The sequence below is a fragment of the Frankia sp. QA3 genome (assembly GCF_000262465.1).
GTDB lineage: Bacteria > Actinomycetota > Actinomycetes > Frankiales > Frankiaceae > Frankia.
The window spans coordinates 6,792,470-6,850,140 of sequence record NZ_CM001489.1 but is presented as its reverse complement, the minus strand read 5'-3'; the positions used below and the strand labels follow the sequence as shown (position 1 = coordinate 6,850,140).

Annotated in this window: 41 protein-coding genes and 1 pseudogene; 11 read left to right on the top strand and 31 right to left on the bottom strand. The window is 74.0% G+C overall.

Features of this window, described 5'->3' with window-relative positions; genetic code table 11:
- Positions 1–74 precede the first annotated feature (74 nt).
- From FRAQA3DRAFT_RS28010 to FRAQA3DRAFT_RS28000, 3 genes are all read right to left on the bottom strand, one after another.
- Positions 75–4,202 carry a SpoIIE family protein phosphatase gene (locus tag FRAQA3DRAFT_RS28010; protein ID WP_009742424.1) on the bottom strand — a complete coding sequence of 1,376 codons (4,128 nt, stop codon included), beginning with the start codon at positions 4,200–4,202 and terminating at the stop codon, positions 75–77.
- Entirely contained in the window at positions 4,199–6,805 is a 2,607-nt protein-coding gene (locus FRAQA3DRAFT_RS28005) for a bifunctional GNAT family N-acetyltransferase/acetate--CoA ligase family protein (RefSeq protein ID WP_009742423.1), read from the bottom strand. The genes FRAQA3DRAFT_RS28010 and FRAQA3DRAFT_RS28005 overlap by 4 nt, the downstream gene beginning before the upstream one ends.
- A gap of 128 nt (positions 6,806–6,933) precedes the next feature.
- A complete protein-coding gene (locus tag FRAQA3DRAFT_RS28000) occupies positions 6,934–8,331 on the bottom strand; it encodes an acetoin utilization protein AcuC (protein WP_009742422.1) in 1,398 nt (465 codons plus the stop codon).
- A gap of 191 nt (positions 8,332–8,522) precedes the next feature.
- Between FRAQA3DRAFT_RS28000 and FRAQA3DRAFT_RS27995 the strand changes: the two genes are divergently transcribed.
- Positions 8,523–10,502 carry an acetoacetate--CoA ligase gene (locus tag FRAQA3DRAFT_RS27995; RefSeq protein WP_009742421.1) on the top strand — a complete coding sequence of 660 codons (1,980 nt, stop codon included), beginning with the start codon at positions 8,523–8,525 and terminating at the stop codon, positions 10,500–10,502.
- A gap of 212 nt (positions 10,503–10,714) precedes the next feature.
- On the opposite strand, the gene FRAQA3DRAFT_RS27990 is transcribed toward FRAQA3DRAFT_RS27995, so the two are convergent.
- Entirely contained in the window at positions 10,715–11,983 is a 1,269-nt protein-coding gene (locus tag FRAQA3DRAFT_RS27990) for an RNA polymerase sigma factor (protein WP_009742420.1), read from the bottom strand.
- 666 nt (positions 11,984–12,649) lie between these two features.
- Here FRAQA3DRAFT_RS27990 and FRAQA3DRAFT_RS27985 point away from each other — a divergent pair.
- Positions 12,650–13,987, top strand: coding sequence for a trehalase family glycosidase (locus FRAQA3DRAFT_RS27985; protein ID WP_009742419.1), 1,338 nt, complete (start codon positions 12,650–12,652; stop codon positions 13,985–13,987).
- Here FRAQA3DRAFT_RS27985 and FRAQA3DRAFT_RS27980 read toward each other — a convergent pair.
- The 4 genes and pseudogenes from FRAQA3DRAFT_RS27980 to FRAQA3DRAFT_RS27965 all read right to left on the bottom strand — a co-directional run bounded on the left by FRAQA3DRAFT_RS27980 (position 13,959) and on the right by FRAQA3DRAFT_RS27965 (position 19,429).
- Positions 13,959–14,360 carry a type II toxin-antitoxin system VapC family toxin gene (locus FRAQA3DRAFT_RS27980; protein ID WP_198286979.1) on the bottom strand — a complete coding sequence of 134 codons (402 nt, stop codon included), beginning with the start codon at positions 14,358–14,360 and terminating at the stop codon, positions 13,959–13,961. The two genes, FRAQA3DRAFT_RS27985 and FRAQA3DRAFT_RS27980, sit on opposite strands and share 29 nt — an antisense overlap.
- Positions 14,361–14,633: 273 nt before the next feature.
- Complete coding sequence (locus FRAQA3DRAFT_RS27975; protein WP_009742417.1) at positions 14,634–17,594, bottom strand: vitamin B12-dependent ribonucleotide reductase; 2,961 nt, start codon at positions 17,592–17,594, stop codon at positions 14,634–14,636.
- A gap of 749 nt (positions 17,595–18,343) precedes the next feature.
- Positions 18,344–18,796, bottom strand: a pseudogene (gene nrdR, locus FRAQA3DRAFT_RS38990) (transcriptional regulator NrdR); the annotation flags it as partial.
- 384 nt (positions 18,797–19,180) lie between these two features.
- Entirely contained in the window at positions 19,181–19,429 is a 249-nt protein-coding gene (locus FRAQA3DRAFT_RS27965) for a LysM peptidoglycan-binding domain-containing protein (RefSeq protein WP_232291794.1), read from the bottom strand.
- Positions 19,430–20,107: 678 nt separating this feature from the next.
- Between FRAQA3DRAFT_RS27965 and lexA the strand changes: the two genes are divergently transcribed.
- Complete coding sequence (gene lexA, locus FRAQA3DRAFT_RS27960) at positions 20,108–20,872, top strand: transcriptional repressor LexA (protein WP_009742414.1); 765 nt, start codon at positions 20,108–20,110, stop codon at positions 20,870–20,872.
- Positions 20,873–20,986: 114 nt separating this feature from the next.
- Here the strand turns inward: lexA and hflX are convergent, their stop codons facing one another.
- Positions 20,987–22,447 carry a GTPase HflX gene (hflX, locus tag FRAQA3DRAFT_RS27955; RefSeq protein WP_009742413.1) on the bottom strand — a complete coding sequence of 487 codons (1,461 nt, stop codon included), beginning with the start codon at positions 22,445–22,447 and terminating at the stop codon, positions 20,987–20,989.
- 206 nt (positions 22,448–22,653) lie between these two features.
- On the opposite strand from hflX, the gene FRAQA3DRAFT_RS27950 reads away from it, so the two are divergent.
- Positions 22,654–23,730 carry a helix-turn-helix domain-containing protein gene (locus tag FRAQA3DRAFT_RS27950; RefSeq protein ID WP_009742412.1) on the top strand — a complete coding sequence of 359 codons (1,077 nt, stop codon included), beginning with the start codon at positions 22,654–22,656 and terminating at the stop codon, positions 23,728–23,730.
- On the opposite strand, the gene FRAQA3DRAFT_RS27945 is transcribed toward FRAQA3DRAFT_RS27950, so the two are convergent.
- The 7 genes from FRAQA3DRAFT_RS27945 to miaB all read right to left on the bottom strand — a co-directional run bounded on the left by FRAQA3DRAFT_RS27945 (position 23,655) and on the right by miaB (position 30,491).
- Positions 23,655–24,065 (bottom strand): VOC family protein, encoded by a 411-nt coding sequence (locus FRAQA3DRAFT_RS27945; protein ID WP_009742411.1) that lies wholly within the window; start codon positions 24,063–24,065, stop codon positions 23,655–23,657. The two genes, FRAQA3DRAFT_RS27950 and FRAQA3DRAFT_RS27945, sit on opposite strands and share 76 nt — an antisense overlap.
- Positions 24,066–24,279: 214 nt before the next feature.
- Positions 24,280–25,320: a diaminopimelate epimerase gene (gene dapF, locus FRAQA3DRAFT_RS27940; RefSeq protein WP_009742410.1), complete on the bottom strand. Its 1,041-nt coding sequence runs from the start codon at positions 25,318–25,320 to the stop codon at positions 24,280–24,282.
- Between the two features lie 42 nt (positions 25,321–25,362).
- A complete protein-coding gene (locus tag FRAQA3DRAFT_RS27935) occupies positions 25,363–26,253 on the bottom strand; it encodes an EAL domain-containing protein (RefSeq protein ID WP_009742409.1) in 891 nt (296 codons plus the stop codon).
- Positions 26,254–26,361: 108 nt separating this feature from the next.
- The gene (gene miaA / locus FRAQA3DRAFT_RS27930; protein ID WP_035923639.1) at positions 26,362–27,273 is read right to left on the bottom strand and encodes a tRNA (adenosine(37)-N6)-dimethylallyltransferase MiaA; all 912 of its coding nucleotides are present in this window, start codon (positions 27,271–27,273) and stop codon (positions 26,362–26,364) included.
- Positions 27,274–27,335: 62 nt separating this feature from the next.
- Positions 27,336–28,151, bottom strand: coding sequence for an alpha/beta fold hydrolase (locus FRAQA3DRAFT_RS27925; protein WP_035923637.1), 816 nt, complete (start codon positions 28,149–28,151; stop codon positions 27,336–27,338).
- A gap of 61 nt (positions 28,152–28,212) precedes the next feature.
- Positions 28,213–28,983 (bottom strand): class III extradiol dioxygenase subunit B-like domain-containing protein, encoded by a 771-nt coding sequence (locus FRAQA3DRAFT_RS27920; RefSeq protein WP_009742406.1) that lies wholly within the window; start codon positions 28,981–28,983, stop codon positions 28,213–28,215.
- Positions 28,980–30,491 carry a tRNA (N6-isopentenyl adenosine(37)-C2)-methylthiotransferase MiaB gene (miaB, locus tag FRAQA3DRAFT_RS27915; protein WP_232292175.1) on the bottom strand — a complete coding sequence of 504 codons (1,512 nt, stop codon included), beginning with the start codon at positions 30,489–30,491 and terminating at the stop codon, positions 28,980–28,982. Before miaB ends, FRAQA3DRAFT_RS27920 begins: the two co-directional genes overlap by 4 nt.
- Positions 30,492–31,036: 545 nt before the next feature.
- Here miaB and FRAQA3DRAFT_RS27910 point away from each other — a divergent pair.
- From FRAQA3DRAFT_RS27910 to FRAQA3DRAFT_RS27895, 4 genes are all read left to right on the top strand, one after another.
- Positions 31,037–31,771 carry an amino acid ABC transporter ATP-binding protein gene (locus FRAQA3DRAFT_RS27910; protein ID WP_009742404.1) on the top strand — a complete coding sequence of 245 codons (735 nt, stop codon included), beginning with the start codon at positions 31,037–31,039 and terminating at the stop codon, positions 31,769–31,771.
- Between the two features lie 139 nt (positions 31,772–31,910).
- Entirely contained in the window at positions 31,911–32,897 is a 987-nt protein-coding gene (locus FRAQA3DRAFT_RS27905) for a glutamate ABC transporter substrate-binding protein (RefSeq protein ID WP_035921627.1), read from the top strand.
- 176 nt (positions 32,898–33,073) lie between these two features.
- Entirely contained in the window at positions 33,074–33,721 is a 648-nt protein-coding gene (locus tag FRAQA3DRAFT_RS27900) for an amino acid ABC transporter permease (RefSeq protein ID WP_051054661.1), read from the top strand.
- Positions 33,718–34,635 carry an amino acid ABC transporter permease gene (locus FRAQA3DRAFT_RS27895; RefSeq protein WP_009742401.1) on the top strand — a complete coding sequence of 306 codons (918 nt, stop codon included), beginning with the start codon at positions 33,718–33,720 and terminating at the stop codon, positions 34,633–34,635. Before FRAQA3DRAFT_RS27900 ends, FRAQA3DRAFT_RS27895 begins: the two co-directional genes overlap by 4 nt.
- An 81-nt stretch (positions 34,636–34,716) precedes the next feature.
- On the opposite strand, the gene rny is transcribed toward FRAQA3DRAFT_RS27895, so the two are convergent.
- From rny to FRAQA3DRAFT_RS27875, 4 genes are all read right to left on the bottom strand, one after another.
- Positions 34,717–36,342, bottom strand: a complete 1,626-nt coding sequence (gene rny / locus FRAQA3DRAFT_RS27890; RefSeq protein ID WP_369809483.1) for a ribonuclease Y — start codon at positions 36,340–36,342, stop codon at positions 34,717–34,719.
- A gap of 839 nt (positions 36,343–37,181) precedes the next feature.
- Positions 37,182–37,790 carry a recombination regulator RecX gene (gene recX, locus FRAQA3DRAFT_RS27885; protein WP_009742399.1) on the bottom strand — a complete coding sequence of 203 codons (609 nt, stop codon included), beginning with the start codon at positions 37,788–37,790 and terminating at the stop codon, positions 37,182–37,184.
- 3 nt (positions 37,791–37,793) lie between these two features.
- Positions 37,794–38,834, bottom strand: coding sequence for a recombinase RecA (recA, locus tag FRAQA3DRAFT_RS27880; protein WP_009742398.1), 1,041 nt, complete (start codon positions 38,832–38,834; stop codon positions 37,794–37,796).
- Between the two features lie 167 nt (positions 38,835–39,001).
- The gene (locus tag FRAQA3DRAFT_RS27875) at positions 39,002–39,196 is read right to left on the bottom strand and encodes a DUF3046 domain-containing protein (protein WP_035923634.1); all 195 of its coding nucleotides are present in this window, start codon (positions 39,194–39,196) and stop codon (positions 39,002–39,004) included.
- A 162-nt stretch (positions 39,197–39,358) separates the two neighbouring features.
- Here FRAQA3DRAFT_RS27875 and FRAQA3DRAFT_RS27870 point away from each other — a divergent pair, with 162 nt between their 5' ends.
- From FRAQA3DRAFT_RS27870 to FRAQA3DRAFT_RS27860, 3 genes are all read left to right on the top strand, one after another.
- Positions 39,359–44,146, top strand: a complete 4,788-nt coding sequence (locus FRAQA3DRAFT_RS27870) for an ATP-dependent helicase (protein ID WP_009742396.1) — start codon at positions 39,359–39,361, stop codon at positions 44,144–44,146.
- Complete coding sequence (locus tag FRAQA3DRAFT_RS27865; protein ID WP_009742395.1) at positions 44,143–45,609, top strand: MFS transporter; 1,467 nt, start codon at positions 44,143–44,145, stop codon at positions 45,607–45,609. Before FRAQA3DRAFT_RS27870 ends, FRAQA3DRAFT_RS27865 begins: the two co-directional genes overlap by 4 nt.
- A 176-nt stretch (positions 45,610–45,785) precedes the next feature.
- Positions 45,786–46,691, top strand: a complete 906-nt coding sequence (locus tag FRAQA3DRAFT_RS27860; RefSeq protein ID WP_009742394.1) for an Fpg/Nei family DNA glycosylase — start codon at positions 45,786–45,788, stop codon at positions 46,689–46,691.
- 34 nt (positions 46,692–46,725) lie between these two features.
- Here the strand turns inward: FRAQA3DRAFT_RS27860 and FRAQA3DRAFT_RS27855 are convergent, their stop codons facing one another.
- From FRAQA3DRAFT_RS27855 to FRAQA3DRAFT_RS27805, 11 genes are all read right to left on the bottom strand, one after another.
- A complete protein-coding gene (locus tag FRAQA3DRAFT_RS27855) occupies positions 46,726–47,283 on the bottom strand; it encodes an RNA polymerase sigma factor (protein ID WP_009742393.1) in 558 nt (185 codons plus the stop codon).
- Positions 47,284–47,802: 519 nt separating this feature from the next.
- Entirely contained in the window at positions 47,803–48,651 is an 849-nt protein-coding gene (locus FRAQA3DRAFT_RS27850; RefSeq protein ID WP_009742392.1) for a hypothetical protein, read from the bottom strand.
- A 92-nt stretch (positions 48,652–48,743) separates the two neighbouring features.
- Complete coding sequence (locus FRAQA3DRAFT_RS27845) at positions 48,744–49,676, bottom strand: PspA/IM30 family protein (protein WP_009742391.1); 933 nt, start codon at positions 49,674–49,676, stop codon at positions 48,744–48,746.
- 68 nt (positions 49,677–49,744) lie between these two features.
- Entirely contained in the window at positions 49,745–49,939 is a 195-nt protein-coding gene (locus FRAQA3DRAFT_RS27840) for a hypothetical protein (protein WP_035921620.1), read from the bottom strand.
- A gap of 163 nt (positions 49,940–50,102) precedes the next feature.
- Positions 50,103–50,570, bottom strand: a complete 468-nt coding sequence (locus tag FRAQA3DRAFT_RS27835; protein WP_009742390.1) for a Dps family protein — start codon at positions 50,568–50,570, stop codon at positions 50,103–50,105.
- 274 nt (positions 50,571–50,844) lie between these two features.
- The gene (locus FRAQA3DRAFT_RS27830) at positions 50,845–51,156 is read right to left on the bottom strand and encodes a helix-turn-helix domain-containing protein (RefSeq protein ID WP_009742389.1); all 312 of its coding nucleotides are present in this window, start codon (positions 51,154–51,156) and stop codon (positions 50,845–50,847) included.
- Positions 51,157–51,264: 108 nt separating this feature from the next.
- Complete coding sequence (locus tag FRAQA3DRAFT_RS27825) at positions 51,265–52,578, bottom strand: competence/damage-inducible protein A (RefSeq protein ID WP_009742388.1); 1,314 nt, start codon at positions 52,576–52,578, stop codon at positions 51,265–51,267.
- Positions 52,568–53,338, bottom strand: a complete 771-nt coding sequence (locus FRAQA3DRAFT_RS27820) for a CDP-alcohol phosphatidyltransferase family protein (protein ID WP_009742387.1) — start codon at positions 53,336–53,338, stop codon at positions 52,568–52,570. Before FRAQA3DRAFT_RS27820 ends, FRAQA3DRAFT_RS27825 begins: the two co-directional genes overlap by 11 nt.
- The gene (locus FRAQA3DRAFT_RS27815; protein WP_009742386.1) at positions 53,335–54,951 is read right to left on the bottom strand and encodes a MiaB/RimO family radical SAM methylthiotransferase; all 1,617 of its coding nucleotides are present in this window, start codon (positions 54,949–54,951) and stop codon (positions 53,335–53,337) included. Before FRAQA3DRAFT_RS27815 ends, FRAQA3DRAFT_RS27820 begins: the two co-directional genes overlap by 4 nt.
- 147 nt (positions 54,952–55,098) lie before the next feature.
- Positions 55,099–55,983 carry a helix-turn-helix domain-containing protein gene (locus FRAQA3DRAFT_RS27810; protein WP_009742385.1) on the bottom strand — a complete coding sequence of 295 codons (885 nt, stop codon included), beginning with the start codon at positions 55,981–55,983 and terminating at the stop codon, positions 55,099–55,101.
- A 104-nt stretch (positions 55,984–56,087) separates the two neighbouring features.
- A partial coding sequence (locus tag FRAQA3DRAFT_RS27805; protein ID WP_009742384.1) for a DNA translocase FtsK occupies positions 56,088–57,671 on the bottom strand: 1,584 nt, incomplete at its 5' end.

Here is a 57,671-nt window from a genome sequence, read left to right as displayed (position 1 = left end):
CGCCCGCCCGGCGGCGCCAGGATAGCCCGACCCCACCACACTCGTCACGCTCCGCCCACCACCGGGCGGCCCGATCACGGCGCGCCCGGGTCGGCGGGCGGCGACCCCACCAGGTCAACCTCCGCCCAGACGACCTTGCCATCGGGGATCGGGCGGAAACCGTGCCGCACGGCGAGCCGGGAGACCAGGTCGAGCCCGCGCCCGGCCTCGTCGTCCGGTGAGGCCGGCCTGCGCCGGGGCAGCCGTCCGCCGCCGTCTGCGACCTCGACGACGGCCCGATCACCGAGGCGCCGCAGCCGCACGGACAACGGCGGCCGACCATGGCGCACGGCGTTGCTGGTCAACTCGGACAGGACCAGGACGACGGTGTCGATGATCTCGACGGGCAGCTCGGCGTTCTCCAGCGCCAGCCGGCACTGTGCCCGCACCGCGCGCAGCCCGGACGGCCCGTCGACGGTGACGTCGAGCAGCGTCGGCCCGGCGGTCGGTTCGTCAGGCAGGCGGGCGAGCAGCAGCGCCACGGCGTCGTCGGCGGGCGCCGGCTGGCCGTCTCGGCCGAGACCCGCGCAGGCCGCGGTCGCCAGCGCGTCGAGGTTCGCGTCGGGTCCCTCGCTGGTGCGGGCCAGCACGGCCGCGAGGTCCGAGACGCCGGCATCGACGTCCCGGCCACCCCCGCGGACCAGGCCCTCGGTGAACAGAGTGATGAGGTATCCACGGCCCAGGCGGACGGTGTACTCGGTGGCGTCGATGTGCCCGGCCGGATCCCGGTGGACGTCGCCGAGCGGGGAACCGACCGCCATGTACAGCCGCGAGACGAGCCCGTCCGGGGCGACCACGAGGGGCGGCGGATGGCCGGCGCTGGCCAGCGTCAGCACGCCCGTATCGAGCTCGGCGATCGCGTAGATGCAGGTCGCGACCTCACGTGCCGGCATGTCCGCGACGACGCCGTCGAGCAGCGCCAGCACCTCGCCGGGTGGCAGATCGAGGCGGGCGCAGGCGCGGGCGGCGGCGCGCAGCTGGCCCATCACCGCGCTCGTGCGCAGCCCCCGGCCCCGGACCCCGCCGATCACCAGGGCGACCCGGCCCGCCCCGAGATCGATCACGTCGGACCACTGCCCGCCAGCGTCCCCCTCGGCCCCGGCGGGCAGGTAGCGGGTCGCCGCCTGCAACCCCGCGGGCACCGTCGGCGCCGCGCCGCGCAGGGTCTCGTGCAGCTCCACGGCGCCGCTGCGCGCGCTGCGCTCCCGGTCGATGCGTTCCAGGGCGACCCCGGCGCGCGCGGTGAGCTCGGTCAGGAAGGCCAGGTCGGCCTCGGTGAACGGGGCCCGGTCCCCGACGGCGGTCAGGCTGAGCACGGCCGCGATCCGGCCGACCCGTATCACGGGCAGCACGGCCGTTGTGTGCGCGCCGACCTGACGGATCCAGCGTGCGACGTCGGACGGCGGCTCCCAGCCGCCCGCCGCGTGGGTGACGACCTGCCCGACCCCGCGGGCCGCGACCTGGGTGATCGGGTTCGACGGGACAGCAAGAGCCGCGGTCCAGGCGGCCGTCGAGGGCGCGGTGCCGATCACGGCGGAACCCGCGACGACAAAGGGGTGAAGCCGCGGGACATTCGCCGCCTCGCCCGTTCGCCCGTCGCCGCCCGGCTGCCCGTCCGCGACAGCCTGCCCGACCTCGCCGGCCTGACCGTCCGCGACAGCCTGCCCGCCCTCGCCGGCCTGCGCGCCCTCGGCGGGTGAGCCGTCCTCGGCGGGTGAGCCGTCCTCGCCGGGCAGCGCGGTGTGGCCGGCCGGCGCGGTCCCGGCGACCTGCTCGCCGTCCTCGGGGGCCGGGTCCAGCGAGGGCGCGAGCGCCGGATCGGCCGTGACCAGATGGACGGCGCACAGGTCCGCGATCTCCGCCGCGATCAGCTCCGCGAAGGCGTGCAGGGACCGCTCGGGGTCGTCGGCCGAGGTCACGATCCCGGTGGCCCGGGTCAGCAGGCGCAGCCGCCGGTCGGCGAGCTCCCGCGCCTCGCGTTCCTCGCTCGCCGCGGTGAGCGCGGCCTGTGCGCCCGCGGCGTCGGTCACTAGCCGCTCATGGGCCCTGGCCCGCTCCAGCGCGCGGGCGGCCGCCGCGGCGATGCCGCCCAGGTAGGCCCGATCGGCGGCGGTGAAGGTCCGCGGGGCCGGGAAGGCGAAGGTCACCACGCCGAAGGCCGCCCCGTCGGGGAAGACCAGCGGCAGCATGGCCCACGCCTGCTCACCGGCCGCCGCGGTGGCGTCGGCGAGCCCGGACACCGGCCAGCGGGCGAGCAGCTCCTCCCGGTCGGCCAGAAACAGGGGCCGGCCTCCCCGCACCACCTCGGCCACCGGATGCACCGCTCCCAGCGCCACGTCCGGCCAGGGACCGGGCCGCTCTGCCGTGCCCCCGCCCGGATGGGTGAAACGCAGCTGCTCCCGGCTGTCGTCAACCAGCGCGACCCTGCGCCCAGCCGCCCGCGCCGCCTGGCCGCCGACGTCGAGGATCGCCGCGACGACCTCGTCGACCGTGCTGGCGCGGGCCAGCGCGACGGAGAACAATCCGCCGGACTCGGCCCGCTGCAGGGCCGCCTCGGCCTGTTCTACGGCCGCCTCGGCCCGCTGATCAGCCTCGGCCCGCGCCGCCTCGGCGACCCGCTCCCCGGTGAGATCACGGACCACGCCGAGCCACTCGACCGGCCGTCCATCACGTGCCGGACCGGTCCCGGCCCCCGCCTGCCCACCGGCGGCATCCGCCGCGGGTCCGGGCACGGGCAGCACCCGAGCGGCGACGACGCGCTCGGCACCGCCCACGCCGCTCGGCGCGGAGATCCGGAATTCGGCCTCGAAGACCTCGCCACGCTCGACCGCCCCGCGCCACAGCCGCGCGACCCGGTCCCGGTCGTCCGGATGCACCCCGGACAGCCAGCCGCTGCCGGCCAGCGCCCCCGGATGCTGGCCGGTGGCGGAACGCCAGCCGGGCAGGTCGACGTCGAGGGCGCCGTCGGCCGCCGCGTGGAACACGTCCAGGCCGGCGGCGTCGGCGAGCCCGCGGTAACGCGCCTGCGCACGCAGCCGCTCCCGATCGGCGATCTGCAGGCCGGTGACGTCCAACGCGACGAAGGACACCCCCACCGGACCGAGCTGCGGATCGCTCACCGGGAACCAGCTCGCCAGCCAGGTCAGCGGCGAACCGGCCGGGCCCGCGACCCCCACCTCCAGGTCCACCACCGGCTCGCCGGTGCGCAGCACCCGGGCCAGCAGGGCGTCGAGCTCGGAATCGCTGTCGCCGAGCACCTCGGACACGGTGCGGCCCAGATGGTCCCGAGCGGAGCGGCGATCCAACCGGGTAAGCGCCTCGTTGACCCGTACGAACCGGCCGGCCCGGTCGAGCAGGGCGAGTCCGACGGGTGCCCGGACGAACAGCGCATCCAACATCGCGAACGCCGCCACCGCCGCGGGGTCCGCCCCGCCACCGCCGCCACCCGATGCCTGCGGGCCGCCGCGGGCCACGCTCAGCGGCCCGCGCTCCGGGGCGAGGTCCCCGGGGCCTCTCCGCGGGCCGGTCCCGTCGATGACGTCGCGCGCCATAGCCTCGCCGGCCACCAGCGGATCGGTCCGCGCAACCAGTGGCCACCCCTCGGGCAGCACGGGCAGGTCCCGGCCGCCGTCGCGCTCAAGGGCCGGGCCGGGCACCAGGCTCTGGCCCGTCCCCGGCACTGAACCGGAGCCAGGCGCGGACCCGGCACCGGGGCCGGCGGCGGCACCACCGCCCGGCACCGGACCACCGCCCGCCGCGGGACCACCGCCCGCCGCGGGACCAGAGCCCGCCGCGGGAGCCGTGCCGGGTATGCGGGACGGCGGGGTGGTCGGCGTGCCGTCGACCGATCGGCCCGCGGCGCCTGCGTCCGGCCGACCCGGTTCGGGAACCTGACTCGCCATGATCGGCCCCGAGGCCGACCGAGCGGAGATCGGCCCCGCGGAGATCGGACCGCCTCCGGCGGGGCCCGTCGCCACCGGCTCCGGTGGCTGCTGCTGCGCGCCCCGCCCCGGGCCGTACATCGGCACCAGCTCCGCCTGGCCGGGTGTCCCCGCCTCGGGGGTACCCATGGCCTCGATGGGCCCCACGGAATCGGACTGCGGCACCCCGAAGGCGCCGGATGCGGGCCAGACGGGCGGCTGCGCGGAGTACGGCGACGTCATGGGAAACGATTGTGGACGGTGTGACCATGTTGTGCCGAACCGCCCCGGACGGGGGGTCGGTCGACTACAGGCAGCGTCGGGGTCCAGAAACGCCGCGGTCCGGCGTCTGCCCTGGGCACGGACGGGCCGGTCACGACCTCCGCCGACAGCACGGTGACCCGCCCGGTGGACACGATGACGGGGTCAACAGTGAGATGTACCACCTCGGGGATGTCGTCGGCGAGCCGGCCGACGCGCAGCACCAGATCCTCCAGCGCCGCGATGTCGACCGGGGTCGAGCCGAGGTAGCCGAGCAGCAGCGGCGCCGCCCGCACCGAGCGGACCAGCCGGGCCGCGTCGACGTCGGTCAGCGGCAGGATGTGGTGCGCGCGGTCACCGAGCAGCTCCGTCGCCGGCCCCGACAGGCCGAAGGAGACCAGCGGGCCGTACTGCGGGTGCTCCTCGGACCCGACGACCACCGACACCCCGACCGGCGCCATCCGCTGCACGACGATCGGCACCTCCGGCCCGAGCTGGGAGCGCAGCGACGCCCAGGCCGCGCGCACCGCCGCCGCGTCGGGCAGGTCGAGGCGCTGGCCGCGCAGGTCCGGCCGGTGCCGGTACGGGCGCGACCGGGCCTTGACGGCCACCGGGTAACCCAGCCGCTGCGCCGCCTCGGCGGCGCGCCGCGGCGAGGTCACGAGCTCCGCCGGCTGCACGGTGATGCCGTAGCAGTCCAGCAGCGCGGCGGCCCGCTCCTCGGGTAGCCGACCGGTCAGCCCGGCGATGAGCGCGCGGGCCTCGTCGGTCCGCACGGCCGTGGTCGGCTCGGTGCCGGTCGGGCGGGACCGCCACTGCGCGTAGCCGACGACCCGACGCAGCGCGGTCACCGCGGCCTCCGGGGACGGGTAGGCCGGGATGCCGGCGAGCTCACGCGGCATCTCGACGCCCTGCACGGAGGCGAGGATCGGCACGGTGATGCGCTCGGCCGCCTCGACGGCGCCGGCCGCCGCCGGGCCGGGCAGCGAGGGCGGCAGGCGGGCCAGCGTCACGATGAGAGCGTCGGCCCGCTGCGCCGCGGCGAGCAGCGCGGCGGCGATCGCCGCCGACCCGCTGCCGCCGGGCAGCAGGACCTCCTCGGCGATCAGGCCGGCGGCGTCGGCGGCGCGCGCGGTGAGCCGGACCAGCGCCCGGGAGTCGCCGATCACCGCGACCCGGCTGCCCTCGGGCAGCGGCTGCGAGGTGAGCAGCAGCGCGACGTCGAACGCCTGCGAGATGCGGTCGACGCCGATCACGCCGGCCTGCCGCAGCAGGGCGTCGTCGAGGGCCGAGCGGCCGGAGTACACGGTCACGATCGGCTTGCGCCGGCCGAGGCGGCGGGCCAGCCGGGCGAACTTGCGCGGGTTGCCGAACGTCTCCAGATGCATGATCACCGCGTCGGTCTCCGGGTCCTCCTCCCAGTACTGGAGCAGGTCGTTGCCGCTGACGTCGGCCCGGTCCCCCGCCGAGACGAACACGGACAGCCCGACCCCCCGCGCGGCGGCCGCCTGCAGGATCGCCCCGCCGAACGGGCCGGACTGCGAGTAGCAGCCGATCCGCCCGGCCGGTGGCATCAGCGGCACCATCGACGCGTTCAGGCCCCCCGCCGGGTTCTGGATGCCCATGCTGGCCGGGCCGACGACCCGCATGCCGCTGGCCCGCGCCTCGGCGGCCAGGGCGGCGTCGGCGGCGTCGTCACGCTGGTCGGTGAGCACGACCAGGCCCCACACCCCGGCCCGCCCGCACGCGGCCACGACCCCGGGCACCTCGGCCGGCGGCACGCACACCACGGCCAGGTCGACCGGGCGGGGCACCTCCTCGATGCCGCCGTAGGCACGGATCGAGGCGACCGCGGTGCCGGCCGCCGCGGCGGCCGGGTTCACCGGGTAGACCGGCCCGTCGAAACCGCCGGTGAGCAGGTGGCGCAGCACCGAGTTGCCCATGGAGCCCACGGCCCGCCCGGCGCCGATGACGGCGATCGCCCGGGGATGCAGCAGCCGGCCGATGGAGGCCGCCTCCGCACGGTGCTCGCGGGCGCGCATCACCGTGACCGACTTCTCGGTGGGGGTGATCTCGAACGACAGCCGGACGGCGCCGGACTCCCAGGCCCGCGCGACGGTGTAGCCGGCGTCGAGGAAGACGCGGATCATCTGCCGGTTCTCGCCGAGCACGTCGGCGTCGAAGCGACGGATCCCGCGGTCCCAGGCCGCGGCGGCAAGATGCTCCAGCAGCACCGAGCCGAGACCACGGCCCTGCTGGGCGTCCTCCACCAGGAAGGCCACCTCGGCCTGGGTCGGCCGGGCGGCGGTGCTCTCCCAGTGCGCCACGGCGACGAGATCGTCACCGATCATCGCGACGATGGCGCCGCGCAGCCGCTGATCCACCACGGTCATCCGGTGGATGTCGGCGTCGCTCAGCGCCCGGCGGGCGGTGAAGAAGCGAAAGTAGATCGACTGGGCGGACAGTCGGGTCCAGAACACCCGCAGCAGCGGGCCGTCGGTCGGCAGGATCGGCCGGATGTGGGCCGTGCCGCCGTCGGTGAGGATGACGTCGGCCTCCCACTCCGCCGGGTACGCCAGCGGCACCTGATTCTCGGGCGCAACCGGTCCCTCGGGCGGCGCGGCCGGGGATGATCCGGACGCGGCCGGGGATGATCCGGTTGGGCCGGGGGATCCGGGTGATCCGGCGGGCGCGCCGGATGTCGGCGCGGCGCTCACCGGTCCACGGTCGGGTCGAGTCCGTGCAGGGGCAGCACCTCGCGGCGGGTCTCGGCCACCGCACGGTCCAGCGGGTCGTCGGGGTCGCCCACGCCGGCGTCCCATGGCCGGTAGCGCACGCTCACCCCGTCACCGAGGGTCCGCGGCATCCCCGCCGTGGCCCCCACGGACTTCTGGCCGGTTACGGCCCGCACCCGCTGCGGGGCCTCGGCGCGCCACTGCGCCGGTAGCGCGGTGCCGGGTTCGAGGGAGAGGTGGGCGGCGACCGCCAGCAGCTGCGTCCACGCCCGCGGCACCACCGCGTCCAGCGCGTACCCGCCGCCGCCACAGGCCAGCCAGCGGCCGTCACACAGCTCGTGGGACAGCGCGTGCAACGCCTCGTAGGAGGCCCGCTGCCCGTCGACCGACAGCTGCAGATCGGCCAGCGGATCGAGGGCGTGGGTGTCGCAGCCGTGTTGGGTCACCAGCACCTGCGGCCGGAACGAGCGCAGCAGCACCGGGACGACGCCGGAGAAGGCCCGCAGCCAGCCGCCGTCGCCGGTGAAGGCGGGCAGCGCCACGTTCACCGCGCTGCCGGCGGCACCGGGCGCGCCGACCTCGTCCGGGAAGCCGGTGCCGGGGAACAGCGTCCGGCCGGTCTGGTGCAGCGAGATCGTGAGAACCCGCGGGTCGTCGTAGAACGCCGTCTGCACCCCGTCGCCGTGGTGCACGTCCACGTCGACGTAGGCGATCCGGGTCGCCCCGGCGGCCAGCAGCCAGGCGATCGCGATCGCGGGGTCGTTGTAGATGCAGAAGCCGCTGGCCATCCCCGGCATCGCGTGGTGCAGGCCGCCGGCGATCGACACGGCATGGCGCGCCGGCCCCTCCCACACCGCCCGGGCGGCCTCGATCGTGCCACCGGTGATCAGGGCCGCGGCCTCGTGCATCCGTTGGAAGATGGGGTTGTCGGCGGTGCCGAGGCCGAACAGGGCCGCCATCCGGGCCCGCGTCGGGTCCGGCGCGGCGCGGACTGCGTTCAGGTAGAGCGGGTCGTGGACGAGCTCGATCAGCTCGTCGGGAGCCAGGGTCGGGGTGACGATCCGGATCCCGGGGGCGTCGAGGACGCCCAGGCTCGCGGCGAGGTCCATCGTCAGGCCCAGCCGGACCGGGTGCAGCGGGTGCTGCGGCCCGAAGTCGTAGCCGGCCATCGCCGGATCCCAGGCCAGGACGGTGGGTTCGATCGCCGGTGCCGCGGCCGAACCCGGATCGGCGCCGGCGGGCCGGTCGGTGGCGGGCCGGTCGGTGGCGGGCGTCCCGGCGAGGTCGCCCGATCCGGCGGCCGGGCCCGCGGAGGCGCCCGGCCCGGTCTCGCCCGGCGGCAGGGTGCCGCCGGGCCGCTGCGTTCCGCCCGACACCGTCACCCCTCGACGGTAGCCCGAACGGGTCCGCCGCCGGTAGCGGTGGTGACAGTCTCGACAGGCCATCGCAGGGTCGAGGTTCGCCGTACGTCCACCCGAAATGGCCTAGGGTCAGTGCCCGTGGCAGCAGACGAACGGCACCGCAGCGTCCGGCGCCGGCGGGCGCGGAGCACCCCGCGGCGGCCGGCATGACCCGGGTGCGTCCCGGCACGCCGTTGTGGGAGCCCTCCGCGCGGCGCATCGAGCAGGCCGCGGTGACGAACTACCGCGGCTGGCTCGCCGCCGAACGCGGGGTGGATCTCGGCGACGAGGCGGCCCTGTGGGAGTGGTCGGTCACCGAGCTGAGCCCCTTCTGGGAGTCGATCTGGGACTTCTGCGCCGTCGAGGGCGAGCGCGGCGACGGCCCCGCCCTCGCCGACGCCAGCATGCCGGGCGCCGTGTGGTTCCCCGGCGCCCGGGTCAACTACGCCGAGAACGCGCTCACCCGCCGGGGCGCCGCGCCGGCGGTGATCGGCGTGCGCGAGGACGGGGCGACCGCCGTGGTCTCCTGGGACGAGCTGCGCCGCCAGGTCGCCCGGGCCGCGGCCGGCCTGCGCGCCCTCGGTGTCACCGAGGGCGACCGGGTCTGCGCCGTGCTGCCGAACACCGTCTACGCCACCGTGGCGATGCTCGCGACGGCCAGCATCGGCGCGGTGTGGTCGTCGTGCTCGCCCGAGCTCGGCACCACGGCCCTCGCCGCCCGTTTCGCCCAGATCGCCCCGAAGGTACTCATCGGCGTCGACGGCTACACCTACGGCGGCAGGGGTTACGACACCGTCGCCGCGCTGGCCGCGCTCGCCACCGACCTGCCCGGGCTGGCCGCGACCGTGATCGTGCCCTACCTGGCGCCGGACGCGTTCGCCCGGGCCCGCGGCGCCGGGCTGCCGGGCCTGCTCACCTGGGACGAGCTGATGGCCGCGGAGACCGCCGAGCTCGAGTTCACCCGGGTCCCCTTCGACGCGCCGCTGTGGATCCTCTACTCCTCCGGCACCACGGGGCCGCCCAAGGCGATCGTGCACGGGCACGGCGGAATCCTGCTGGAACATCTCAAGGCGCTGGCGCTGCACCTCGATCTGGGCCCCGACGACCGGTTCTGCTGGTTCACCACGACCGGCTGGATGATGTGGAACTACCTCGTCTCCGGCCTGCTGGTCGGCGCGACGATCGTGCTCTACGACGGCGCCGCCGGCTATCCGGCGCTCGGCACCCTGTTCGGCCTCGCGGAGGCGCTGGAGCTGACCTGCCTCGGCACGTCCGCGGCCTACCTGCAGTCCTGCCGGGACGCGGGCCTGGTGCCCCGCGAACATGCCGATCTGTCCCTGTTGCGCACCATCGGGTCGACCGGGTCGCCGCTGTCCGCCGCCGCCTACGCCTGGGTGTACGACGCGGTCAGCCCGCAGGTGATGCTGTCGTCGATCAGCGGCGGCACCGACGTCTGCACGGCGCTGGTGGCCGGGCTGCCGACCATGCCGGTGCGCGCCGGGGAGATCGGCTCCCGGGCTCTGGGCTGCGCCGTGGCCGTCTTCGACGCCGACGGCAAGGAGGTCGTCGACGAGGTCGGCGAGCTCGTCGTGACCGCACCGATGCCCTCGATGCCGCTGCGTCTGTGGGGCGATCCGGACGGTAGCCGGCTGCACGACAGCTACTACGCGACCTACCCCGGGGTCTGGCGGCACGGCGACTGGGTGCGGATCGCGCCTGACGGTGCCGTCGTCGTCGAGGGACGCTCGGATGCCACCCTCAACCGCGGCGGGATCAGGATCGGCACCGGCGAGCTCTACAGCGTCGTCGAGCAGCTTGCCGAGGTCACCGACAGCCTCGCCGTCGACACCTCGGACGCCCCCGGCGGCGGGGAGCTGCTGCTGTTCGTGGCCCTCGCCGAGCCGGGCCTCACCGCGGAGCTCGCGCAGCGGATCCGGCAGACGGTGCGCACCGAGCTCAGCCCTCGGCACGTACCGGACCGGATCCTCGAGATCGCGGCCGTGCCGCGGACCCACACCGGCAAGAAGCTGGAGGTTCCGGTCAAGCGGCTGCTCACCGGCGCGGCGCTGGCCGACGTGGTGAGCCTCGACGCGGTCGCCAACCCGGAGGCCCTGATGGCCCTCGCGGCCACCGCCGAGCAGGCCTGATCGGCCACCGCCACGCCGGACGCCTGACCGACCGCCGCGGGTCGGGTAGGCGCCCCAAGACAGCAAAGCCGGATCTTCGCTGGTCCCAGCGAAGATCCGGCTTCCATCGAACACACGGTCACGTCGTCACCGGCGTGCCGTGCCCCCCGTGGGGGATGCCACCCGTGACCCGGTACGTGCCCGCCGTGCCGGCGGTGTCCGGCCGCGAGCGGTCAGTCGAGAAACTCCCGCAGCCGACCGGCGACGGCGGGCTTACGCAGCTCACGCAGCGTGTCCCGCTCGATCTGCCGAATCCGCTCGCGAGTGAGCCCGAGCCGGTTACCCACCTCGGCGAGGGTGTGCTGCTTGCCGTCGGCGAGGCCGAAGCGCAGCCGCATCACCTCCCGCTCCCGCGGGTTGAGGCCACCGAGCACGTTCTCGATCTCGTCCTGCATCGCGCCGTACGAGGCGGCGTCGGCAGGGGAGGTCGCGTCCGAGTCCTCGATGAAGTCGCCGAGCACGGAGTCGCCGTCGTCTCCGACGGAGGTCTCCAGGCTCACCGTGTCCTGCGCGTAGCGGCGCAGCTCGACGACCTGCTCGATCGGCATGTCCAGCTCGAGGGCGAGCTCCTCGTCGGTCGGCTCGCGACCGAGGGTGGAGACGAGCTGACGCTGCAGCCGCGTGATCTTGTTGATCTGCTCGACCACGTGAACCGGGATCCGGATGGTCCGGGCCTGGTCGGCCAGCGCGCGGCCGATGGCCTGGCGGATCCACCAGGTCGCGTAGGTCGAGAACTTGTAACCCTTGGCGTAGTCGAACTTCTCCACCGCGCGGATGAGACCGAGGTTGCCCTCCTGGACCAGGTCCAGCAGGGTCATCCCGCGGCCGCTGTACTTCTTCGCGACGGAGACGACCAGGCGCAGGTTCGCCGAGACGAGCTGCTGCTTGGCAGCATGGCCGTCCTTGACGAGCAGACCCAGGTCACGGCATAGGTCCACGGGCAGGTCGGGGTCGGTCTCCAGCTTGTGCTCGGCGAAGAGCCCGGCCTCGACGCGCTTGGAGAGCTCGACCTCCTGCGCGGCGTTGAGCAGCGGCACCTTCCCGATCTCGCGCAGATACATGCGCACGAGGTCGGCGGTGCCGGCGTGCTCGGCGGTGGAGCGGGTGGCGGCGGTGACCTCGTCGGTCGTCTCCTCCTCTTCGAGGAGTTCGACGCCGGCGGCGTTCAACCGGGCGATGAGCGCGGGCAGCAGCTCGAGTCCGATGTCCGCGGACTCGAGCGCGTCGCGCAGCTCGGACCGGCTGATCTCGCCGGCCTCGCGGCCGCGCGCGATGACCTCGGCGACGGCACTCACATCGAGTTCGTCGCCGTCGTCGGGAACGGCGGCCAGCGAACGGCCGGGGGCGGTACGGGCAGAGGCAGCGGACCGGCGAGTGCGCCGCGGGCTACGCGGGCGGTTCTCGTCGGTGCGCTCGGCAAGTTCCAGGGCAGGCAGCGTCATCAGTGGCAAATCCGATGGTCGGTGCGGGTGGGACGTCTGTTTCCGTGCACGTGGGAGGTAACGAACGAAGTCGCGGAACCATTCCCCGTGCAGGCGCACCCGGACATCAGCGATCGCCGGGCCTACCGGCAGTGTAGACCCTGGCCCTCGAGACGCTGTACTCGCTGTCGCGAAGACTACCTGGCAGATCCCGTGGTGTGGCGCGTTCCGCGAACTATCTTGACCTTCTCGCGTGGCGACACCCCCGCCGAGGCCCCAGATCCTGAACGATGAGTACCCGACTGCTCGCTGGACGTGAGAATTTTTGGGTGGCTGCCGTCCGCACCACATTTTCCGTCCAGTACCGCCATCGGGCGACGTCGGTCATCCGACACCCCGACAGTGTCGTCGCGCCGCCCGACGCCCCCGCGCGGACCCGGCTCGACGCTCCGACCGGAGCCACCTCGGGCCGGATCGGCATACTCTCGCCGCCCACTCGGGCGGCACCCGCCGGACTGACCCACCCGGCCCGCCCGGACGCCGCCACGGCGCGTCCGGGCGTATCCCCGACCGCCGGTCGCCCCCCGCATCGGGTCGGCCGCGGGGCGACAACGAGGATTTCGTTAGGCAGACCACACCAGGGGTGCCCTCCACGTGTGCACAGCGTGTGACGGCTACTCTCACACGATGTCCGTCCCCAGCCTCCCGACAGAGCTGGCGGCGTTGCGCGAGACCGCGGTCTCCGTGCTGCGCGGCAACGACCTCGGCGACATCACCCGGCCGTCGCCGACGCTGTATCCACACCAGTGGCTGTGGGACTCCTGCTTCATCGCGATCGGGCTGCGCCATCTCGACCCACAGCGCGCCGCCGCCGAGATCCTCTCCCTGCTGCGCGGGCAGTGGCCGAACGGCATGATCCCGCACGTGATCTTCGCGGAGACCACCGACTTCTACCATGCGGGTCCGCAACGCTGGCGCTGCGACCGGGTGACGACCACCGCCGGCGGTGCGCAGAGCACCGGCGTCACCCAGCCGCCGATGATTGCCGAGGCCGCGGTGCGGGTCGGCGCCATGATGTCCGACTCCGCGCGCGGGGAGTTCTACCGCCGGCTGTTCCCCGGGCTGCTGCGCTTTCACCAGTGGCTCTACGACGAACGCGACCCGGACGACGACGGCCTGGTGTCCCTGGTGCACTCCTGGGAGTCCGGGATGGACAACACCCCGACCTGGATGGAGATCACCAGGCCGGTGGCGCCGCTGGGCGTGCGGGCGCTGCGGCGCATCAACGGCGACGACGCCCTGGACGCGCTGCGCCGCGATTCCAAGGAGGTCCCCTCCGACGAGCGGCTCACCTCGGGCGACCTGTTCACGCTGTACCGGATCGTGCGCGAGCTGCGCCGGGCGCACTACAACTTCCGCGAGATTCGGCGGACCATCGTCCCCCTCGTGCAGGACGTGGCGTTCAACGCGATCCTGGTCCGCGCCAACGAGCACCTGAGCACCATCGCCGCGGAGATCGGCGAGTCCATCCCGGCCAGGCTGCGCCGCTCGGCGCGCCGGTCCCGGGAGGCGATGGGAGAGCTCGTCGTCGACGGCGTGTACTACAGCCGCGACTTCCGGACCCGAACCCTGCTGCGCCACGAGACGATCGCCGGTCTGCTGCCGCTCTACGCCGGCGTCGTGCCCGAGGACCGCGTCGACGAGATGGTCAAGACGCTCACCTCGCCGCGCTACTGGTCGCGCTTCGGCGTCGCGAGCGTTCCCCTGGACGACCCGAACTTCCTGCCCCGCTGCTACTGGCAGGGCCCGCTCTGGATCAACATGAACTGGCTGATCGCCGACGGGCTGGAGCGCTACGGCCGGCTCGACGCCGCCGAGGACCTGCGCCGCAACACGGTCGACGTGATCGCCTCCTCCGGGGCGATGTTCGAGTACTACTCGCCGCTCGACGGTTCGGGCGCCGGCAGCAACCGCTTCTCCTGGACGGCGGCGCTGCTCATCGACCTGCTCGCCACCGAGCGCTGACGTCCGCTGCCCGCCCGGAGCCGGCGGACGGGCGTACGGGGCGGACGGGGCGGACGTGCACGACGACGACCCGGCTGTCCTGGGGACGGTCGGGTTCGTCGACGAGCCGGTGCAGGTCATCGACGTCGCTGGTCAGCAGGATGGCCGGCCGGTCCGCCCGCAGCGCCGTCGCGGCCACCACCGCATCGATGGCGCACCGGTGGCCGGACGGCCCGGTCGCGCCGAGCAGCTCGTCGGCCGACCGCGCCAGGTCCGGCGTCACCGGGAGCACCCGGATCCTGGCCAGCACGCGGTGCACCGCCGCATCCCGCGGGCCGCCCCGCAGCACCTCGGTCAGCGTGATCGAGCTGACGACGACCCCCGCCCCGGCCATGCGCGGTCCACAGGAACGCGCGCGCCCTCGCGTCACCCGAGGCGAGCTTGACCAGCCCGTCGCTGTCGAGGACCAGCGACCCGCCGGCGGCTACTCGGCGTCCGGCCACGAAGCGCCCGCCTCGGCAAGTGCCGCCTCCGGGACGGGGCCGTGCTCGATCTCCGTCGACACGTGGCGGTGCTACCACCGGTAGGAACGGGGCGAACCGTCGTCGACGGCTGGCGGCCCGGCCGGGTGAACCCTCCCGGCCGGGCCGCGGCCCCGCCGGCTGGCTCAGCTACAGCCGCTGGTGGAGCCGCACTGCTCGCAGACGTAGCAGCTCCCCGCCGGGCGCATCGTCACCCCGCAGGTGAAGCACAGCGGGGCGTCGACGACCGTCTGCGCGACCAGCGACTCGCCGGGAGACGCCAGCCGCAGCTCGCGGGCCACGTGCGCGGGCCCGTGCCCGACGGCCACGCCGTTGCTCCCCGACCCCGGCCGGCTCGCGGCCGGCACCGGCCCGGCGCCGGCCGGACCCACAGCCGGACGCGCGTCCAGACCCGGGGTCTGCGCGCCGGGCAGCGCGTCCGCGAGCGGCCCGGCGGACGCCTCGACGGCGTCGGCGACCGCGTCGGCCTGCGGGCCGTACCGGCCGTTGACCTCGCGGGTCCGCTCGGCCGCGGTGGAGATGCCGAGTTCGGCACGGTGGTCGGCGTCGAGGTAGTCCAGCGCCAGCCGGCGGAACAGATAGTCCATGATCGACTGAGCGATCCGGACGTCCGGGTCGTCGGTCATCCCGGCCGGCTCGAAGCGCATGTTGATGAACTTGCTGACGTACGCCTCCAGCGGCACGCCGTACTGCAGGCCGATCGAGATGGCGATCGCGAAGGCGTCCATCACGCCGGCCAGCGTCGAGCCCTGCTTCGACATCTTGATGAAGACCTCGCCGAGGCCGTCGTCCGGGTAGGAGCCCGCGGTCAGGTAGCCCTCCGCACCGCCGACGGCGAACGAGACCGTCTGCGACGGGCGGGTCTTCGGCAGTCGCCGGCGCACCGGCCGGTACTCCGCCTCGGCGGGCGCGAGGGTTGCCGGGGCCGCCAGGGCCGCGGCGGTGGCGGCGCTCGCCGCGGCGTCCCGCTTCGCCCCCCGCACGTCGGACAGCGGCTGGCCGACCTTGCAGTTGTCCCGGTAGATCGCCAGCGCCTTCAGACCCAGCCGCCAGCCCTCCAGGTAGATCTCCTCGACCTCCTCCACGGTCGCCGTCGAGGGCATGTTCACCGTCTTGGAGATCGCGCCGGACAGGAACGGCTGCACCGCGGCCATCATCCGCACGTGGCCCATCGGGGAGATGGCCCGCTCGCCGATCGCGCAGTCGAACACGTCGTAGTGCTCCGGGCGCAGGCCGGGGGCGTCGACGACGTGGCCGTGCTCGGCGATGTACTCGACGATCGCCTCGAGGGTCTCCTCCGGGTAGCCGAGCGCGCGCAGCGCCACCGGGACCGTCTGGTTGACGATCCGCATGCTGGCGCCGCCGACCAGCTTCTTCATCTTCACCAGGGCGAGGTCCGGCTCGATGCCGGTGGTGTCGCAGTCCATCGCCAGGCCGATCGTGCCGGTCGGGGCGAGCAGGCTGACCTGGGCGTTGCGCCAGCCGTGCTTGTCGCCGACGGTCTGCGCCCGCGCCCACTCCTTGGACGCCGCGGCGAGGACCCGGGTGTCCTCGGTGTGCACGGAGCGCACCGCGTCGTTCGCGGCGGAGTGCTTGCGCACCACCCGGCGGTGCGCGTCGGCGTTGCGGGCGAAGCCGTCGTAGGCGCCGACGATCCCGGCGAGCTCCGCCGAACGCCGGTAGGCCGTGGCGGTCATCAGCGAGGTGATCGACGCGGCGAGCGCGCGGCCGCCGTCGGAGTCGTAGGCGCGGGCGCTGGCCATCAGCAGCGCCCCGAGGTTGGCGTAGCCGATGCCGAGCTGGCGGTAGGCCCGGGTGACCGCGGTGATCTCCGGCGTCGGGAAGTCGGCGAAGCAGATCGAGATGTCCATCGCCGTGATGATCAGCTCGACGGCGGCGACGAACGCCTCGGCGTCGAACGTCCGGTCCGGGCGCAGGAACTTCAGCAGGTTCAGCGATGCCAGGTTGCAGCTTGAGTTGTCCAGGTGCACGTACTCACTGCACGGGTTGGAGGCGCTGATCCGGCCGCTCTCGGGACAGGTGTGCCAGTCGTTGATCGTGCCGTCGTACTGGATGCCGGGGTCGGCGCAGGCCCAGGCCGCCTCGGCGATGGTGCGGAACAGCCCCTTGGCGTCGATCGTCTCGATGGTCCGGCCGTCGAGGCGGGCCCGCAGGTCGAAGCTGCTCCCGTCGACGACCGCGCGCATGAACTCGTCGGTGACCCGGACCGAGTTGTTGGCGTTCTGGTACTGCACGGAGGCGATGTCGCGCCCGCCGAGATCCATGTCGAACCCGGCGTCCCGCAGCGCCCGGATCTTGTTCTCCTCCCGGGCCTTCGTCTCGACGAACTCGACGATGTCCGGGTGGTCGACGTCGAGCACGACCATCTTCGCGGCCCGCCGGGTCGCCCCGCCCGACTTGATCGTGCCCGCCGACGCGTCCGCGCCGCGCATGAAGCTCACCGGGCCGGACGCCGTGCCACCGGAGGACAGCAGCTCCTTCGACGAGCGGATGCGGGACAGGTTGAGCCCGGCCCCCGAGCCGCCCTTGAAGATCAGCCCTTCCTCGCGGTACCAGTTGAGAATCGACTCCATAGTGTCATCAACTGACAGAATGAAACACGCTGAGACCTGCTGGGGCGCCGAGGTTCCGACGTTGAACCACACCGGGGAGTTGAAGCTGAACACCTGGTGGAGCAGCATCCAGGTCAGCTCGTGCTCGAAGATCTCGGCGTCGGCGTCGGCGGCGAAGTAGCCGTGCTCGCGGCCGGCGGCGGTGTAGGCGTGCACGACCCGGTCGATGAGCTGGCGCAGGGAGGACTCGCGGGTCGGCGTGCCCAGCGCCCCGCGGAAGTACTTGCTCGTCACGATGTTCGACGCGTTGACCGACCAGAACTCGGGGAACTCCACCCCACGCTGCTCGAAGTTGACCGAGCCGTCCCGCCAGTTGGTCATGACGACGTCCCGGGTCTCCCAGGTGACCTCGTCGTACGGGTGGACGCCGGCGGTGGTGCGCGAGCGCCGGATCTTCAATCCGCCCGCCCTGGCCGCAGACCTGCCCGCCTTCGTGCCGCGACTTTCGGTCATGACGCTCCTCGTCCTGTCTTCTCATCGGCGCGCGCTGGCGCACTGGTGGTGGCATCCCCGCCCGGGCCCGGTCCACTGCACGCGTGGACGGTGGACCGCGGGCGAATCGGCGTGCCGGCCGACGCCGGACCCAGGCGGTCGACCGGGTCCGGAGGGATCGGCACGCATGACGAACACACCGAATCCGGCGGTCCGGGCCGCGTCCCGGCGCCGTCCCACCCCGGGCGCAGCCGGGCAGGGGTGACGGGCAGGGCGCGCGAAACCGGGCCGCGCGGGATCGGACGCCCACGCCGGCCGGGTCAGGTCGTCCCGTGCACACGGGAACGGGCCGGTGGGGCGGCGAAGCTGCTATGTGATCGGGCGGGACGCGGCCTCGGCGGCCCCGCGGCGGCCCGTCAGGTCCGGGTGGCCGGCGAGGCGCCGCGCGCGGCGCGCGCCCGGCCGACCTCGTACTCCCCCGCGGCCGGCTCGGCCCGGCCGAGCCCGCCCTCGACGATGTTCAACTGGTTCCCACCACCGCGGCGGCCCGGGGTCTCCGGGTCCTCGCGGACGGTGGCGAGCGTGTCCCGGCCTGAGCGGCCGGGGCGTCGCGTATCCGAGTCGGTCCGCCGGCCGCCGGGTGACGGGCCCGCTGGGCCGGCCCGCTGCGACGGGTCCGCCGGATCGGTGAACGCCCCGCCGGCGGGGCGGACGGCCCGATCATCCAGCTCGTCCAGGTCGTCCAGGTCGTCCGGCTCGGCGCCGCGGCGGGCGCCGGACGTCTCCGCCCGCAGCGCCGCGATCGCGCTCTCGAAGTCGCCGAGCGACTCGAAGGCCAGGTACACCGAGGCGAAGCGGAGGTAGGCCACCTCGTCGAGCTCGCGGAGCGGGCCGAGGATCGCCCGACCGATCGCCTCCGCGGGGACCTCCGCCGAGCCCGAGGAGCGCACGGCGTCCTCCACCCGCTGCGCGAGCAGGGCGAGATCGTCGTCGCGCACCGGCCGGCCCTGGCAGGCCTTGCGTACTCCGGCGATCACCTTCGCGCGGCTGAACGACTCCGCCACGCCGCTGCGCTTGAGCACCCGCAGCGACGCCTCCTCCATGGTGGTGAACCGGCGACCGCACGACAGGCAGGAACGCCGCCGCCGAATCGCCGAGCCCTCCTCGGCCTCCCGGCTGTCGACGACACGGCTGTCCGGATGCCGGCAGAACGGGCATCGCACGCGATACGCCTCCTTCGTCCGGTCCGGCGCGGACCGCCCGGCGCGACGGGAGGACGAGCCGCGAACCGGCCCGCCCCCACACCCACCGGGCCGCCCTGTGGACGGGCGGCCCGTGCCTCTGTGGAAAAGCCTGTGCATCAAGCTGCGGATGACTTACACCCTCGTAAGCACCAGATGTTGTGTCCAACCTAGCGCACAACCCCAGTGATGGGGACACCGACCCCCCGCGTGTCACACGGGGGCATCAGCCCGCGGGGGCACGACAACCCTGAGCAAGGGTGCCTCACCCGCCCGCTGCCGCCGGGCACCGGCCCGTCACGGCGGCGAGCCGCCGAGCGCCGATCGGGACCGGACGGTGGCGGACCGGACGGGCCGACCGGTGGATCAGTCCAGCAGCAGGAACTGGCCGGGGGTGAGCTCGACTGAGGGGAGATGGTTGATCCGCCTCAGCCGATCCACGACGGCGCGGGTGTCGGCGTCGGGATCGAGCGCGACGGCGATCTCCCACAGCGTCTCGCCGGCGAGCACCAGGTGACCCCGCGGCGGCTCGCCCGACCACGCGATCGAGGCGCGCGGCAGGACCAGTACCAGCACCGCGGCAATGGCCAGCGCGACGACGGCGACCACGACCACCCGGCCGCGGCGGGTCAGCCGCAGCGGCGGCAGCGGCGCGCCGGCAGCGGCGCGCCGCGCCCGCGGCCGGGAACCCGCTCCACGGGACAGCCACCGGGAACTCGGCTGCCGGGAATCCCGCGACTGGAGACCCGGCGACTGGAGACCCGGCGACTGGAGACCCGGCGACTGGAGACCTGGCGGACGGGGGCGCGAGGCGTACGGACCCAGGGGGCGCACAGGCCTCCCGGCCACGACGCCGACGGCCGACCGGAGGCCCCGCGTCCCCGCCGGACCTCCCGCCGACCAGCCCTGGGCCCGACGCGCCGCCCGCTCCCGGGCAGCCGCCAGATCGACCACCTGCGTCGTGTGCGCGCTGTGCACGGCATCCTCCCAAGGCGCTCGGACCGTGTCGCCGACGCCACGAACTCCCGTTCGATCGAACTCCTGATCGATTGTTGCACTGGCGTCCCGCCGGGGAAAGAGACATGCTCGAACAGACGTTTGAGATTCCGCGACGGGGCGGTTACCGTCGAGACGATCAGGTTTGCACCGGGCGGTTTCCCGGTCGCGGACAGCCGGATGCCGTGGGGGGTGCCGGTCTCGCCGGGCGAGGCCGACAGCCGTGCGGCCGCCCGGCGTGGCGACCGAGCGGCGACCGGCCGGCGACGGAGTACGCGACGAGGAGAGCGGTAGGCGATGACCAGCCAAGGCAGGGGTACACGCCGGGGCGGGGCCCGCGGCAACGTGCGGGCCTTTCCCGAAAACCCCGCGGACGCAGCCGGCCTGACCCCCCGGCAGCGCAAGGTGCTCGAGGTCATCCGGGCCGAGGTGGAACGGCGCGGGTACCCGCCCAGTGTGCGGGAGATCGGGGAGGCGGTGGGGCTGACCAGCACGAGCAGCGTGGCGCACCAGCTCAAGGTGCTGGAGGAGAAGGGCTACCTGCGCCGGGACCCGAACCGTCCGCGGGCGATGGAGGTGCTCAGCCCCGATCGGCCGCGGCGCAAGGCCGACTCCGGCGCCGCGGCGGTGGTGTCGACGTTCCCGGGCGCCGCAGCCGCCCCGGCCGTCGGGGCGAGCGGCGAGGCGTCCGCGGCCTACGTACCGGTACTCGGGCGGATCGCCGCCGGCGGCCCGATCCTGGCCGAGCAGGCGATCGAGGACGTCTTTCCGCTGCCGAAGGAGATCGTCGGCGAGGGCACCCTGTTCCTGCTCCGGGTCGTCGGCGAATCGATGATCAACGCGGCGATCTGTGACGGGGACTGGGTGGTGGTCCGCCAGCAGCCGGTCGCGGACAACGGCGAGATCGTCGCCGCGATGATCGACGGCGAGGCGACGGTCAAGCGGCTGCGGGTCCGCGACGGCAAGGTCTGGCTGCATCCGGAGAACCCGACGTTCAGCGACATCCCCGGCGAGGAGGCGACGATCCTCGGGCGGATCGTCGCTGTGCTGCGCCGGGTCTGACCGTGGACGGCCGGCCGCGCGAGGCGGCCGGCCGGTTCGGCTGCCGCGGACCGGGCGGCATGCCGCCGATCGGGCCGTGATCGCCAGCGACGGGTCAGGTCCGGCCTTGGCGGGTCAGGGCTGGAAAGCGTGCAGCTCCGCGGCGAGCGACGGGGACACCCTCGCGAGCAGTCGGGTGCCGTCCGCGGTGTGCTCCAGCTCGAGCACCTCGCCATGGGCATGCACCCGGGAGACGAGATCGCCCCGCGTATAGGGGACGAGGACCTTCATCTCCACGTCGGGGTGGGGGACCCGGGCGGACAGGGCGTCGACGAGCGCGGCCAGCCCCTCCCCCGTGCGCGCCGAGACGAAGACCGCGTCGGGCGCGAGCTGGCGCAGGCCGGCGAGGACGGTCGGCTCGGTCGCGTCGACCTTGTTCACGACGATCAGCTCGGTCACGTCGCCCGCGTCGATGTCGTTGAGCACCTCGCGCACGGCCGAGATCTGGGCGGCCGGGTCGGGGGCGGAGCCGTCGACGACGTGCAGGATGAGGTCCGCGTCGGCGACCTCCTCCAGGGTCGAGCGGAACGCCTCGACGATCTGGTGCGGGAGGTGCCGGACGAAACCGACCGTGTCGGTGAGGGTGAACGCCCGGCCGTCCGGCAGCGTCGCGCGCCGCACGGTGGGATCCAGCGTGGCGAACAGCGCGTCCTCGACGAGGACGCCGGCGCCGGTGAGGCGGTTGAGCAGCGAGGACTTGCCGGCGTTGGTGTAGCCGGCGATCGCCACCGCGGGCACCTCGCCGCGCCGGCGGGCCGACCGCTTCGTCTCCCGCACGGTCGCCATCCCGGCGAGTTCCCGACGCAGGCGCGCCATCCGGGCCCGCAGCCGCCGACGGTCCGTCTCGATCTTCGTCTCGCCGGGTCCGCGGGTACCGATGGGCGCACGCCCGCCGCCGCTGGCCGCAGCGCGGGACATCGACTCACCCCAGCCGCGCAGACGGGGCAGCATGTACTGAAGCTGGGCGAGCTCGACCTGCGCCTTGCCCTCCCGAGACGTCGCGTGCTGGGCGAAGATGTCCAGGATGAGCGCGGTCCGGTCGATGACCTTGACCTTGACGACCTCCTCCAGCTGGCGTAGCTGGCCCGGGGTGAGCTCGCCGTCGCAGATCACCGTGTCCGCACCGGTCGCGGTGACGACCTCGGCGAGTTCACGCGCCTTGCCGGACCCGACGTAGGTCGAGGCGTCCGGCCGGTCGCGGCGTTGGACGAGCGCATCGAGCACCACGGAACCCGCCGTGGTGGCGAGGGCGGCGAGCTCCGCCATGGAGGCCTCGGCCGACCGCAACGAACCCGACGTCCACACGCCGATGAGGACGACCCGCTCCAGCCGAAGCTGGCGGTACTCGACCTCGGTGACGTCGTCGAGTTCGGTGGCCAGACCCGGCACGCGGCGCAGTGCCGCGCGCTCCTCCAGGTCGAAGCCATCCCCCGAATCGTCATAGAAACCCGAAAGGTACGCCGAATCGGAATCGGTGAGTTCGATGAGGGATCTGTCGAAAGTGGACGCCGTCAGGGCGTCGGCAGGAAGAGTCATACCATCCGTTCTCAACGCGGCTCGCTGCCGCGAGATTCCGCGCCGCTTCGTCCGGCCAGGTCACGCGCACGTTCCGGCGACCTGATGAGGTCCGCGGGGAGGGTGGGCGCCCGGCGCCCGGCCGCTACCCTTGCGGATTCACCCCGTCTCCGACCAGGGTCCCACGCCGCCATGACGATCGCGAACGGTTTGCCGGCTGGCACGCCGTGACCTTCGCACCGGACGGGACGGGCACCTGGACGGGACGGGCACCCGAATGGGACGCCGGCCGCGTACCGTCGACGCCCGTGTACCGGGAACGGCCGACGACCCGTCTGCCGGCGACGCTCTGGTCCGCGCAAGGCCCGTCCGGGCCCGCCACCGGCCTCGATCGAGCTGGTGCCGGCCGACCGCGGCGACGCCCTCCGGCGGGTGGCCCGGCCCACGACGGGCAGGCCGCGCAGGTCCACCGGATCCTGCCGGACGGCTGCATCGACATCATCTGGAGCTCCGACGGCCGGTTGATCGTCGCCGGCCCGGACACGGTCGCTAAGCTCGCGTGTTGGGCGCCGGGAGTGCGCCACCTCGGCCTGCGCTTCGCCCCCGGGCGCGGGCCGGCCCGGCTCGGGGTGCCCGCCGCGGAGCTGCGCGACCGCCGCCCGGAGCTCGCCGACCTGTGGGGCGCGGGGCCGGCCCGGCGACTCGCCGAACGGCTCGCCGACGCGGGCGACCCGGCGCTGGTGCTCGAGGCGTCCGTCGCCGCCCGCCCCCACCATCCGGGACTGGGCGATCCGCTGGTGCCGGCGATCATCGCTGGGATCCGGGCCGGATCGCCGGTGGCGGACGTGGCGCGCGGGGCCGCGCTCAGCGAACGCCAGCTCCTGCGCCGCTGCCGGCAGACGTTCGGGTACGGCCCGAAGACGCTCGCCCGCATCCTGCGGCTGCAGGAGGCGTTGCGCTCGGCGCGGACCGGCCGACGCCTGGCCGCGGTGGCCGCCGACGCCGGCTACGCCGATCAGGCCCATCTTGCCCGGGAGGTGCGCGCCCTGACCGGCGTCGCGCTGACCAGCCTGCTCGGCACCACCCGGCCGAGCAGCCCGGCACCGGCGGGCCTCGCGGACCCTCCGGGCCTGCCGGAACCTACGCGCCTGCCGGAACCTCCAGGGCTGCCGGGGCTGCCGGGGCCGCCGGGGATACTCGACGGGCCTGGGCCTGCCGGCCATCTCGGTCAGGGCGTCGGAACGGCGGGCAGTGGGGCGAACAGATCGACGTGGTTGCCGTCCGGGTCGAGGACGGTCGCGTAGCGCTGACCCCAGAAGGCGTCCCAGGGCGGTAGGTGGCCGGTGTGACCGGCGGCGAGCAGGTCGGCGTGGATCGCGTCGACCTCGGCGGGGCTGTCGCAGGCGAAGGCCAGGCTCACCCGCCCGGCACCGCTGGTCGCCGGCGTCCAGGCCGGGTCGAAGGAACGGATGACCTCCTCGGTGTCGAAGGCCAGGCGCAGGCCGCCGGGCAGGGTCACCTCGACGTGCGGTTCGGTCTCGGCGCCGGCCGGCAGGTCGAGCCCGAGCAGGCGGTAGAAGGCCAGGCTGCGGGCCATGTCGGCGACGATCAGGCCGGTGAGGTTGAACGTGGATGGCATGAGCGCACCGTAGGACGGCCCGGGCCAGGCGGTCTTGTCGAAAACGGACGTCGCCGTCCGAGGACACGCCCCAGGTCCTCCCGGTCATACCCGCGGGCAGCCAAGCGCCGGCGGGCGGGCCGCGGGCCGGTCGGTGGGCCTGGACGGAGCGTGTCGCTGGGCGTGGGCAGAGCGGGGTCAGTGGGCGTGAGCGGGGTCAGTGGGCAGATCGGGGTCAGTGGACGTGGGCGGAGCCGGGCAGCCCGGCGGCCGCCAGGATCTCGGTGGCGTCGGCGACCCCGGCAGCGTCCGCCGTCGGGGCGACCTCGCGCCCGCCCAGGGCCGCCGAGCGCAGCACGCCGTCGAAGACCAGCTCGGCCGGTCCCCGCAGCAGCACGGTGTCGCGGCGCCAGACGACCACCAGCCCCCCGCCGGGAACGTCGACCTCGACCTCGACCTCGACCGCCGTCGGCGGCGCCACGCCGGCGGCGTTCGGCACCCCCGACGCAACCGACGGGCGGGCAGCCGGCGCCACGTCCGCCCCGGCCGCGGGGCGCAGGCCGCGGCGGGCGGCCCAGGCCACCGCGACGGCGCAGGCGCCGGTGCCGCAGGAGGCCGTCTCCCCGACCCCGCGTTCGTAGACCCGCATGGCGACCCCGCCCGGCCGGTCCACGACGATCTCGACGTTCACCCCGTCCGGGAAGTCCACCGGGGAGAAGGCGGGGGGGCGGGTCAGGTCGAGGCCGCGCAGCGCGGGCACGTCGAGATCGTCGGCGAAGCAGACCGCGTGCGGGTTGCCCATCGACACCCCGACCGCCGTGAAGGCGCGATCGGCGACGGTCACCGCCGACCCGGACCCGGCGGACAGCCGCGGGGGGCCCATGTCGACCGTGACATCCCCCGTGGCCGGGACCTCCACGAGCCGCAGGCCGGCCCGGGTCGCGATGGTGAACCGGCCGGGCTGGGCGTAACCCGCGGCCACCAGGTAGCGGGCGAACACCCGGGCGCCGTTGCCGCACATCTCGGCGACCGACCCGTCGGCGTTGCGGTAGTCCATGAACCAGCGGGCGGTCCCGGCGAGGGGTGCGGCCTCGGGGACCGCGGCGGACAGCACGACCCGCAGCACTCCGTCCGCGCCGACGCCGGTGCGCCGATCGCACAGCGCGCGGACCAGGTCCGCGGTGAGATCAAGGTCGCCGTCGGGGTCGGGAAGCACGACGAAGTCGTTGCCCGTGCCATGGCCCTTGACGAAGCGCAGCTCCCGGTCGTCCCGCACGACGCGATCGTACGGCTCACCAGCCCGGGCCGCCGCCGCGCCTCACCCCGCGGCGGCGCGCACCCACTCCCGCATCCGGTCGTCGGTTCGCGCCGGGGGCCTGTACCAGCGGTCCGGGCGGCCCCGACCCAGCGCGATCAGCCGGGCGTCCTCCACCGGGACCGGCGGGCAGAACACCGGCCCGATCGCCCGGTCGCAGCCGAGGTCCACCACCCGGGTGGCCAGCCGCGCGGTGTCCACACCGTCGGCGACGACGGTCAGCCGCCGCTGGTGGGCCAGCCGGGCGATCGCCGCGACGACCGCCTCCCCTTCCAGGTCACGCATCGTCGCCCGCAGGAACACGCCGTCGAGCTTGACGAGGTCCAGGGGCAGCAGGTCGAACATCGCCAACGACCCGAACCAGGTGCCGAACGACTCGACGGCGATCGCGACGCCGAGGGCGCGCAGCCGCTCCAGCAGGCGGGGCACCACCGGCGCGGCGAGCCCGAGGTCCCGCTCGCTGAACTCCAGCCCGATCGCCCCCGCCGGCAGCAGCCGACCGGAGAGCAACCGGTCGACCTCGGCGACGAAGGCGGGGCTGGCGAGCTGGCGGCCATCGACGTTCACCCAAAGCCGGGGTGGCCGGATGGGCGTTCCGACGGCCATCCGGTGCCAGGTGCGCGCCTCGGTCACCGCCATCCGCAGGACCCACTGGTCGACCTGGTGCACGAGCCCGGCGGCGGCGGCGATCGGCATGAACTCCGCCGGGCCGAGCACTCCGCGCTCAGGATGCTGCCAACGCGGATGGGCTTCCATTCCCGGAACCGACCCGTTACGCAGGTCCACCTCGGGTTGGAAATGCAATCGCAACGAACCGTCATCGAAAGCGGCATAGAGGGCGGGGACGAGAGTCAGGTCGGGTGGGGAACCGGCAGCAGCGGAGGGCGCGGTCACATCGATCTCTCCAGACGCCGAGCGGGACCGGCCGCCGCACGCCGGGCGTCGGCGACGCCGGGGTTCGGCGCCGACCCGTCGCCCCGGAGCCGTTTGACCGATCACCCGTCAGAGCGAACCCACCAGCCGTAGCACCTGGGTGACATCCGGTTGGTCCAGCCAGACTATCCGCTCGTCCCGGCGAAACCAGGACCTTTGCCGTCGGGCAAAGCGTCGCGTCGCGGTAATTGTGGCCAGCTTGGCCTCCTCGGCGGAGTCCATTGCTCCGTCAAGCCAGGCGAGCAGCTGAGCATATCCCAGCGCACGGGACGCCGTACGACCTTCTCTAAGGCCCTTTTCCGTCAACCCCCGCACTTCGTCGGGAAAACCCGCACCCCACATTCTCTCCACCCGTTCGGCGATGCGATCGTCCAGATCGGTCCGGTCCACCCCGATCTGGACGACGTCGTAGACGGAGCGGTGCTCGGGCAGGGTGGCCTCGAAGGTGCCGGTCAGCTCGACGACCTCCAGCGCGCGCACGATCCGGCGACCGTTCGTGGGCAGGATCGCCTCCGCGGCCCGCGGCGCGCGGCGCGCCAGCTCGCCGTGCAGCGCCGGTGCACCGCGACTGGCCAGCTCCCGCTCCCAGCGGGCCCGCACGGCCGGATCGGTACCCGGGAAGGTCAGATCGTCGAGGGCGGCGCGCAGGTACAGCCCGGAGCCGCCGACCAGAACCGGGGTCCGGCCCGCCGCGAGCAGGTCGTCGATCACCCGCCGGGCGTCGGCCTGGAAGCTGGCGACGTCGGCGGTGCGCGTCACGTCCCAGACGTCGAGCAGATGGTGGGGCACCCCGCGGCGCTGGGCCGGCGGGACCTTGGCGGTGCCGATGTCCATCCCGCGGTAAAGCTGCATCGAGTCGGCGTTGACGACCTCACCGCCGAGCGCGAGCGCGAGCTCGATGCCGAGATCGCTCTTGCCCGCGGCCGTCGGCCCCACCACCGCCACCACCGGTCCCGACCGGGACCGCTCCCGCGTGTTCATCACCCCGATCGTGCCACGCGCCACCACGGCACCGGCACGCCCGCCCGGTCCGCGTCCCGGGCTCAGGCGGTCACACGGCCGGCGGAGCTGGCCTCGGCGACGACGGCGGACGCCGGCCGCCGCGCCGGCACGCCCGGCGTCCGCCAGAACCCGACCAGCGCGGCGACCAGCGCGTCCGGGGCATCGGCCGCCGGGTCGTGCCGGGCGCCCGGCAGCACCTCGTAGCGGGCCGCGAGCCGGCGGGCCATGTCGCCCTGCACGGCGGCCGGCCAACCGTCGTCACCGTCACCGTGCGCGACGAGCACGGGCAGGCCCGCGCCGTGGGCGGCGGCCGCCAGCTCCGCGACCCGGTCCGGGGTGTCGAGAAGATGCTGGGCGATCGCGACCAGGGAGGTCTGGTTGTGCGCGAAGAACCGCCGGCGCAGGAAGTCGGCCGCCGGCGCCGGGCGGGGCCGCTCCACGGCGTGCAGCGCCGCCCACACCGCGGCCGGTCCGCCCCGCTCCAGGACCAGCCGGATCGTGCGCATCGCGGCCTGGCGCCGGCCGACGATGCCGGCGGGTCCGGAGGACAGCAGGGTCAGCGTGCGCATCCGGCCGGGGTCGGCGATGACCGCCGCGCGGGCGACGAGGCCGCCGAAGCTGTGCCCGACCAGATGCACGGGCCCCCCGCCGAGCGCGTCGATCACGCGATGGACGTCGTCGGCGAACGCCTCCAGGCTGTACGCCGCGATCTCGTCGGGACCGGGCGACTCATGCTGGCCCCGCTGGTCGAGCGCCGTCACGGCGAACCCCGCCGCGGCCAGCGCCGGCATGATCGGCAGGAAGTCCTCCTTGCTCGCCGCGTAACCGGGCAGCAGGAGGACCCCCGGGGCGTCCATCGACCCGCACCGCAACGCGGCCAGGCCAGCGACCTCGGTCCGCCACACACCTACCGGCAGCTCAGCCGGGCTCCCAACCACGTTGCGCGCCCCCCCGATTCCATACGGCAACCAGATAGCCGACACCGTAGGGCGCGTCGTCATAGGTGAGCTCGCTGGACCAGGATTCGGATGGCGTGTCGTCCCGAGTCGCGGCGAGTAGCGCACCGGCGAGGACCTGCCACGAGGCCCGGCCGGCGGCCAGCAGATCGGCCGCCAGCTCCGGATCGAGGTCGAGCAGGGCGGCGGGATCGGGCCCGGCCAGGGCCGCCGCGACGGCGGCGTCGAAGGCCGCGGCGCGCTCGTCGAGCCCGCCCGGTGCCTTCAGCGTGCGCCGAGCCGACCCGTCGCCCATGACCAGCAGGGCGAGCCGCTCCCCCCGCCCCACCTGCGCGACCAGGCGTTCACCGAGTCCGGCCGCCTGCCGCGGGGAGTGGCCGGCCGGCACTCCGAGCGCCGTGCGGGCTCCGGACCAGCCGGCGCTCGCCAGCAGCCAGGCGCCGACGGTGAGCGACAGGGGCAGCGACGGCGCCGCGGCGGTGGGCCCGGCAGCCGGCGGCCCGAGCGGCACGCGCAGGTCCACCCCGAAGCCGGCGAGCGATCCCGTCGACTCGGGCCCGTAGCGCGTCTCGGCCGGCGCGTCCCCGACGACCACGATGCGAGCCGGCCGGGCGGCGCACAGCCGCCGCACCGCGTCCACCGCGGCGGCGCGGGCCTGGACCTGCTCGCCGCGACCGACCTCGGGGACCAGCAGCGGCGGGTGCGGGCAGACGGCCGCGGCGACGAAGGTCACCGGCGGCTCGGGCTCGGCGCCGGTCCCACCGACGGCATGCCGAGGGTGACGGCCTGCCGGGCCGCCGTCGCGCCGCCGCCGACGGCGGGGGCGGTGCGGCCGAGCTCCCAGGCGTCACCCGCGCGGGTGCGGCGGTGGGACAGCAGCGGCCCGTCGGCGGTGAGATGGTGCGGCGCGGCCCGCGTCACCACGGTCTCGACGACATCGCCGGGCCGCACCGCCGGTCCCGGACCGGGCGCGGGCGCGACAGGGCCCACGGCCACGCCGGCCGGAGCGCCGCCGGGTCCGGGCCGTGCGCCCGGATCGGCTCGGAAGTGGACGAGGCGCCCGTCGCGCGCCCGGCCGGACAACCGGCCGGTGGCGTCGTCCTTGCGGCCCTCGCCCTCCGCGACGAGCAGCTCGACCCGCCGGCCGACCAGCTCGCGGTTCTGCGCCCAGGAGACCTCGTCCTGCAACGCGACCAGGCGGGCATACCGCTCGGCCACCGTGGCCCGGTCGATCTGGCCGTCCATCGTCGCCGCCGGGGTGCCCGGGCGCGGGGAGTACTGGAAGGTGAACGCACCGGAGAAGCGGGCCTCGCGCACGACGTCGAGGGTGTCGGCGAAGTCCGCCTCGGTCTCGCCGGGGAAACCGACGATGATGTCGGTGGTGATGGCCGCGTCGGGCATCGCCGCGCGCACCCGCTCGACGATGCCGAGGAACCGTTCCCGGCGGTAGGAGCGGCGCATCCGGCGCAGTACCTCGTCCGAACCGGACTGCAGGGGCATGTGCAACTGGTGGCAGACGTTCGCCGTGGCGGCCATCGCCTCGATGACGTCGTCGGTGAAGTCCCGCGGGTGCGGCGAGGTGAAACGCACCCGCTCCAGCCCGTCGACCCGGCCGCAGGCGACGAGCAGCTTGGCGAACGCCCCCGGGTCGCCCAGCGAACGACCGTAGGAGTTCACGTTCTGCCCCAGCAGGGTGATCTCCAGTGCCCCCTCGCCGACGAGCGCCTCGACCTCGGCCAGCACGTCTGCCGGCCGGCGGTCGCGCTCGCGGCCACGCAGGCTGGGCACGATGCAGAAGGTGCAGGTGTTGTCGCAGCCCACGCTGATGCTGACCCAGGCCGAGTGGTGGCTGGCCCGGCGGGTCGGCAGCGAGCTGGGGAACACCTCGAGCGCCTCGGCGATCTCCAGTTCGGCCGAGGCGTTGTGCCGGGCCCGCTCCAGCAGCACCGGCAGGCGATGCAGATTGTGGGTGCCGAAGACGACGTCGACCCAGGGGGCGCGGTCGAGGATCTTCGAGCGGTCCTTCTGCGCCAGGCAGCCGCCGACGGCGATCTGCATCCCCGGATGGCTCTTCTTCACCGGGACGAGCTGGCCGAGATTGCCGTACAGCCGGTTGTCGGCGTTCTCCCGCACCGCGCAGGTGTTGAACACCACGACGTCGGCCTCGCTGCCGGGGGCGGCCGGGAGGTAGCCGGCGGACTCGAGCAGTCCGGAGAGCCGTTCGGAGTCGTGGACGTTCATCTGGCACCCGAACGTGCGTACCTCGTAGCTGCGGCCCTTCACGTCAACCAGCCTACGGCGCGTCGGTCGCGGCCCGTCCGGCGACCGGCGGCCGCGACCGGGGCGCGACTCCCGAGCGGGGCCGTGACCAGGGCGGACGGCGGTCGAGGCGCGGACACACCGCGGCCACGGCCGGCAAGACCGTGGCCGGCGGGCGGCGGCGGCAAGCGGCCGGCGGGCGGCGGCGGCAAGCGGCCGGCGGGCGGCGGCGGCAAGCGGCCGGCGGGGGGCGGCGGCAAGCGGCACCCGCGGGGCCGGCCGACGGCACCCGCGCCTCCGGCACGACGGGTGCACCCAAAATAATGTCGAGAAATATACAGATTCGCGGACTTCGGAGGCCCGTCGCGTATCATCCGCGGATGTCGCTGCAACGGTTCGGAAACGGAGCGGAGCGACCGTCCACCTGTCAGACCCACGACTGATCCGCGCGCCTGGCCCGTCCACCTGGGACCCGCCGGGATGCTCGGCCCAACACCACCGTTCTGCCATTGTGTCGGGAGGTCGATGTGCCCCTGGTAACCCTGGAGGGGGTTGGAAAGTCCTTCGGCGACAACCGGGTGCTGAGCGACGTCGACCTGTCCGTCGAGGCGGGGGAGGTCGTGGTCGTCATCGGCCCCTCCGGGTCCGGGAAGTCGACGCTGTGCCGCTGCATCAACCGACTGGAGACGATCGACGAGGGCCGCATCCTGTTCGAGGGCAGCCCGCTGCCCGCAGAGGGCCGGGAACTCGCCCGGATGCGGTCCCGGGTCGGAATGGTTTTCCAGTCGTTCAATCTGTTCGCCCACCGGACGATTCTTGACAATGTGACGCTCGGGCCGACGAAGGTGCTCGGGCAGAAGCGGAGCCAGGCCGAGGCCCGCGCCCGCGAGCTGCTGGCCCGGGTCGGCATCGCGGACAAGGCCGACCGGCTGCCCCGCCAGCTCTCCGGCGGCCAGCAGCAGCGCGCCGCCATCGCCCGGGCGCTGGCCATGGACCCGGCGCTCATGCTGTTCGACGAGCCGACCTCGGCCCTGGATCCCGAGATGATCTCCGAGGTGCTCGACGTCATGCGGTCCCTGGCCGCGACCGGGATGACCATGATCGTGGTCACCCACGAGATGGGCTTCGCCCGCTCCGCCGCCGACCGCGTGGCCTTCATGGCCGACGGCCGGATCGTGGAGATCGCGCCGCCGGAGGCCTTCTTCGGCGCGCCGAAGTCCGAACGGGCCAGGGACTTCCTGGCCAGGATCCTGCAGCACTGATCGGGCACCGCGCGGGCCACCCCCATGGCCCATCCGCGCGCCGGGCGAGAGCCATGCCGCAGGCAGCACCGGGACACCTCATCCGACACCAGACCCCGCTCCGGACCCCGCGGTCCGGATCACCGCGAGAGGATCGGTCATGCGTACACCGTTCAGTCGGGGCCGGCGGCCAGCCGCCGGACATCTTCCCGGGGACTCCGGCCAGCCCGGCGGGAGCTCACCCCGGCGATCCGGCGGGTCCGGCGGCGCCCGGCGGCGCGGCGGCGCGCTGCTGCTCGGAGTCGCGATGGTCGCCACCCTCGGCCTGACCGCCTGCGGGAGCGACGACGACGGGGACTCGGCCGCCCCGCAACCCGCGGTCAGCTTCGCCCCCGGCACCACCATGTCCCGACTCCAGGACGCCGGAAAGATCACCGTCGGAACCAAGTTCGACCAGAACCTGTTCGGCCTGAAGAACCTCAGCGGCAAGCCCGAGGGCTTCGACGTCGAGATCGCGGAGATCATCACGGACGCGCTCGGGATCCCCCGCGACAAGGTGAACTTCGTGGAGACGGTGTCGGCCAACCGCGAGCCGTTCATCCAGCAGGGCCGGGTCGACATGGTCGTCGCCACGTACACGATCAACGACAAGCGCAAGAAGGTCGTCGACTTCGCCGGTCCGTACTACGTCGCCGGCCAGTCGATCATGGTGGCGAAGAACAACACCGACATCACCGGCAAGGACTCCCTCGCCGGCAAGAAGGTGTGCTCGGTCAGCGGCTCCACCCCGGCGGAGAACATCCGCAAGGTGGCGCCCGCCGCCCAGCTGGTGCTGTTCGACGGCTACAGCAAGTGCGCCGACGCGCTGAAGAACGGGCAGGTGGACGCGGTCACCACCGACAACGTGATCCTGCTCGGCCTCATCGACAAGGACCCGGACGCCTTCAAGGTCGTCGGCGGCACCTTCACCAAGGAGCCGTACGGCATCGGGATCAAGAAGGGCGACACCGCCTTCCGGACGTTCATCAACAACACGCTCGAGGCCGCATACTCCGACGGTCGCTGGGAGAAGGCTTTCAGCTCGACCGTCGGGAAGGTGGAGCCGAACACGCCGACGCCGCCGGCCGTCGACCGGTACACCCCCTGATCCACGTGGCGCTGATCGGCTGGATCCACCGATCCGTCGATCCGCTGATCCGTACCCGCTGACGCGGCGGGGGCCGGGGCGCCGGTGGCCGGCCAGCCGCCGGCCCCGTCCCGGCCCTCGCCGCCGTCGTGCCGCCGCACCGCATCGGGCGTTCCACCGCACGAGGGAGCATCGCGATCGACGCCGTCTTCGACAACCTCGACATCTTCGCCGAGGGATTCCGCCGCACGGTGGGTCTGAGCCTGTTCGCGGCGATCGCGGCGCTGCTCCTCGGCACCGCGCTCGCGGCGATGCGGGTCTCCCCGGTGCCCCCGCTGCGCTGGTTCGGCACCGCCTACGTGGAGATCGTCCGCAACACCCCGCTGACGGTGGTGTTCTTCTTCGTCGTGTTCGTCCTGCCGCAGGTCGACATCGTGTTCTCCTACTTCACCTTCGCGGTGGTCGCCCTGTCGATCTACCACGGGGCGCTGGTCTGCGAGGCGGTCCGCTCGGGCATCAACGGGGTCGACCTCGGCCAGGCCGAGGCCGCCCGCGCGCTCGGCCTGACCTTCGCCCAGACGCTGCGGATGATCGTGCTGCCGCAGGCGTTCCGCAACGTGCTCCAGCCCCTCGGCAGCGTGATCAGCGCCCTGATCCGCAACACCTCGATCGCCGCGGCGTTCGGCGTCCAGGAGCTGACCGGGGTGGTGCAGCGGTTGACGACGGCCAACCCGGACTCGGTCATCGCCGTGCTGCTCGGCGGCGTGGTCGCCTACCTGATCCTCACCCTGGCGCTGGCGGGCGCGCTGGCCCTGACCGAACGACGGGTGGCGAGGGCACGATGAGCGGCACGCCGATCGTCCTGGCGGATCCGCCCGGCCCCCGGGGCCGGCGGCGCATCCTGATCTCCAGCATCATCGCGCTCGTCGTCCTCGCCGGGCTGCTCACGCTGGCGCTGCTGCGGCTGGCGGACTCCGGCCAACTCGACGGCGAGCTGTGGAGCGTGTTCGTCGACTACCCCGAGCTGCGGACCCTGCTGTGGAACGGCCTGCTCGACACGCTGCGCGCGGCGCTGACGGCGATGGTGTTCGCGGTGGCCCTGGGCATCGCGCTGGCGCTGGCGCGGACGTCTCGGCGGCGGGCCGTCCGCATCCCGGCCACCGCCGTGGTCGAGTTGTTCCGCAGCCTGCCGGTGCTGATGCTGATCCTGTTCGCCTACCTGGGACTGCCGGCGCTCGGCTGGCAGCTGTCGGCCTTCTGGGCCCTGGTGCTCGGCCTGACCGCCTACAACGGGGCGGTGATCAGCGAGATCTTCCGGGCGGGGATCGCCTCGATCGACCGGGGGCAGACCGAGGCCGCCGCCGCCCTCGGGCTGCGGCCGTTGCAGATCTTCCGGCTCATCCAGCTCCCGCAGGCGGTCCGGCGGATGAGCCCGACGCTGATCAGCCAGCTGGTGACCCTGCTCAAGGACACCTCCCTCGGTTTCGTCATCGCCTACAGCGAGCTGCTGCGCACCGGGCGCGGCGCCGTGGAGTTCCTCGGCAGCCGGTACGCGCTGCCGATCTACACGGTGATCGCCCTGATGTACATCGTGACCAACAGCCTGCTGTCGTGGCTGGCCCGCTGGCTGGATCGCCGGCAGAACCAGCGGCTCGGCGGGGGCCACGCGGAACTGCCGATGGACGCCGCGGCGGCAGCGGGCGCCGGGGCGACAGCGACGGTGCCCGAGCAGGGTGGGCCGGATACCACCCGGACCTGAACCGCCCGAACCTGCGCCGCCCGAACCTGAACCACACGGACCTGAACCACACGGACCTGAACCACACGGCCGGGCGCCTGTTCAGCGGGCCGTGCCCACCGCCCGGGTCTCGCGGACCACAGTTACCCGGATCTGGCCGGGGTAGGTGAGCTCGTCCTCGATCTGCCGGGCGACGTCGCGGGCGAGCAGGTGGGCGGCGACGTCGTCGACCTCCTCGGGCACGACCATGACCCGCACCTCCCGGCCCGCCTGCATCGCGAACACCCGGTCGACCCCTGGGCGATCACCGGCGATCTGCTCGATGCGTTCGAGCCGCTTCACGTACGACTCCAGGCTGTCGCGGCGGGCCCCCGGCCGGCCGCCGGAGATCTGGTCGGCCGCCTGGGTCAGCACGGCGCACAGCGAGCGGGGGGCGACCTCGTTGTGGTGGGCCTCGATCGCGTGCACGACCTCCTCGCTCTCCCCGTAGCGGCGGGCCACGTCCGCGCCGATGAGCGCGTGGGAACCCTCGACCTCGTGCGTGAGCGCCTTGCCGAGGTCGTGCAGCAGGGCCGCGCGCTTGGCCAGGGGCAGCGCCATCCGTAGCTCCGCGGCCATGATCCCGGCGAGATGCGCACTCTCGATGAGATGCGCGAGCACGTTCTGGCCGTAGCTGGTGCGGTAACGCAGCCGCCCGAGCAGGGTGACCAGCTCGGGGTGCATCTCGGAGATCCCCGTCTCGAGCAGCGCGTCCTCGCCTGCGCGCACGCAGCGCTCCTCGACCTCCAGCTGGGCCCGCGCGTACTCCTCCTCGATGCGGTGCGGGTGGATGCGCCCGTCGGACACCAGCGCCGCCAGCGTGATCCGGCCGATCTCCCGGCGCACCGGATCGAAGCAGCTCAGCAGGACCGCCTCGGGGGTGTCGTCGATCAGCACGTTCACCCCGGTGACGGACTCGAACGTGCGGATGTTGCGCCCCTCGCGGCCGATGATCCGACCCTTCATCTCATCGCCCGGCAGGTGCAGCACGGTGACGACGGACTCGGTGGTCTGCTCGGAGGCGACCCGCTGGATGGCCGTGGTCACGATCCGGCGGGCGCGTTCCTCCCCCTCTTCCTCGGCCCGCGACTCGATCTCGCGGACCAGCAGGGCGGCCTCGCGACGGGCCTCCTGCTCGATGGTGGAGACCAGCTCCGCCCGGGCCTGCGCCGCGGTGAGCTCGGCGATCCGCTCCAGCGCCGCCTGCCGCCCGGCCTCGAGGTCGGCCGCCTCGGCCGCCCTACGGGTCAGCTCGTTCTCCCGATCGAGGAGGTCCTGATCACGCCCGGCGAGCCGGCTGGCGTGGTCGTCCAGGCTGGCGGTGCGCTCCTCGACCCGCTGCTCCCGGGCGGCGAGCGCCGCCTCCCGGCCGCGCAGCTCGGCCCGCCGGACCCGCAGCTCGTCCTCGAAGGATGCGCGGGCCGAGGCGATCTCCGCACGGGCGGCCTCCAGCTCGGCCCGGGCCGCGTCACGTGTCGCGGCCTCCGCCCGGGACGCGTCGGCCGCGGCCTCGGCGAGGGCCTGGTTGCGCAGCGAGGCGACCTCGTCCTCGCCGCGACGGCGGATCTCGGCGGCCTCCCGCTCGACCCGAGCCAGCCGTTCGGCCGCCTCGCGTTCGGCGCGCGCGACAATCTGCGCCGCCTCACGCTCGGCCGCCCGCCGTGCCGAGGCCAACTCCCGCGAGGCCACCTCCGTCGACGCCGCCTCCCGCGAGGCCACCTCCGTCGACGCCGCCCCTGTCGACGCCACCTGCCTCGACGCCTCGGCGACGGCCGGCGCGGCTGCCAGGGCAGCACCGACGGGCGCTCCGGCCGCCGGCCTGGGCGCACCATCGCCGGCAGACTCGTGATCCGATGCGGCGGCCGCATCGCGCCGCGTTGGCCGAGGGGCCGGGGAACCGGAACCAGCGGCCGTTGCGGCCGGCGACCCGCCGCCGGCCGGTTGGGCGCCGTCGGCGGCGGACCGGACGGGGGGCAGCACCCGCACCGCGGGTTCCTCGTCGTCGTCGAGCGGGAGTGCATCGGCCGCAGCCGCGATGCCCGAGGAGCTCGGGGTTGCGCGTATCGCGGCGCCGGAATGCCGATCCCCCCGCGCCGTGCGCGCCAGCCATGCCACGGCGAGGATAAGCGCGGCGAGCACGACGAGAACGAGTGACAAGAGGATGACGAGAACACCGTCCACCGCTGCTCCCTCCGCTATCGTCGGACCCGCCCAGGCGGGCTGGATCGGAGCGGCGAAGGACCCACGACCCGGCGCGATCACAGCCGTGGAGGGGCAGCGCGCGGACTCCACCATTACGATAAGGAGCCCACAGTGGCACGCTGGAGCAGACCATCAACAGTGATGGCCCATCCCGGCATAGCGACTCGGACACCCGCCCGCGGCGGCTGCCTCCTTGTGAAGTTGAAAGAGCTATCGACACCGCGTCGCCGCGGGGATCCTGTCACCTTTCTGGAAGAATAAGTCGGGCCACATTCTCCGGTCAAGAAATTCGTCACATTGACAATCGACTGAAATCCCGCTAGAGCTCACGGGGAGGGGTCCAGGTCGCCGTCGTCCCACGCCGTCGGCGACGGATCGCCCTCGTCAGCCCCGGCGCCGGCCTGCTCCCGCACGACGCGGATCGCGAGCTCGGCCGGGTAGCCCCGGCGCATGAGCATGGCCAGCAGCCGCCGCGCCCGCGCCTGCTCAGGCAGCCGCTCCATCGATCGCAACCGGCGCCGGACGAGATCCCGGGCTGTCTCCTCCTCGTCCTCCACCGCGACGACGGCCGTGGCCGCCTCGACCACGTCCGGCTGGACCCCTCGCCGGCGCAGCTCCGCGGCGAGCGCCTGCCGGCCCAGCCCGCGCTGGGCCCGCGCCGAGGACACGAAGGCGGCGGCGAAGGCGCCGTCGTCCACGAGCCCGACGGCGGTCAGTCGGTCGAGGACGGTCGCGGCCACGTCGTCGGCCACACCCCGGCGGCGCAGGGTCGTGGCCAGTTCGGCCCTGCTGCGCGCCCGCGTCGCCAGCTGGCGCAGGCAGATCTCCCGCGCGACGACGACCGGATCCGCCGGCCGACCGACACCGGGATCGCCTACGGCGTCGGCGCCGGCGGCCGGACCGCGTTCGGCGTCGCGCCGACCGGCTCGCACCATCGGCTAGAGATCGATCGGGACCGGCGCCACGACGTCGGATTCGACACTGGGCAGGATGCCGAGCTTTTCCTTGATCTTCTTCTCGATCTCGTTGGCCAGGTCGGGATTGTCCCGAAGGAACGACCGCGCGTTCTCCTTGCCCTGACCGAGCTGGTCGCCGTCGTAGGTGTACCAGGCACCGGACTTGCGGATGATGCCGTGCTCGACGCCCATGTCGATGAGGGAACCCTCGCGACTTATACCGCCGCCGTAGACGATGTCGAATTCGGCGGTCCGGAACGGTGGGGCGACCTTGTTCTTCACCACCTTGACCCGGGTACGGTTACCCACCGCCTCCGTGCCGTCCTTGAGCGTCTCGATACGGCGGACGTCGAGGCGCACCGACGCATAGAACTTCAGCGCCTTTCCACCGGTCGTGGTCTCCGGCGAGCCGAACATGACGCCGATCTTCTCGCGCAGCTGGTTGATGAAAATCGCGGTCGTGCCGGAGTTCGCCAGCGCGGCCGTCATCTTGCGCAGGGCCTGCGACATCAGGCGGGCCTGGAGGCCCACGTGGCTGTCGCCCATCTCACCCTCGATCTCGGCCCGCGGGACCAGCGCGGCGACCGAGTCGATGACGATGATGTCCAGTGCGCCGGACCGCACGAGCATGTCCGCGATCTCCAGCGCCTGCTCACCGGTGTCCGGCTGGGAGACCAGCAGGCCGTCGGTGTCGACGCCGAGCTTCCCCGCGTACTCCGGGTCGAGGGCGTGCTCGGCGTCGATGAACGCCGCGATACCGCCGGCCGCCTGGGCATTGGCCACCGCGTGCAGAGCGACGGTCGTCTTCCCGGACGACTCCGGGCCGTAGATCTCGATGACGCGGCCCCGCGGGAGCCCGCCGATGCCGAGCGCGACATCCAGCGCGATCGAGCCCGTGGGGATGGCCTGGATCGGCGGCCGGGTGTCGTCCCCCAATCGCATGACTGATCCCTTACCGAACGCCTTGTCGATCTGCGCCAGGGCGTTATCCAACGCCTTCTCACGGTCGAGTCCTGCCGCCATTGGAGTTACTCCATGCTGAGGTCGTCGATTCTTGGCCACGGGGGTGACGTTAGGCCGTGGGTCCGACAGTTTCGAGGGCCGGGGGTGATCTGTGGATAAGTGCCCGCATGGGGATAACTCTAGCCGAACAGGCGTTCGATGGCTCGGCAACACGCCGATCGGCGCGCTCAGCGCTCCCGGGCGGGCACTCCGAACTCGTCGCATACGGCCCGCCAGACGGCCTTGGCGTCGTCACCGCGGGCCAGGGCCGCCTCGACCGTCGCACCCCCGAGCCCGGCAAGCACATGATCGCGGGCAAACGACTCCGCGTAGGCCGAACCGAACCGTGTGTCCATCTTCGCCCAGAACTCGGTCAGCCGCACCTCACCAGTGTGCACCGCCCGGAGCGGACCGGGTCAATCGCCGCCGCGCCCACCGGTCCATGCCTCGGCCGGCCCGCGCCGGACCCGGGCACACCCGGCGAAACCGGGCAAGCTCGACGAGGCCGACGAGGCCGACGGACGGCGGCCCGCCGGAATCTGTCGGTGCCGCGTCGCAGACTGGACCACGTGCCCAGCCGCAGCCCCACCGACCAGCCGGATCCGCTTGCGCCGTTCTCCGCGCCGACGCGCAGCTGGTTCGGCGCGGCCTTCGCCGCGCCGACGCCCGCCCAGCGCGGCGCGTGGGGGGCGATCCGCGGGGGCGGCAACGCGCTGGTCGTCGCCCCGACGGGATCCGGAAAGACGCTCGCCGCGTTCCTGTGGTCACTGGACACCCTGGCCAGCTCGCAGCCGCCGCCCGAGCCGACGCGCCGGTGCCGGGTGCTCTACATCAGCCCGCTCAAGGCACTCGGCATCGACGTGGAACGCAACCTGCGGGCCCCGCTGGCGGGGCTCCGGGGCGCCGCACAGCGCCTCGGCCTGCCCCAGCCCGAGATCACCGTGGGCGTCCGTTCGGGTGATACCCCGGCCGCCCAGCGACGCGGCTTCGGGTCCCATCCCCCCGACATTCTGATCACCACGCCGGAGTCACTGTTCCTCCTGCTGACCAGTGCTGCCCGCGAGGCGCTGCGCGGGGTGCGCACGGTGATCGTCGACGAGGTGCACGCGGTGGCCGGCACCAAGCGCGGCGCCCACCTGGCGCTCAGCCTGGAGCGCCTCGACGCGCTGCTGGAGACGCCGGCGCAGCGGATCGGCCTGTCGGCCACGGTGCGCCCGGTCGAGGAGGTCGCGCGCTTCCTCGGCGGTGCGGCCCCGGTGACGGTGGTCCGGCCGCCGGCGACGAAGACCCTCGAGATCGAGGTCGTGGTCCCCGTGGAGGACATGACCCGGCTGGGCGAGCCGCTCGTCGACGCGCCGCCGGACGGCTCCCCGGCCGCCGCCCCGCCGCGGGCGTCGATCTGGCCGGCGGTCGAGGAGCGCGTGCTCGACCTGGTGCTGGCGCACTCGTCGACGATCGTGTTCGCGAACTCGCGGCGGCTCGCGGAGCGGCTGTGTGCCCGGTTGAACGAGCTCTACGCCGACCGGCTGGCCGGAGCCGGAGCGGGAGTCACAGCGCCGGAGCCGAGCCCGGTCGCCGCCGGTCCGGACGGCGGCGCAGCCCTGGCGCGCGTGGCACCGGCCGCGTTGATGGGCGCGGCCGGCCAGGGCGGCGCACCCGCCGGGTGGCCGGAGGTCGCCCGGGCCCACCACGGCAGCGTCAGCCGGGAGCAGCGGCTGCTCATCGAGGAGGATCTCAAGGCCGGGCGGCTGCCTGCGGTCGTGGCAACCTCCAGCCTGGAGCTGGGCATCGACATGGGCGCGGTCGACCTCGTCGTCCAGATCGGCTCGCCGCCGAGCGTCGCCGCCGGCATGCAGCGCGTCGGCCGGGCTGGTCACCAGGTCGACGCCACGAGCCTCGGCGTGGTCCTGCCGCAGCATCGCGGGGACCTGCTCGAAAGCGCCGTGGTCGCCGAGCGGATGCGGGCGGGGGCGATCGAGGAGGTCCGCGCTCCGCGCAACCCCCTGGACGTGCTCGCCCAGCAGATCGTGGCGATGACGGCGATGGACGACTGGTCCGTCGACGATCTCGGCGTGCTGGCCCGGCGCGCCGCGTCGTTCGCGTCGCTGCCGGCGTCGGTGCTGGAGGCCGTGCTCGACATGCTCGCTGGGCGCTATCCCTCCGATGCCTTCGCCGAGTTGCGTCCCCGCATCACCTGGGACCGGGCCACCGGCATCCTGCGCGGGCGACCCGGCGCGCAGCGGCTCGCGGTGACCAGCGGCGGGACGATCCCCGACCGGGGCATGTTCGGCGTGTTCGGCGTCGGGGAGAAGGCCAGTCGGGTCGGAGAGCTCGACGAGGAGATGGTCTACGAGTCGCGGGTCGGCGACGTGGTGCTGCTGGGCTCCTCCAGCTGGCGGATCGAGGAGATCACCGCGGACCGGGTGCTGGTCACCCCGGCGCCGGGCCGCCCCGGCCGGCTGCCCTTCTGGCACGGCGACGCCCCGGGTCGGCCGGCCGAGCTCGGTCGCGCGCTCGGCGCCTTCCTCCGGGAGATCGGTCGGCTGCCGGCGCCGGCCGCGGCCGGGCGGGCGCGGGCCGCCGGGCTCGACGAGTGGGCCACCGCCAACCTGCTGCGCTACCTGGACGAACAGCGGGCCGCCGTCGGGCACCTTGGGGACGACCGCACGATCGTCGTCGAGCGGTTCCGCGACGAGATCGGCGACTGGCGCCTCGCGGTGCACTCGCCGTTCGGCGCTCCGGTCAACGCACCCTGGGCACTCGCCCTCGGGGCCCGGCTGCGGGAGCGCTACGGCACCGAGGTGCAGATCATGCACACCGACGACGGCATCGTCGCCCGGATCCCGGACGCGGCGGAGGTGCCGGGCGCGGACCTCGCGCTGTTCGATCCGGACGAGATCGACGCGATCGTACGGGCGGAGATCGGCGGCAGCGCCCTGTTCGCCAGCCGGTTCCGGGAATGCGCCGGGCGGGCCCTGCTGCTGCCGCGGCGCACCCCTGGCCGGCGGACCCCGCTGTGGCAGCAGCGCCAGCGCAGCGCCCAGCTGCTCACCGTTGCCGCCACGTTCAGCGACTTCCCGATCGTGCTGGAGACGATGCGGGAATGCCTGCAGGACGTGTTCGACACCCCGGCGCTGGTCGGCCTCATGCGGGAGGTGGCAGCCAGGTCGCTGCGGGTGGTGGAGGTGGAGACGCCGTCCCCGTCGCCGTTCGCCTCGTCGCTGCTGTTCGGCTACGTCGCCGCGTTCATGTACGGCGGCGACGCGCCGCTGGCCGAACGCCGCGCCCAGGTGCTGTCGCTGGACAGCTCGCTGCTCGCCGAGCTGCTCGGCGAGGCCGACCTGCGGGAGCTGATCGATCCCGCCGCGCTGGCCCAGGTGACCGCCGAGCTCACCCGGCTCGCCCCGGAGCGCCGCGCCCGCGACGCCGAGGCAGTCGCCGACCTGTTGCGCATCGTCGGCGACCTGACCACCGAGGAGGCCGTCGCCCGGGGCGCCACCCCGGCCTGGCTCGCCGAGCTGGAGCACGCCCGCCGGATCCTGCGGGTCCGCATCGCCGGCGAGGAACGCTGGGTGCCGGCCGAGGACGCGGGCCGGCTGCGCGACGCCCTCGGCGTCCCCCTGCCGGTGGGGGTACCCGAGGCGTTCACCCAGCCGGTGCGCGACCCGTTGGGTGACCTCATCTCCCGGTACGCACGCACCCACGGGCCGTTCGACGCGGAGGAGCCGGCGCGGCGCCTGGGGCTCGGCACCGCGGTCGTCGTCGGGGTGCTCGAGACCCTGACCGCCGAGGGCCGGCTGGTGCGCGGCGAGCTGCATCCCGAGCGCACGGGCGTGCAGTGGTGCGACGCCGGGGTGCTACGCGCGCTGCGCCGGCGCAGCCTCGCCGCGCTGCGCCGGGAGGTCGAGGCCGTGCCGGCGCGGGCGCTCGGCGCCTTCCTGCCCGCCTGGCAGGGGGTGACCAGCGGCCGGGGCCGGGGGGTCGACGGCGTGCTGCGGGCCGTCGAACAGCTGCAGGGCGCCCTGATCCCCGCGAGTGCCTGGGAGCAGCTCGTCCTGCCGGCCCGGGTCACCGACTACTCCCCCGCGATGCTGGACGAGCTGTGCTCGACCGGAGAGGTCCACTGGGCGGGCGCCGGCGGTCTGCCCGGCGGTGACGGCTGGCTGACGCTGGTCACGGCCGACGCCGCTGCCCTGCTGCTACCCGCGGCCGACCTCGACGCCGCCGCCGGGCAGCCGCACGAAGCCGTCATCGACGCCCTCGCGGACGGTGCGGCGCTGTTCTTCCGGACGCTGTCGGATCGGGTCGGCTCGCTCGACGACACCGCCCTCACCGCGGCCCTGTGGGATCTCGTCTGGGCGGGCCTGATCACCAACGACACCCTTGCGCCGCTGCGCGTCCTGCTGGGTGCCACCGGCGGGACCGCCGGACCCGCGGCCAGGCGGCGGGCCCCGCGGCCGCGGCACTCCCGGTACGGCCGGCCGATGCTGCCCCGGCGGACCGGCCCCCCCACCGCGGCCGGCCGGTGGTCGCTGCTGCCCGAGCGCGACGAGGACCCCACCCGGCGTGGCCACGCGCTGGCGGAGGCGCTGCTCGACCGGCACGGCATCGTCACCCGGGGAGCGGTGACCAGCGAGCATCCGACCGGCGGTTTCGCCGCGGTCTACCGGGTACTCAGCGCGTTCGAGGACGCGGGGCGGGCCCGGCGCGGCTACTTCGTCGAGTCGCTCGGCGCCGCCCAGTTCGCCGTGCCCGGCGCGGTCGACCGGCTGCGGGCGATCTCCGCGGCGCAGCGCGACGCGGCACAGGCTCCGTCCTGGGCGCCGCCACCGACCGGGCCGGACATGGGCATGCAGCCGGACATGGGCATGCAGCCGGACGGCGGGGTGCCGTGGGCGCAGGCGCATCCCGGCCGGCGCGGATCCGCGGCGGGCCGGGCCGGCGGGGCGCCCGCGGCCGTGGTCCTCGCCGCCACCGATCCGGCCAACCCGTTCGGTGCCGCGCTGGCGTGGCCGGACCGGCCGGGGGCGCGGGCGGACGCGGCCGCCGGACACCGACCTGGCCGTAAGGCAGGTGCGCTGGTCGTCCTCGTCGACGGAGAGCTCGTCCTCTACGTGGAGCGGGGCGGGCGGTCCCTGCTGTCGTGGACGGCGGACGAGCGCCTGACCGGGATCGCCGTGGACGCGCTGGCCCGCGCGGTCGTGGACGGGTCGCTCGGCCGGCTGACCGTGGAGAAGGCCGACGGGGAGCCGATCGCCGTGAGTGGGCTCGGCGCCGCCCTGGAACGCGCCGGTTTCCATCCGACGCCGCGCGGCCTGCGGCTGCGGGCTTGACCGATCAGCCCACCGGCCCGCCGGACGCCGCCGTCACGGCCGGCCAAGGCGAGGGCGGCGCAGGCGAGAGCGGCGGGCTCGAGCCGGCGGTGCGGTCCCTGTGGGACCGGCGGATTCGGGCGCTGACGGCCGGCCTTGTCACGATCATCACGCTGGTCGCGTTCGAGGCCCTCGCCGTGGTCACGGTGCTGCCTGACGTGGCCGCCGATCTCGACGGCGTCGGCCTGTACGGCTGGGCTACCAGCGCCTTCTTCCTCGGCACGACGGTCGGCATCGTGCTGGCCGGCGCCGGCGCCGACCGGGACGGCCCGGCTCGCCCGTTCGCCGTCGGACTGCTGTTCTTCTGCGCCGGGCTGCTGGTCGCCGCCCTGGCGCCGACGATGGGGGTGCTCGTCGTCGGCCGGGCGCTGCAGGGCCTCGGCGGCGGCGCGATCCCGGCGATCGCCTATGCCACGATCGGCCGGGTCTACCCCGCCGAGCTGCGGCCCCGAGTTTTTGCGGTGCTCTCCACCGCCTGGGTGGTGCCGGGCCTCGGCGGACCGGCGCTGGCCGGCCTGCTCGCCGCCCACGCCGGCTGGCGCTGGATCTTCGGCGGGCTGCTGCCGCTGACCGTCGCCGCGGGGGGAATCCCGTTGCGGGCGCTGCGCGCGATGCCGGGACGACAAGGTGGCGGGAACGTTCCCATCCCGTTCATCCCGGCCGTGCGGATCAGTGCCGGCGCGGGCCTCGTCCTGGCCGGGCTGACGAACCGCTCGCCGCTCGGCCTGCCACTGATCGCCGCCGGGATCGGCTGCGGCCTCGGGCCACTGCGCCGACTGCTGCCGGCCGGTACCCTGCGCCTGCGTCCCGGTATCCCCGCCGCCGTGGCCACTCGGGGCCTGCTCACCTGGGCCTTCTTCGGGGCGGACACCTTCGTCCCGCTGTCGATCACCACGGTGCGGCACGCGTCGACCACGACGGCGGGACTCGCGGTGTCCAGCGCGACGCTGTGCTGGACGGCGGGCTCCTGGACGCAGGCCCGATTCGCCGGGCGCCTGCCGGACCGGGACCTCATCGGGGCGGGGCTCGGGCTGGTCGCCCTCGGCACGGGCGGGTTCGCCACCGTGCTGCTGCCCGGGAGCGTGCCGCTGGCCGTCCCGATCGCCTGCTGGGGAGTCGCCGGGATGGGGATCGGCATGTCGTACTCGACCATCGTCACGCTGGTCCTCGGTGAGACGCCACCCGACCGGCAGGGCGCGGCCAGCACCGCCGTGGCGCTCAGCGACAACCTGGGTACGGCGTTCGGAGCGGGGGTGAGCGGCGTGGCCATCGCGGCGAGCCAGGCGACGACCGGTGCGCCGGACAACGGGCTCGCGGTCGCCTTCGGGCTCACGGTCGGCATCGGGCTGTTCGGGGCGCTCGTGGTCACCCGGCGACTGCCGCAGCGCCGCTCGCCCCGCCCGGGCGATGCGCCGCAGCCGTGACCAGGGCCGCGCACCTCACCTGCGGCGGCACCCGACGCGAGGAGTCGAGGCGGGAAGGCCGAACGGCGGGAAGGTAGACGGCGGGTAGTGAGGACGGCGGAAAGGAAGACGGCGGGAGGGGCAGGCCGGAAGAAAGACGGCGGGAGCACCGGCATGGATGCAGGGAGGATGCGGGGATGCCCGAGGGCGACACGGTGTGGCGGGCGGCCCGGCGGATGGACGCCGCGCTCGCCGGCGCGCGGCTGCTGAGCACCGATTTCCGGGTGCCCCGGCTGGCCACGGCCGACCTGTCCGGCCAGCGGATCACCGCGGTGACCGCACGTGGCAAGCACCTGCTGACCAGGTTCGACGGCGGGCTGACCCTGCACACTCATTTCCGGATGGAGGGCTCGTGGCACCTCTACCGCCCGGGGGTGGCCTGGTCGGGCGGTCCGGCCTGGCAGATCCGGGTCGTGCTCACCACCGCGGAGCAGGTCGCGGTCGGGTACCGCCTGGCGATCGTGGAGCTGCTGGCGACCAGCCGCGAACAGGACGCCGTCGGCCATCTCGGCCCGGACGTGCTCGGGCCGGACTGGGATCCGGACGCCGTGGTGGCGGCGCTGCGGACAACGCCGCAGCGGCAGATCGGTGCCGTGCTGCTCGACCAGCGGATCATCGCCGGCCTGGGCAACCTCTGGCGCACCGAGGCGTGCTTTCTTGCTGGGGTGTCACCCTGGACGCCCGTGGGCGACGTACCCGATCTACCGGGACTCGTCCGACGAGCCCAGGCGATGATCAAAGCCGGCGCCCACGGCGGGCATCAGGTAACGACCGGGTCCACGCGACCCGGGGAGGAGCACTGGATCTACGGCCGGGCCGGGCGGCCCTGCCGGCGGTGCGGGAGCCGGATTCTCACTGCCGACCAGGGCCGGATGCCCGGCCGGGTCGACGACGAGAGCCGGCGCACCACCTGGTGCCCCCGATGCCAGGCCGGACCGGCGGCTCCCGCAGGAGCCGTCGCCCGTCGCGGACGTGCGGGCCGAGGCGCCGAGGCGCGCTCCGGCCGTGTCCGCCGGCCCGATGCCGGGGAAGGTGGTGCCTGAATTGCATAGAACACATTTGATCCTGGCGAGATCGTCAGTTCCGGGAGAAGGAGATCAGCCGCGCCCGGCCACGGGTGAAGGCACCCTCGGCCGCCTTGAGGCTGATCTCCAGGTCCGCAGCCGCCTCACGGGTGCTCATCCCGGCCGCCCGCGCCATGATCACCTGACGCTCACGGCCGCGCAGTGCACCGGCTCGGGCCAGCAGCCAGCGGGCCTCCGCTCGGTCGCAGACGGCGTCGTCCGGTGCGGGTTCCCACGGCTGCAGGTACCCGCGGACCACCGCCCGTTCCGCCCGCTGCCGGGCCCGGTGGTGGTCGACGCACAGGCGCAGCACCGTCGTCGTCAGGAACTGACCGACCCGGCTCGCGTCAAGGTCCCGGAAGCCCGCCGCGCGGATGAACGCCTCGTGCACGCAGTCCTCCGCATCGGCCTTGCTCGGCAGCCGACGACGGGCGATGTGGATCAGCCGCTCCCGGTGGGGCAGCATCAGCGACCAACGCTGCTCGCTGTAGGGCTGGTCCAGCTCGGCCACGGACGTTGCGGTTGCGGTTGCGGAATCAACCGGGAGGATCTCCCCGGCAGGGCATGTCACGGTTCAGTCCACCTCTGACTTGCTCGGACCGCGCCACCCCCCAGCGCGATCACGGCCGGCCCGGTGCGCGCCAGCACCGGCAGAACCGCGATGCGCCTTGGTCTTCTATGCCCGCTGGGTGCCAAGCAGCGGACTTTGGACAAGCCGGACATTACACATCCACTCCTGGGCAAGCCAGTCCCGACTCCTCCGTGTACGCGGCACGACCGCCCAACATGCACGCACCGTACACACCACGGACCCGGAACCGATGCTCCTACGGCGGAGCAACACCACCAAACGGTGGCAAAACGCCGAGGAAGCCGAGAGAATGGCGTTCTCTTGCCCAACGGAACGTATGCCTAATTGCCATTCGCTACGGACCGTATTCAGTGAACCGGCTGTAAACGTGGCGATCTACGACCCGAAGGTGCCACCCAGTCAGATAGACGACACGTGGTCGGAGCCTCGCAGTTCGTATCGGCCCGAGCGCGGGTGCCTGCGCCACGCGCACGGCCGCGCCGGCGGCGGGCCGGGCGGCTAGGAGCCCGCGAGCTCCTGCAGCGCCGCCGCATACCCGCGCAGCACCTCGGTGTCCTCGCGCAGCCTGACCAGGCCGGGTGCCGACGACGACACGGTACCGACCGCCTCCCCCGCCGCGGCGAGCAGGTCGTCGAAGACGGCCACCGACGTCGTCATCGTCGCCACCAGGGCCTCGGTGGTCCGGGCAAGCTCGGCGCGTCGCCCGGGATGGGAGATCGCCCGGGCGGCCGCCTCGCAGGCGACGACCCGGGCCGCGCCGACGCGCAGCCCGTCCACCAGCTCCGCGGCGCCGGCCGCGGCGGTCTGCAGGAGGGTTCGGGCCGCACCCGGGCCGAGGGAGCGGGTCATCGCCGCCAGCGCAGCCAGCGCCGCCTCCCCGCGGCGCAGCGGCTCGGCGGCCGCGGACCGGCGCAGCTCCCATGGGTTCGGCGCGGGGGTGCGTGGCAGCGGCAGCCCGTCGTCGGCCCGCCGCAGCAGCCCCAGTTCCCGCCCGGCGAGGGCCGCCCGGGCGAGCGCGGCCCCGCCGGCCACCAGCCAGCCCCAGGAGTCGTACGCCACGGCGGCCACGGGCGTCAGCGCGGCGACCCCGGTCCAGATCGACACGGTGGCCGCCTCCCGCCGCCGAGCCCAGCGCAGCCCGCGCCCGGCCCGCCGCTCGGCTCGCAGCAGCGACCGGCGCTCGACATCGGCCCCGACCCAGGCCGGCAGGGCGGGCACGACCGCGGCCGCGGCGTCCGCGGCCGTCCGTGCCGCGCTGGACCGCCGGTCGAGCAGCGCCTGGACGCGGTCCCACCCCCGGGCGGCGCCACCGAGGGCACTGGAGGCACCGGGGGCGACTGGAGGCACCGGAGGCACCGGAGGCACCGGAGGCACCGGAGGCCGACGCAGCCCGACCGTCGCGCGTCGACCAGTCCGTCACGCTCGGCTCCCCACCCGGCTCACGCCGCCGGCCCACCGGGCGCGCCCGCCGTGCCGTCGGCACCCTGCCCACCCGCGGCGGGCGGCGGTGCGCCCCGGCCGCCGGCCTCGGACACCCCGTAGGGCTCGCCGTCGGACTGCCCCTTGGTCAGCGACGGCCGCTGCGGATCGGCCCCAGCGCCGAGCGACGCCGGCGCCGCCCCACCCCCCAGGGCCGCGCCCGTGCCGCCCCCGCCGCCGAGATCGCCGCGCAGCTCGGCCAGCCGGGACAGGGCCCGGGCGTCCATGGTCGCGCGGCGGACCTCGACCATCCGCGCCTCCATCCCCTGCGAGGCGAGCTCGTGGCGCCCGAGCGCCACCGCGTAGCGGTGCTCGACCTTGTCGCGGACCTCCGCCAGCGTCGGGGTGTCGCCGGCCGGGGCCAGCGACGACATGCCCTCCATCGCCTGGGTCATCTGCTCCTGCATGGCGGCATGCTCGATCTGGGTCAGCAGCCGGGCGCGCTCGGCCAGGTGGCGCTGCATCCGCGCCGTGTTGTCCTCGACCGCGATGCGTGCCTGGGCCGCGGAGGACGCCGCCTGGCGGTGCAGGTTCTTCAGATCCTCGAGGGAGGCCTCCGCGGAGACGAGCTGGCTGGCGAATGCCTGCGCGGTCTCCTCGTAGCCGGCCGCGGAGACCGGGTCGCCCGAGGCCCGGGCGTTGTCGGCGAGAACCAGCGAGGAGCGGGCCGACTCGGTCAGGCCGGCGACCTCCTCGGCCTGGCGGGCCAGCCGCATCTCCAGCTGACGCTGGTTACCCACGACGAGCGCGGCCTGCTGCACGAGCGCCTCATGCTGGCGTCGTGCCTCCTCGATGGCCTGGTCGATCTGCACTCGCGGGTCGGCCCGCTCGTCGAACTTGCGGTTCGCCGACGCCGAGAGATACCGCGCAATCTTGCGCACGACATTCGCCATACCACGATCGTCGCACGACCTCGGCCCAGTGGTGACCCGGCCGGCGCACCAATCGCGTCGTCCATCCGTCAGACCGGCGGGCGCAGCACCGTGCGACCCCGTCCCCGGCAGACCAGACAGGGTCGGCAGGCCGGGACGAAGCCGCCGCGCGCCGTCGCGAAGACGACCAGCTGCTCGCCCAGACCGTTACACGCCTTGCAGACCTGGATCGGCAGGTGCGCCGGGACTGCGTCATCCTCCTCGGGTCGCGAGGCGGTGCTCACGTGACCTTCTCTCCCTGCGGGCCAGGCCCGGGAGCAGGCCCGGGGGGGACCACGACCGACTCAAGCTGCGCCGCGAGAACTACCCGGGGAGAGTGGCAGAACGATCCGCGCGCCGCCACCGGAGTCGCCCGTTCGGGCCGATGGGCCCGGCCGCGGACCAGGCTCAGACCATCGCCTGGAACATCCAGTGTTGTTCCTCCAGCTCTCGTACGACATCGATGATCAGATCCTGGGTGACCGGGTCGGGCTGCTCGGTGGCGTCCATCCGGATGCGCATCCGGGTGACGACCTCGGCGAGCACGTCGGTCACCAGCCGGATCACCTTCTCGTCGGCGAGGTAACCAACCTCGACTCCGTGCAGGTGGGTGCCGCGAGCGACCGTCGACGACTGGCCGTCCGGGTTGACCCCGATGGCGACGGCCCGCTCGGCGACGGCGTCGGCGAAGCGGCGGGCCAGCTCCACGACCTCGTCGAGCTGGCGGTGCACGCTGCGGAAGGTCCGGCCGATGACGTTCCAGTGCAGCTGCTTCGCGAACAGGGACAGGTCGATCAGATCGACCAGCGCCCCCTGCAACGCCTCGCCGGTGACGGAACGGGCCTCGTCGGACAGTGGGCTACGGATCGCACTCATGCTCGTCCTCTCGGGTCGGAGCCGCTTGCGTTCCCTGGCGTGCCCCGGAATGCGGTTCGTATGCGGAGCATCGGGTTACGTACCGCCCCACCGTCCAAGACGATCGACGCGCGGTGAGCACGCGCGCGGACTGGCAGGCAGACCCGTCGTCGGGTACGCGCCACCGGAAGCCGGCAGCGGGCACCGGAAGCCGGCAGCGGGCACCGGGACGCCACAGGCGCGCGGATCGGCCCAACGCGGGGCACGCGCCGTCGAGTGGGCGCGGCCGGCGGGCTCAGGCAGCCCGGTCCACGACCGTCGGGCGGGCCGGCACGACGACCGTGGCCCCGCCGACGCCCGCACCCACCGCCAGCTCGGCGAGCTCCAGGTCCTCGCTCACCTCGCGCAGCAGGTCCGCGAGCCGGACTCCCAAGGCCTCGCAGATGGCTGCGAGAAGCTCGGAGCTGGCTTCCTTCTGCCCACGCTCCACCTCGGAGAGGTAGCCCAGCGACACTCTGGCCGCCGAGGACACCTCCCGGAGCGTGCGGTGTTGATCCTGACGGCGGCGGCGCAACGCCTCGCCGATCATGCGTCGGAGCAGGACCATCGAGCCTCCTCCTTCGTCCGCGGGATGCGTTCACCGTATACCCACCACCGCGGCCATCGGGCCCTCGTTGATGGGACTGTAACTGTGTAAGCACCTCGGGTCCGGCGATTACTCCTGTGATCCGCCGGGAGTGTCGTCACCGAATGTAACGATCTCGCTGCCGGGCAGTCCCGTCAGGGTACGCCGCAACATGTCCAACGCGGTCACCGCGGCGAAGGCGCGCACCCGCGTGCGGTCGCCGGGCAGGCGAACCGAACGGGTGATCGTGCCGTCCGGACCGGCGAGACCCAGGTGCACCGTACCCGCCGGCTTGCCCTCCAGTTCCCCCGGGCCCGCGACACCCGTCGTGGCCAGCCCGTAGTCGGCGCCGAGCCGGACGCGCACCCCGGCCGCCATCGCCGCGGCGGTGTTCGGGGAGACCGCGCCCTCGGCGGCGAGCAGGCCCTCGTCGACGCCGAGCGCCGAAGCCTTGACGTCGGTCGCGTAGGACACCACGCCGCCGCGAAACACCGTGCTCGCCCCGGGCACGTCGGTCAGCCGGCCCGCGAGCAGCCCGCCGGTGATCGACTCGGCCACGGCGAGCGTCGCCGACCGCGCGCGCAGCAGCCCGAGGACCACGCTCTCCAGGGAGTCCTCGTCGCCGCCGTACACCCCGGCGCCGAGCGCCGCGCGCGCCGCCGCCTCCACCGGGGCGATCAGAGTCTCGGCCTCGGCCCGGTCGCGGGCCCGGGCGGTGATGCGTACCCGGGTCTGCCCGCCGCTGGCCAGGAACGCGATCCGCGGGTTGCCGATCGGCGCGAGCCGGTCGACCTCGCCCGCGAGCGCCTCGGCGACCGCCGACTCCCACATCCCCGCCGTGCGCAGCACCCGGTGCACGACCACCGCCGGCTGCCCCGCGCGGCGCAGGATGTCGGGCAGGACGCTGGCGGTGAACATGTCGTTCATTTCGAAGGGCACGCCCGGCATGGCGTAGACGACACCCGTGCCGATCTCCAACCGGATGCCCGGGGCCGTGCCCGAGCCGTTCGGCAGCGGCTGTGCCCCCGTGGGCAGGTCCGCCTGCCGGTAGTTCATCGCCGGGACGCCCTGGCCGTCGCGCCGGCCCATCGCCCGGAACCGCCGACGCAGCTCGGCCTCCAGGAAGTCGTCGCGGCGCAGCTCGACCCCGGCCGCGGTGGCGATGCCCTCTCGGGTCAGGTCGTCCTGGGTCGGCCCGAGACCGCCGGTCATGACGACGGCGTCGGCACGGTCCAGCGCCACCCGGATCGCCGTGGCGATCACGTCGACGTCGTCGCCGACCACCGTGGACGTCGCGACCGTCACTCCGACGTCGGCGAGCTGGCGGCCGAGCCACGCGGCGTTGCCGTTCACGATGTCGCCGTAGAGAAGCTCGTCCCCCACTGCCAGCAGCTCAGCGCGCATCGGTCAACCCCTCGTCGTCGGTGATCGGCGTCCCGCCCGCGGGCTCGCCGACGGCATCGCGCGCGGCCCGGCGCCGAAGCGCGAGCGCCCGGTACACGTAGTCGACGCCGGTGGCGACGGCGACCACCACTCCCGCGGCGAGAATCACCGCCCGGCTGGTCGCCGCGATCCCCGCCAGCGGCAGCACGTAGAGCCCGATCGCCACGTTCAGCAGCAGCGTCTTGGCCTTGCCGCCGCGGCTCGCGGCGATCACCCCGAACCGGATCACCCACAGCCGCAGCAGCGTGACCCCGACCTCGCGCAGCAGGACCACCGCCGTCACCGGCCACGGCAGCTCGCCGAGAATGGACAGCGAGATCAGCGCGGCGCCGGTCAGCGCCTTGTCGGCGATCGGGTCGACGAGGATGCCGAAGTCGGTGACGAGATGCCAGTGCCGGGCGATGGACCCGTCGATCTGGTCGGTGACGGCGGCGACGGCGTAGGCGACGAAGGCCGCGTACCGCCACCCGTCGGTGTCGGGACCGGCGAACAGAAAGACCACGAAGACCGGCACGAGGACCAGCCGGATGATCGTCAGCAGGTTGGCGACGTTGAGCACGGACACGCTCGGGCGCGCGTGCGGACCCGCGACGGCCGCGCCGCCCGGCTCGGGCGAGCCCGACGGGGTGTCGACGGGTGTCAGCTCACGGGTGGGCTGGGCGGCCGGCGACGGCCGCCGCCCGCCGACGCCGCCCGGGGCGCCGGCGCCGGGGACCGTCACGCCCCATCCACGCCGCGCCGACCCACCAGGACCGACGCCCGCCCCCCGGCCAGCGGCAACGCCTCGCCCCGTCCGGCCGCCGGGCGGGCCCGGTCGAGCACCGCGGTGAACTCGGCGACCAGGTCGACCCCCTCGGTCGCGACGACCCGGGCCTCGATCAGGTCCCCCACCTCGACACCGGGCAGGCCGGCCGGGTCACCCGCCGCGGCGGGGCCGGGCAGCCTCACCACGCACGAACCGTCGGCGTCGGGCTGCTGGTGGCCGGCGCACCCGGCGGCGAGCCCGTCGGTGACCTCCTCGACGAGGACCTGGACCCGGCTGCCGATCCGCTCCTGCGCCCGGGCGGCGGTGAGCTGTTCGACGAGATCGGTGATCTGCACCCGGCGGCGCTCGATCTCCTCCTCGGAGATCTTGCCTGGCAGCGAGACCGCCTCGGTGCCCTCCTCGTCCGAATAGCCGAACACGCCGACCGCGTCGAGCTCGGCGGCCTCGAGAAACTCGGCGAGGATGTCGACGTCCGCCTCGGTCTCGCCGGGGAAGCCGACGATGACATTGGACCGCGCGCCGAGGCCGGGCAGCAGCTGGCGACCGCGGTCCAGCAGGTCCAGGAAGTGCTCGGAGCCGCCGAACCGTCGCATCCGGCGCAGCACCCCCGGGCTCGCATGCTGGAACGACAGGTCCAGGTAGGGGGCGAGGCCCGGCGTGGTCAGCAACACCTCGAGCAGCGACGGACGCAGCTCCGCCGGCTGCAGGTAGACCGTGCGCACCCGCACGATGCCCGGCACGGCGGCGAGCTGCGGCAGCAGCTTCTCCAAGGCTCGCAGGTCGCCGAGGTCCTTGCCGTAGGAGGTCGAGTTCTCGCTGACCAGCACCAGCTCACGCGCGCCCTCGCCGGCCAGCCACTCGGCCTCGGCGAGGACGTCGTCGACGGGACGGGAGACGTGCGAGCCGCGGAACGACGGGATCGCGCAGAACGCGCACCGCCGGTCGCAGCCGCTGGAGATCTTCAGCGCCGCGACCGGCCCCGCCGTCAGCCGCCGGCGGCCCGGGGCGCCCACCACGCCCCCACCGGGCGCGGCGCCAACCGGCCCGCCACCGACCTGCGCACCGGCGCCGGCGTGCCCGGGAACGTGTACGGCGATGTTCGCCGAGGCACCCCGCTCCACCGGGGTGATCGGCAGCAGGGTGCGCCGGTCACGCGGGGTGTGCGCGGGCACGGTGGCGCCGCCGAGGACCGCCTCGAGATGCTCGCCGATGCTCGGATAGGCGTCGAAGCCCAGCACCGCATCGGCCTCGGGCAGGCTCGCCGCCAGCTCGCTGCCGTAGCGCTCCGCCAGGCAGCCGACGGCCACCACCGCACGCGGGCCCGCGCCGGCCGGCTCCCCGTCGCCGGCACGCAGGTCGTCCGCCGCGAGCAGGGCGTCGATGGAGTCCTTTTTCGCCGCGTCGACGAAACCGCAGGTGTTGACCAGCACGGCATCGGCGTCGGCGGCCTTGGGAACGAGCTCCCACCCCTGCGCGGCGAGCCGGCCGGCGAGCTCCTCCGAGTCCACCTCGTTCCGGGAACAACCGAGCGTGATCAGAGCTACCCGGCGCGGGACGCGTGTGGACACCAGGTCAGGCTACCGGGGCGGCGGCGCCCGGCGCTGCACCAGCCCGACATGGCCGACACGCCCCGGTGGGAGACGGCGGGCGGACCCGGATCGGATGGGCCGGCAGGTCCTGCGGCGGGAACGGGTCGCCGCGCCTGCGAGCGGCGCTCAGTCCACCGACGCGACGGGCGCGGTGGCGAGCACGGACGGCAGCGGGGCAGCGGCGAGCGGGCTGCGGCCGGCCTGCCCGACCTGGCACTCGCCGGAGGCGACCAGGCTGACCCGAATCGTCACCACCTGGCCGGGACCGCCGGAGGGCCCGAGGCTCCTGCCGTTGCAGGACACGTCGACCGCGCCCGCGTTGCCCATCCTGATGCTCAGCGCCCCCGGCGCCGTGACGGTGCGGCTGTCGCCGGAGCGCAGCAGCTGCGCGAGCAGCACGTGGCGGGCGTCGTCGCGCACCTCCAGCCAGCTCTGCGCGTCGCGCGCCGCCACCACGACGTTCAACCCCGTCGGCGGGGAGGTGCTGGGGGCGGCGGCGGGCGCGCTGCTCGGCGCCGCGGCGGGCGCCGGCCCGGTCGGCGCGGGCGCCGCGGCCTCGTCCTGCCGCGTGGACCCGGAGGAGCCGGACGACCCGGAACCGGGCACCAGCAGGGCGACGGCCGCGATCAGGCACACCGCGGCCAGGGACGCGATCATCGCGGCGCCCCAGCGGAACCCGCCGCGCCGGCGCCTGGTCCCGCCACGCAACGGGTCGAACTCGCCGGGCGGGACGCCGAGCACCGGCCCGGTCAACGCCTCATGGGAGGCGTCGTAGGCGGCGAGGACGGGACCGGGGTCGAGCCCGAGGCTCGTAGCGATGCTGCGCAGGTGGCCGCGGGCGTAGACGGTGCCGCCGCAGCGCGAGTAGTCATCCCGCTCGATCTGGTCGATCAGGCTCGCCCGCACCCGGGTGCGCTCGCTGACCTCGTCGATCGTCAGGTTGCGCTCGCGACGGGCCGCGGCGAGCAGCGAGCCGGCGCTGGCCGGCTGCGGATCGTCCACGGATTGCATGAGCGTCCTCCGCAAGCGTCAATTTCTGCCTACCGTGGAGGCACGGCCTCAGTTTACGGTCCGTCACCCGGCCTCGAAAGCGCAGTCCCGACCACTGGCACTTCCTAGCCGTTGCGCAGGGTCGTGAGCAGGCCCTCGAGTTCGTCGGGCATGACCAGCACGTCACGCGCCTTGGAGCCCTCGCTGGCCCCGACGATGCCCCGGCTCTCCATCAGGTCCATCAGCCGGCCCGCCTTGGCGAACCCGACGCGCAGCTTGCGCTGCAGCATGGACGTGGAGCCGAACTGGGTACTCACCACGAGCTCGACGGCCTGCAGGAACAGCTGCAGATCGTCGCCTATCTCCTCGTCGATCTCCTTCTTAGCCTCGCCGCCCCCGTCGAACACATCCTCCCGGAATGCCGGCGGCGACTGTTCCTTCGTGTGGTCGACGATCGCCGCGATCTCGTCCTCGGAGACGAATGCACCCTGGATACGGGCCGGTTTGCCCGCGCCCATGGGGAGAAAGAGCGCATCGCCCAGGCCGACCAGTTTCTCGGCACCGGCCTGGTCGAGAATCGTGCGGCTGTCGGCGAGCGATGCGGTCGCGAACGCGAGCCGGGACGGGACGTTCGCCTTGATCAGGCCGGTCACCACGTCCACCGACGGGCGCTGGGTGGCGAGCACGAGGTGGATACCGACCGCACGGGCCATGGCGGTGATCCGGCAGATGGCGTCCTCGACGTCGCGGGGGGCCACCATCATCAGGTCGGCGAGCTCGTCGACGATGGTGAGGATGTACGGGTACGGCGTGTACACCCGCTCGGAACCGGGCGGGGCGACGATCTCCCCGTTGCGGACCTTGCGGTTGAAGTCGTCGACGTGGCGCACCCCGCAGGCGGCGAGGTCCTCGTAACGGTTCTCCATCTCCTTGACGACCCACTGCAGCGCGTCGGCCGCCTTCTTCGGGTTCGTGATGATCGGCGTGATCAGGTGCGGGATGCCCTGGTAGTTCGTGAGCTCGACCCGCTTGGGGTCGACGAGCACCATGCGCACCTGGTCCGGCGTCGCCCGCGCCAGCACCGAGGTGATGAGCGTGTTGATGCACGTCGACTTGCCGGCGCCGGTCGCCCCGGCAATGAGGATGTGCGGCATCTTCGCCAGGTTCGCCAGCACGTAGCCGCCCTCGATGTCCTTGCCGAGGCCGACGACCAGCGGATGGGCGTTGGCGAGCGCCTCGCCGCTGCGCAGCACGTCGCCGAGCGACACCAGCTCCCGGTCGGTGTTCGGGATCTCGACGCCCACCGCGCTCTTGCCCGGGATCGGGCTGATGATCCGCACGTCCGGGCTCTTGACGGCATACGCGATGTTCTTCGCGAGCTGGGTGATCCGCTCGACCTTCACCGCGGCGCCGAGCTCGACCTCGTAACGGGTCACCGTCGGGCCGCGGGTGAAACCGGTGACCCGGGCGTCGACCTTGAACTGGGCGAAGACGTCGGTGAGCGAGGCGATCACGCCGTCGGTCGCGGCGGATCGGACCTTCGGCGGGGTGCCGGAGCGCAGCAGTGTCGGCGACGGCAGGGTGTAGTCGCCGTCGGTCGGCGGGACCAGGTGCTGGATCTCGTCCGGGGCGCTCGGGGAACCCGGCCCGGGCACGCCGGACGCCGTGTCCGCGGCGCCGGTGGTCGCCTTCGCCGCTCGAGCCCGGCC

Bases quoted from the DNA above. Each gene is read 5' to 3' on its own strand.
- FRAQA3DRAFT_RS27810 (WP_009742385.1), bottom strand. From the start codon at position 55,983: ATGCAATCCGTGGACGATCCGCAGCCGGCCAGCGCCGGCTCGCTGCTC.
- FRAQA3DRAFT_RS27980 (WP_198286979.1), bottom strand. From the start codon at position 14,360: ATGGCCGGGGCGGGGGTCGTCGTCAGCTCGATCACGCTGACCGAGGTG.
- FRAQA3DRAFT_RS27895 (WP_009742401.1), top strand. From the start codon at position 33,718: ATGAGCGGCACGCCGATCGTCCTGGCGGATCCGCCCGGCCCCCGGGGC.
- FRAQA3DRAFT_RS27845 (WP_009742391.1), bottom strand. From the start codon at position 49,676: ATGGCGAATGTCGTGCGCAAGATTGCGCGGTATCTCTCGGCGTCGGCG.
- miaB (WP_232292175.1), bottom strand. From the start codon at position 30,491: ATGAACGTCCACGACTCCGAACGGCTCTCCGGACTGCTCGAGTCCGCC.
- FRAQA3DRAFT_RS27835 (WP_009742390.1), bottom strand. From the start codon at position 50,570: ATGAGTGCGATCCGTAGCCCACTGTCCGACGAGGCCCGTTCCGTCACC.
- recX (WP_009742399.1), bottom strand. From the start codon at position 37,790: ATGGTGCGAGCCGGTCGGCGCGACGCCGAACGCGGTCCGGCCGCCGGC.
- FRAQA3DRAFT_RS27945 (WP_009742411.1), bottom strand. From the start codon at position 24,065: ATGCCATCCACGTTCAACCTCACCGGCCTGATCGTCGCCGACATGGCC.
- recA (WP_009742398.1), bottom strand. From the start codon at position 38,834: ATGGCGGCAGGACTCGACCGTGAGAAGGCGTTGGATAACGCCCTGGCG.
- miaA (WP_035923639.1), bottom strand. From the start codon at position 27,273: ATGAACACGCGGGAGCGGTCCCGGTCGGGACCGGTGGTGGCGGTGGTG.
- FRAQA3DRAFT_RS28010 (WP_009742424.1), bottom strand. From the start codon at position 4,202: ATGACGTCGCCGTACTCCGCGCAGCCGCCCGTCTGGCCCGCATCCGGC.
- FRAQA3DRAFT_RS27825 (WP_009742388.1), bottom strand. From the start codon at position 52,578: ATGCGCGCTGAGCTGCTGGCAGTGGGGGACGAGCTTCTCTACGGCGAC.
- FRAQA3DRAFT_RS27925 (WP_035923637.1), bottom strand. From the start codon at position 28,151: ATGGACGCCCCGGGGGTCCTCCTGCTGCCCGGTTACGCGGCGAGCAAG.
- FRAQA3DRAFT_RS27995 (WP_009742421.1), top strand. From the start codon at position 8,523: ATGACCCGGGTGCGTCCCGGCACGCCGTTGTGGGAGCCCTCCGCGCGG.
- FRAQA3DRAFT_RS27830 (WP_009742389.1), bottom strand. From the start codon at position 51,156: ATGGTCCTGCTCCGACGCATGATCGGCGAGGCGTTGCGCCGCCGCCGT.
- FRAQA3DRAFT_RS27990 (WP_009742420.1), bottom strand. From the start codon at position 11,983: ATGACGCTGCCTGCCCTGGAACTTGCCGAGCGCACCGACGAGAACCGC.
- FRAQA3DRAFT_RS27860 (WP_009742394.1), top strand. From the start codon at position 45,786: ATGCCCGAGGGCGACACGGTGTGGCGGGCGGCCCGGCGGATGGACGCC.
- FRAQA3DRAFT_RS27985 (WP_009742419.1), top strand. From the start codon at position 12,650: ATGTCCGTCCCCAGCCTCCCGACAGAGCTGGCGGCGTTGCGCGAGACC.
- FRAQA3DRAFT_RS27975 (WP_009742417.1), bottom strand. From the start codon at position 17,594: ATGACCGAAAGTCGCGGCACGAAGGCGGGCAGGTCTGCGGCCAGGGCG.
- FRAQA3DRAFT_RS27905 (WP_035921627.1), top strand. From the start codon at position 31,911: ATGCGTACACCGTTCAGTCGGGGCCGGCGGCCAGCCGCCGGACATCTT.
- lexA (WP_009742414.1), top strand. From the start codon at position 20,108: ATGACCAGCCAAGGCAGGGGTACACGCCGGGGCGGGGCCCGCGGCAAC.
- hflX (WP_009742413.1), bottom strand. From the start codon at position 22,447: ATGACTCTTCCTGCCGACGCCCTGACGGCGTCCACTTTCGACAGATCC.